At 53.1% G+C, this 57,671-nt stretch carries 51 protein-coding genes (1 of these 51 running past the window's edge); 6 read left to right on the top strand and 45 right to left on the bottom strand.

The annotated features are described in order from the left end of the window. The 6 genes from BCV73_RS31585 to uvrB all read right to left on the bottom strand — a co-directional run. Positions 1–1,810, bottom strand: partial view of a U32 family peptidase gene (locus BCV73_RS31585; RefSeq protein ID WP_089549774.1) — the 5' portion only. It extends 704 nt beyond the left edge of the window; only the first 1,810 of its 2,514 coding nucleotides appear in the window; the start codon lies at positions 1,808–1,810; its stop codon lies off the left edge, out of view. Positions 1,811–2,249: 439 nt separating this feature from the next. Continuing rightward, positions 2,250–4,208, bottom strand: coding sequence for a copper amine oxidase N-terminal domain-containing protein (locus BCV73_RS31580; RefSeq protein ID WP_244169406.1), 1,959 nt, complete (start codon positions 4,206–4,208; stop codon positions 2,250–2,252). Continuing rightward, positions 4,208–5,362, bottom strand: a complete 1,155-nt coding sequence (locus BCV73_RS31575) for a S1C family serine protease (RefSeq protein WP_076174514.1) — start codon at positions 5,360–5,362, stop codon at positions 4,208–4,210. The genes BCV73_RS31580 and BCV73_RS31575 overlap by 1 nt, the downstream gene beginning before the upstream one ends. A gap of 237 nt (positions 5,363–5,599) precedes the next feature. Beyond that, on the bottom strand, positions 5,600–5,809 hold the full coding sequence (locus tag BCV73_RS31570) for a hypothetical protein (RefSeq protein WP_076174517.1): 210 nt from the start codon (positions 5,807–5,809) through the stop codon (positions 5,600–5,602). 732 nt (positions 5,810–6,541) lie between these two features. After that, positions 6,542–9,403: an excinuclease ABC subunit UvrA gene (uvrA, locus tag BCV73_RS31565; RefSeq protein WP_076174519.1), complete on the bottom strand. Its 2,862-nt coding sequence runs from the start codon at positions 9,401–9,403 to the stop codon at positions 6,542–6,544. Positions 9,404–9,503: 100 nt separating this feature from the next. Continuing rightward, a complete protein-coding gene (gene uvrB / locus BCV73_RS31560) occupies positions 9,504–11,495 on the bottom strand; it encodes an excinuclease ABC subunit UvrB (protein WP_089549773.1) in 1,992 nt (663 codons plus the stop codon). A gap of 173 nt (positions 11,496–11,668) precedes the next feature. On the opposite strand from uvrB, the gene BCV73_RS31555 reads away from it, so the two are divergent. Both BCV73_RS31555 and BCV73_RS31550 read left to right on the top strand, forming a co-directional pair. Further along, on the top strand, positions 11,669–12,466 hold the full coding sequence (locus BCV73_RS31555) for a flagellar motor protein (protein WP_076174523.1): 798 nt from the start codon (positions 11,669–11,671) through the stop codon (positions 12,464–12,466). Then, positions 12,450–13,247: a flagellar motor protein MotB gene (locus BCV73_RS31550; RefSeq protein WP_089549772.1), complete on the top strand. Its 798-nt coding sequence runs from the start codon at positions 12,450–12,452 to the stop codon at positions 13,245–13,247. The genes BCV73_RS31555 and BCV73_RS31550 overlap by 17 nt, the downstream gene beginning before the upstream one ends. Positions 13,248–13,349: 102 nt before the next feature. Here the strand turns inward: BCV73_RS31550 and BCV73_RS31545 are convergent, their stop codons facing one another. From BCV73_RS31545 to ftsE, 5 genes are all read right to left on the bottom strand, one after another. Continuing rightward, positions 13,350–14,648: a PDZ domain-containing protein gene (locus BCV73_RS31545; RefSeq protein WP_256993067.1), complete on the bottom strand. Its 1,299-nt coding sequence runs from the start codon at positions 14,646–14,648 to the stop codon at positions 13,350–13,352. Positions 14,649–14,738: 90 nt separating this feature from the next. Then, entirely contained in the window at positions 14,739–16,163 is a 1,425-nt protein-coding gene (locus tag BCV73_RS31540) for a S41 family peptidase (protein WP_089550487.1), read from the bottom strand. Positions 16,164–16,299: 136 nt separating this feature from the next. Then, complete coding sequence (locus tag BCV73_RS31535) at positions 16,300–17,595, bottom strand: murein hydrolase activator EnvC family protein (protein ID WP_089550486.1); 1,296 nt, start codon at positions 17,593–17,595, stop codon at positions 16,300–16,302. 77 nt (positions 17,596–17,672) lie between these two features. Beyond that, a complete protein-coding gene (gene ftsX, locus BCV73_RS31530) occupies positions 17,673–18,587 on the bottom strand; it encodes a permease-like cell division protein FtsX (RefSeq protein ID WP_089549770.1) in 915 nt (304 codons plus the stop codon). Next, positions 18,577–19,263, bottom strand: coding sequence for a cell division ATP-binding protein FtsE (ftsE, locus tag BCV73_RS31525; protein ID WP_089550485.1), 687 nt, complete (start codon positions 19,261–19,263; stop codon positions 18,577–18,579). The genes ftsX and ftsE overlap by 11 nt, the downstream gene beginning before the upstream one ends. A 213-nt stretch (positions 19,264–19,476) precedes the next feature. Between ftsE and BCV73_RS31520 the strand changes: the two genes are divergently transcribed. Beyond that, positions 19,477–20,916, top strand: coding sequence for a VanW family protein (locus BCV73_RS31520; protein WP_089549769.1), 1,440 nt, complete (start codon positions 19,477–19,479; stop codon positions 20,914–20,916). 116 nt (positions 20,917–21,032) lie between these two features. Here the strand turns inward: BCV73_RS31520 and BCV73_RS35265 are convergent, their stop codons facing one another. Beyond that, on the bottom strand, positions 21,033–21,188 hold the full coding sequence (locus BCV73_RS35265) for a hypothetical protein (RefSeq protein WP_163882621.1): 156 nt from the start codon (positions 21,186–21,188) through the stop codon (positions 21,033–21,035). A 167-nt stretch (positions 21,189–21,355) separates the two neighbouring features. Here BCV73_RS35265 and BCV73_RS31515 point away from each other — a divergent pair, with 167 nt between their 5' ends. Beyond that, entirely contained in the window at positions 21,356–21,601 is a 246-nt protein-coding gene (locus BCV73_RS31515) for a hypothetical protein (protein WP_256993066.1), read from the top strand. A gap of 9 nt (positions 21,602–21,610) precedes the next feature. Further along, on the top strand, positions 21,611–22,738 hold the full coding sequence (gene dnaN, locus BCV73_RS31510; RefSeq protein WP_089549767.1) for a DNA polymerase III subunit beta: 1,128 nt from the start codon (positions 21,611–21,613) through the stop codon (positions 22,736–22,738). Here dnaN and BCV73_RS35260 read toward each other — a convergent pair. The 32 genes from BCV73_RS35260 to BCV73_RS31355 all read right to left on the bottom strand — a co-directional run bounded on the left by BCV73_RS35260 (position 22,731) and on the right by BCV73_RS31355 (position 56,340). Beyond that, the gene (locus BCV73_RS35260) at positions 22,731–22,868 is read right to left on the bottom strand and encodes a hypothetical protein (RefSeq protein ID WP_179232105.1); all 138 of its coding nucleotides are present in this window, start codon (positions 22,866–22,868) and stop codon (positions 22,731–22,733) included. The two genes, dnaN and BCV73_RS35260, sit on opposite strands and share 8 nt — an antisense overlap. Next, positions 22,852–24,384 carry an MDR family MFS transporter gene (locus tag BCV73_RS31505; RefSeq protein WP_089549766.1) on the bottom strand — a complete coding sequence of 511 codons (1,533 nt, stop codon included), beginning with the start codon at positions 24,382–24,384 and terminating at the stop codon, positions 22,852–22,854. Before BCV73_RS31505 ends, BCV73_RS35260 begins: the two co-directional genes overlap by 17 nt. A gap of 37 nt (positions 24,385–24,421) precedes the next feature. After that, a complete protein-coding gene (locus BCV73_RS31500; RefSeq protein WP_089549765.1) occupies positions 24,422–25,159 on the bottom strand; it encodes a hypothetical protein in 738 nt (245 codons plus the stop codon). 134 nt (positions 25,160–25,293) lie between these two features. After that, a complete protein-coding gene (locus tag BCV73_RS31495) occupies positions 25,294–26,019 on the bottom strand; it encodes a hypothetical protein (protein WP_089549764.1) in 726 nt (241 codons plus the stop codon). A 4-nt stretch (positions 26,020–26,023) separates the two neighbouring features. Continuing rightward, a complete protein-coding gene (locus tag BCV73_RS31490) occupies positions 26,024–26,659 on the bottom strand; it encodes a YhbD family protein (protein ID WP_089549763.1) in 636 nt (211 codons plus the stop codon). A 149-nt stretch (positions 26,660–26,808) separates the two neighbouring features. After that, on the bottom strand, positions 26,809–28,212 hold the full coding sequence (argH, locus tag BCV73_RS31485; protein WP_089549762.1) for an argininosuccinate lyase: 1,404 nt from the start codon (positions 28,210–28,212) through the stop codon (positions 26,809–26,811). Between the two features lie 109 nt (positions 28,213–28,321). Continuing rightward, positions 28,322–29,554: an argininosuccinate synthase gene (locus BCV73_RS31480; protein ID WP_076174549.1), complete on the bottom strand. Its 1,233-nt coding sequence runs from the start codon at positions 29,552–29,554 to the stop codon at positions 28,322–28,324. A gap of 26 nt (positions 29,555–29,580) precedes the next feature. After that, complete coding sequence (gene argF / locus BCV73_RS31475; protein ID WP_089550484.1) at positions 29,581–30,537, bottom strand: ornithine carbamoyltransferase; 957 nt, start codon at positions 30,535–30,537, stop codon at positions 29,581–29,583. 47 nt (positions 30,538–30,584) lie between these two features. After that, positions 30,585–31,781: an acetylornithine transaminase gene (locus BCV73_RS31470; RefSeq protein ID WP_089549761.1), complete on the bottom strand. Its 1,197-nt coding sequence runs from the start codon at positions 31,779–31,781 to the stop codon at positions 30,585–30,587. A 90-nt stretch (positions 31,782–31,871) separates the two neighbouring features. Next, positions 31,872–32,705: an acetylglutamate kinase gene (argB, locus tag BCV73_RS31465; RefSeq protein ID WP_089549760.1), complete on the bottom strand. Its 834-nt coding sequence runs from the start codon at positions 32,703–32,705 to the stop codon at positions 31,872–31,874. A gap of 33 nt (positions 32,706–32,738) precedes the next feature. After that, a complete protein-coding gene (gene argJ, locus BCV73_RS31460) occupies positions 32,739–33,968 on the bottom strand; it encodes a bifunctional glutamate N-acetyltransferase/amino-acid acetyltransferase ArgJ (RefSeq protein ID WP_089549759.1) in 1,230 nt (409 codons plus the stop codon). 17 nt (positions 33,969–33,985) lie between these two features. Then, positions 33,986–35,050: an N-acetyl-gamma-glutamyl-phosphate reductase gene (argC, locus tag BCV73_RS31455; RefSeq protein ID WP_089549758.1), complete on the bottom strand. Its 1,065-nt coding sequence runs from the start codon at positions 35,048–35,050 to the stop codon at positions 33,986–33,988. A gap of 425 nt (positions 35,051–35,475) precedes the next feature. Then, on the bottom strand, positions 35,476–36,363 hold the full coding sequence (locus tag BCV73_RS31450) for a YitT family protein (RefSeq protein ID WP_089549757.1): 888 nt from the start codon (positions 36,361–36,363) through the stop codon (positions 35,476–35,478). Positions 36,364–36,491: 128 nt separating this feature from the next. Beyond that, a protein-coding gene (gene prfB / locus BCV73_RS31445; RefSeq protein WP_143811917.1) for a peptide chain release factor 2 occupies positions 36,492–37,605 on the bottom strand; the annotation gives its coding sequence in 2 pieces (ribosomal slippage) (positions 36,492–37,532 and positions 37,534–37,605; 1,113 coding nt in all). Positions 37,606–37,790: 185 nt separating this feature from the next. Then, entirely contained in the window at positions 37,791–40,298 is a 2,508-nt protein-coding gene (secA, locus tag BCV73_RS31440; RefSeq protein WP_089549755.1) for a preprotein translocase subunit SecA, read from the bottom strand. A 447-nt stretch (positions 40,299–40,745) separates the two neighbouring features. After that, positions 40,746–41,324, bottom strand: coding sequence for a ribosome hibernation-promoting factor, HPF/YfiA family (hpf, locus tag BCV73_RS31435; RefSeq protein WP_089549754.1), 579 nt, complete (start codon positions 41,322–41,324; stop codon positions 40,746–40,748). A 284-nt stretch (positions 41,325–41,608) separates the two neighbouring features. Then, positions 41,609–41,806, bottom strand: a complete 198-nt coding sequence (locus BCV73_RS31430; protein WP_018887618.1) for a cold shock domain-containing protein — start codon at positions 41,804–41,806, stop codon at positions 41,609–41,611. Between the two features lie 225 nt (positions 41,807–42,031). Beyond that, the gene (locus tag BCV73_RS31425; RefSeq protein ID WP_089549753.1) at positions 42,032–45,415 is read right to left on the bottom strand and encodes an S-layer homology domain-containing protein; all 3,384 of its coding nucleotides are present in this window, start codon (positions 45,413–45,415) and stop codon (positions 42,032–42,034) included. A 333-nt stretch (positions 45,416–45,748) separates the two neighbouring features. After that, a complete protein-coding gene (gene fliT / locus BCV73_RS31420; RefSeq protein WP_089549752.1) occupies positions 45,749–46,084 on the bottom strand; it encodes a flagellar protein FliT in 336 nt (111 codons plus the stop codon). Then, complete coding sequence (gene fliS / locus BCV73_RS31415; protein WP_089549751.1) at positions 46,077–46,475, bottom strand: flagellar export chaperone FliS; 399 nt, start codon at positions 46,473–46,475, stop codon at positions 46,077–46,079. Before fliS ends, fliT begins: the two co-directional genes overlap by 8 nt. 25 nt (positions 46,476–46,500) lie before the next feature. Beyond that, positions 46,501–48,018, bottom strand: coding sequence for a flagellar filament capping protein FliD (gene fliD, locus BCV73_RS31410; RefSeq protein WP_256993065.1), 1,518 nt, complete (start codon positions 48,016–48,018; stop codon positions 46,501–46,503). Between the two features lie 15 nt (positions 48,019–48,033). Then, the gene (locus BCV73_RS31405) at positions 48,034–48,402 is read right to left on the bottom strand and encodes a flagellar protein FlaG (RefSeq protein ID WP_089549750.1); all 369 of its coding nucleotides are present in this window, start codon (positions 48,400–48,402) and stop codon (positions 48,034–48,036) included. A 135-nt stretch (positions 48,403–48,537) separates the two neighbouring features. After that, complete coding sequence (locus BCV73_RS31400) at positions 48,538–49,800, bottom strand: flagellin N-terminal helical domain-containing protein (protein WP_089549749.1); 1,263 nt, start codon at positions 49,798–49,800, stop codon at positions 48,538–48,540. A 144-nt stretch (positions 49,801–49,944) separates the two neighbouring features. Further along, on the bottom strand, positions 49,945–50,184 hold the full coding sequence (gene csrA, locus BCV73_RS31395) for a carbon storage regulator CsrA (protein WP_076174582.1): 240 nt from the start codon (positions 50,182–50,184) through the stop codon (positions 49,945–49,947). 2 nt (positions 50,185–50,186) lie between these two features. Continuing rightward, positions 50,187–50,636 carry a flagellar assembly protein FliW gene (locus BCV73_RS31390; protein ID WP_089549748.1) on the bottom strand — a complete coding sequence of 150 codons (450 nt, stop codon included), beginning with the start codon at positions 50,634–50,636 and terminating at the stop codon, positions 50,187–50,189. 142 nt (positions 50,637–50,778) lie between these two features. Then, complete coding sequence (locus BCV73_RS31385) at positions 50,779–51,345, bottom strand: DUF6470 family protein (RefSeq protein WP_089549747.1); 567 nt, start codon at positions 51,343–51,345, stop codon at positions 50,779–50,781. A 21-nt stretch (positions 51,346–51,366) separates the two neighbouring features. After that, the gene (flgL, locus tag BCV73_RS31380; RefSeq protein WP_089549746.1) at positions 51,367–52,323 is read right to left on the bottom strand and encodes a flagellar hook-associated protein FlgL; all 957 of its coding nucleotides are present in this window, start codon (positions 52,321–52,323) and stop codon (positions 51,367–51,369) included. 20 nt (positions 52,324–52,343) lie between these two features. Next, entirely contained in the window at positions 52,344–53,903 is a 1,560-nt protein-coding gene (gene flgK / locus BCV73_RS31375; protein WP_089549745.1) for a flagellar hook-associated protein FlgK, read from the bottom strand. 158 nt (positions 53,904–54,061) lie between these two features. Further along, a complete protein-coding gene (locus tag BCV73_RS31370) occupies positions 54,062–54,562 on the bottom strand; it encodes a flagellar protein FlgN (protein ID WP_089549744.1) in 501 nt (166 codons plus the stop codon). 10 nt (positions 54,563–54,572) lie between these two features. Beyond that, positions 54,573–54,857 (bottom strand): flagellar biosynthesis anti-sigma factor FlgM, encoded by a 285-nt coding sequence (flgM, locus tag BCV73_RS31365; RefSeq protein ID WP_089549743.1) that lies wholly within the window; start codon positions 54,855–54,857, stop codon positions 54,573–54,575. Positions 54,858–55,035: 178 nt separating this feature from the next. Then, entirely contained in the window at positions 55,036–55,446 is a 411-nt protein-coding gene (locus tag BCV73_RS31360; protein ID WP_089549742.1) for a TIGR03826 family flagellar region protein, read from the bottom strand. Positions 55,447–55,575: 129 nt separating this feature from the next. Beyond that, complete coding sequence (locus BCV73_RS31355) at positions 55,576–56,340, bottom strand: ComF family protein (RefSeq protein WP_089549741.1); 765 nt, start codon at positions 56,338–56,340, stop codon at positions 55,576–55,578. Positions 56,341–56,454: 114 nt separating this feature from the next. On the opposite strand from BCV73_RS31355, the gene BCV73_RS36020 reads away from it, so the two are divergent. After that, a complete protein-coding gene (locus tag BCV73_RS36020) occupies positions 56,455–56,583 on the top strand; it encodes a hypothetical protein (protein WP_256993064.1) in 129 nt (42 codons plus the stop codon). Between the two features lie 42 nt (positions 56,584–56,625). Here BCV73_RS36020 and BCV73_RS31350 read toward each other — a convergent pair. After that, positions 56,626–57,671 (bottom strand): helicase-related protein (locus BCV73_RS31350; RefSeq protein WP_256993063.1); only part of this gene is annotated, 1,046 nt, incomplete at its 5' end.

Genomic DNA, 57,671 nt, shown 5'->3' with positions numbered 1-57,671 from the left:
TCGCCAGCGCGATCCGTTTGCCGGCGGCATGAACGGCTTCCACCGCTGCCGGGAACTGCTTGATGAACTCGAAGTCGGCGTATATCATCTCTACGCCGGCTTCGAGCGCAGCCTCCACCTGCGGGAGGCTGCGGCACAGCGCGGTGAGCTTTGCCTCACCGCGGGCCACCGGCGATGCGCTACGCGCGGCATCGCCATACACTGTTGCAGCCCGTTTCACGTACACGGGCGGCTTCGGGCGCTCGCCTGCGAGCAGCTCCACCGCACGGCGGCGGATATTGTTCAGCTCGCGCATCGGCACGATGACGTCGCCCTGCAGGTCGACGTCCAGCTTCTCGAGCTGGTAGACGGTGCCGCCCAGGCGGCCGAACTGCTCCTCGAGCAGAGCGTAATCCATCGGCCGCTTCTTGGCGATTTCCAGCTCCATCTCCGAGTCCACCTGCACCGTCGTGCCCTTCTGCACGTCGGTCCAGACGGTCGTCAGGAGGCCGCCGGCATGGCCCACGGCTTTGACGTGAACCGGGAACACCCGGTACGGCTTCTCCGTCTCGAACGTTTGACGCAGACGCTTGTCGAGCGCCGGATCGTTCGTTTTCCAGATGCGGTCACCGACATGCAGCTTCCGCAGGTCCACGTCACTCCGGCCCGGAACGATGTCCACGATCCAGCCTTCGCCGGCTTCCCCGTCAATCTTGACGCCTTTACGGCGCAGGTCGTAAATCCGTCCGCCCTCTTCCTGCTTCGTCGGGTCGCCGGCGTCGAACACGATGCCGTCCCCACGCTTCAGCGGAGCTTCGATCTTGCAGACGACGCCGTCGCGCAGGATCTTTTCGACCCGGCCGACGTACACGCCGCGGCTTTTCGGGAACGTGCCGTCGACCAGCTTTTTGTTGTTCGTGCCTTTGAGGAATCCATGCGTAAAACCACGCGAAAAGCTCTGCTGCAACTCGCGCATTTCCTCTTCGCTCGGCGGCGTATTGTCGCCGTCAAAGTAACGGTCGATCGCCTTGCGGTACTTGCTGACCACGTTGGCCACGTACTCGGGGCTCTTCAGCCGCCCTTCGATTTTAAAGGACGTGACGCCCGCCTCGATCAGCTCAGGCATCAAATCGATGGCCGCCAAATCTTTTGGCGACAGCAGGTAAGCCACATCGCCCATCGGCTTCTGCTCACCGTCCACGATCAGGTCGTACGGCAAGCGGCAGGCCTGTGCGCATTCGCCGCGGTTGGCCGAGCGGCCGCCCCACATTTCCGACGTCAGGCACTGACCGGAATAGGAGACGCACAGGGCGCCATGAACGAATACTTCCATCGGAAGCTTCGCCTGTTCCCCGATTTTTTGAATCTGCTTCAGGTTGTTTTCACGTCCCAGCACGACACGCTCCATGCCCCACGGCTTGGTGAATTCCACCGCTTCCGGTGAAGTGATCGTCATCTGGGTCGAGCCGTGAATCGGGAAGTCCGGGGAAATTTCCCGGATCAGCTTCACCAGCCCCAAATCCTGCACAATCACAGCATCCACGCCCGCATCGATACAGGCGTCGATCAGTTCCTTGGCATCCTCCAGCTCGTTTTCAAACACCAAAATGTTAAACGTCAAAAAGCCCTTCACACCATAGCTGTGAAGAAACGACATGATCTCCGGCAGCTCCGCCATCCGGAAGTTGTTCGCCCGGGCACGGGCGTTAAACTTTTCCACGCCGAAAAAGATCGCATCTGCTCCGTTGGCTACCGCCGCCCGCATGCAGTCCCAGTCGCCGGCCGGCGCCAGAAGCTCCACGTCTTCCCTTCTTAATGCCTGTTTGTTCATCTATATCCTCCCAAACCGGTCCTGCCGGTTCAAATTCTAGAATTCTCGTACTCATTGCAGACCTAACGAAAAGAATCACCAGCACAACTTCTGCTTTAACTTATCTAGTGTACCAGACATCTTCCGATCCTTCTACTATCCCCACGAATTATCTCGATTCCCATAGGAAGGCAGCAACTTTCACATTTGCATACTATCAGGTTATCCGCGATTGGTAGGGTGCAAACCAGGTGAATGGACCAGCGAGCATTATATAGTGTGCAAAACTCCATATGCAGCAAAACCAAAGCACCTCTAAGGCGTTACCGCAGACGCCAGGCACATCACAAGGCATTAGATCATCTACATCCTCATACGCATCCCTGATCAAGCCGGTACAACAAAAACCGGAACAGCCTTCGGCTATCCCGGTTCCTGGTCAAACTTATTTTTTGCTCCCTTATTCGGCAGCCGCAGTGGTCTTGACGTCATCTTTTTTCGTGAACGTAAAAGAATTCAGCGTCTCATCCAGTGTCTTCTTCTGAATATCGGTGGCGTTGGCGTCATTCAGGGACGCGGACAGCGTATACACTGTGCCGTTATGCTGCACAACGATTTGGCGCGCGCTGTACGGAATGCCGTCCTTCACCTGATGAATGGAAAAGACGACAGCCGGCTCGCCGGCAAAGGTCGTGTTCTCTACCTTTTCCAGCTTCAGATCTTTCTGATACTTCACGGCTTCATTGTAGAACGCCTTCAGTTGGCTTACAGCCTCTTCAAAGGAGCTATCCTTCTCGGCCGTGATCATCATGCGTCCGCCCACGAACTGATACTCCACCGGCGACAGCTCAAACTGGTCGCGATTTGCGCTCCAGTACTGCGGAATACGAATTTGGTACTGATAGGTTTTGGACGTCTTGGTCGTTCTCTTGGATTTATCGATCAGGAACGTATTCTCTTCCATACTCCCGAAGGATTCCGGCACGACGGTAAAATCAATGTTGATCCCGTTCATCAAATCCTTGAACTTGGCCACATCCGCCGGCTGGTCTTCCGGAGCTGCATATTCCACATAATAGCGGTAACCGTCCTTCAAAATCATCACTTCATATTCACGGATCCAGCCGTCACCGTAGTTATACCTGGCTTCGTTCACCAGCGCCTGTTCCCCGGATACCTCCAGCGGGTAAGTATTGACGACCTCATACGAAGTTTTGACGAAGGATTCCTCCAGCCATTTCTTCATCTGTCCGCCCCACTGTTCAAGCGAGTCGCCTTTGGGTCCAGTGGACACGTTCAACTTCAAGTAGCTGCCGTCCTTGCTTTCATAATACATGTCCGCATTGTCCATGCTCCAGGCAGCCGGGATGTCTAAAGCAATGCCGTAGTCCTCGTTATACACGCCGCGCATGCCATTTTTGACAGTCGACAGATCCTTCACGGTTTTGTCCGCCGGATTAAAGCTCGTATCAAAAGAGTTCAGCAGCCCGGCGTATTTATTCAGGTCCTTGTAGTTGGACGCCTGCAGATCAGCAAAATACAGCTCGTACAGACGATTATGGCTCGAATACATCCGGCATTCCCAGAAGGTTCCGTCCCCGTCCTTGGTCACAATACGGGCGTACGGCACCTTTGCTTTCGGGAAGGTCCCCCGGTCCACTACCATCTCGCCGCCTTTTTTGGCGTCCTCCACCAGCCGATCCAGCAAATCATCGGTGCTTAGATCCGCATCCTCATCGGAAGCGTGGACTTCAATGTAGTACTTCTCCTCTGCATCGTTAAAAGACGCGATACTCTCGGTCTCATCGCCGCTGCCGACGATCAGGCCGCTCGGATAATTCATCGTCCAGCCGTAGTAGCTGTTGCCGATCTTCGTCTTGCCTACGTCTGAATCGATCCCGGGATCCTGCGGACTGGCATCATCCTCCGAAGGTTTCAGGCTGATCACCCATTCCCCAGCCGACCCTGTATTCATTTGCGCTCCGATGCCTTGCGCCACCACACGAAGCGGAACCATCAGGGTGCCGTTCATCATGGACGGGGCAGCCTCCAGCTTCACTTTACGTCCGTCCACCCAGGCCAGATGGCTGTCGATCGTTAAGCTGATCTGATGAGGGCCGTATCCGATTTTGACCACATTGTTTTTTTCCAATTTCACTTCGCTGCCGAACGCTTTGCTGAACACGCCCAGCGGAACCATCACGGTTCCATTTTTCTTGAACGGCTTCAAAATTTGTACCGTCTGCCCGTTAATCACCGCCGCGGTGCTTCCCGTCTTGAGCTGCAATGTCAGCTTGTCCGAGCTGCTGTCCGCCCACGCGGGCAGTGCGGCTGCCAGCATGATGATGCCGGCCAGTGCCGCCGATCCGATGTTACGCAATGCGCTTCCCTTCATCCGTGACTGTCCCTTCTTCCCCATTAAAATTCCTCTCCCGGTCCGCTCTCGTCATTGTAGGCATCACCATCGGCGCCCGCCTGCGACAGAACCAGCTTCCGCTCCACGATATCCCCGCCGCTCTGCATAAGCAGCTTAACCGTTTGCCCCGGTAAAAACGACTTAAACATTTCGTTGATGTCCACGACCGAGGTCACCCGCTTACCGTTAATGCTGTAGAGTACGTCGTCCTCCTGAATGCCGGCTTTTTTGGCCTGATCCGAAAAGACCTTCGTTACGGTTAACGGATCGTCCGTTGGCAGTCCGACAATGGCAGACCAGCTCTCTTCCATGTTGAATCCGAGGCTCGGGCGCTTCACTTCCCCATACTTGAACAGTTGTCCCATCACGTACTGCACCGTATCCGAAGGGATGGAAAAGCCCATATTTTCCACGCCGACGGCTGCGAATTTCAGGCTGTTGATCCCGATCACCTCGCCCCGCATATTAACGAGCGGCCCCCCGCTGTTGCCCGGGTTAATTGCCGTATCGCTTTGGATCAGCCTGTAAAAAGCGTTCACGCCCCGGTTCAGACCGCTGACAACGCCCACCGTCGCTGAATTGCGAAGGGAAAAAGAGATCGGCGTACCGATCGCAATGACCTTCTCCCCTACCTGCGCAGTTTGTGCGGACTTGGCAAAGACCGCAGGCACTAAAGATTTGGCATTGATTTTGATTAAGGCAATATCACTTGTTTCGTCTATGTATGAATCCACAATGCTATACGATTTGCCGTCGGATGTGACGACCAGCGTACCTTCCAGTCCGTTCACCACATGCGCGTTGGTAACGATCCAACCGTTGGACTTCACGATGACTCCTGTACCGTGCGCCAAATTGTAGCGGTTGGTCGCGCCTCCCGTCAGCGTCGTATCCGTCGAGCGGCCGATAATCCCTACAACCGAAGGCGATATGTCTTTGACGATTTGCGGGACCGGATCCGCTGCCACCTGGACGTTGACCTTCTTTGCTGTAGATGCGCTTGATGCTGCTGTTTTTGCCTTCTGCGCAGCTTGTCCCGCCTTGGATGCCGCTGTGGCCGTTTTGCCTGTGCTCTGTGCCTCGGCCGCCGCGCTTCCGCTGACGAGCACGATCGTGCTGAGCAGCGTAATGACCCACTTTTTCCCCGTCGGTTTCATTCCCTCACCTGACCTTATCTTTATCTTGATCTGCAGATCTCCGGAGTCTATCCTTTCCCCTGAATCATAGCCTCAATGTATCACACAAACCGGGCGTGTACAATTGCTGGAAGCCCTATATTTAATAGGAAATTTCCACAGCCAAAATCCCAATGGCTTAAACAAAAAAAGACCCCTTGTCCGCCGGTTAGCGAAAGGTGTCTTCATTCGTCGCAATTTCGTTGGAGTTGAATCCGATTAGCTCATCCAGTTCTGGATCATCGCAAAGTCGGACGCTAAAAAGACCAGCAAGCAAATCACGCTGAATCCGATTGCAAATTTGTTCTTAACCGGTTGCTTCACCAGACGGATAATCCCGATCAGGATCAAAATCGTAAACAGGATCATGAATACGTCAAACGTATTGAATTTGGATGCAGCCGATGCAGCAGCTTCTGCAAGCAACATGGTTGGACCTCCTCTTGTGGCTTCGCTCAATTTACATATCTCTCTACATGTTATCGTTCTGGGCGATGAGATGCAAGACTTCGGATGTAAAAAATTGAAATTGTCATAAAATCGCCTTTTTCTGGTAATTGAGGCTCGTTGCCTCCGATCAATTACCATGTGCATGTGTAGAAACCTAATCCTTAATATTATTCCCCCGGTTGGCTTGAATTTATGAAAAATGGCGCTTATTTCCGGCACTGCCCTTCATCCAACTCTGTGACTTGGATATCGGGAAGGCGGAAATTTCTTACGGTATAAATTGAAATGGATAATGGGGCAAGTACGTAAAATGTCCCTACGATCCCTCTTGTTTTCGGATTTCTTGATTTTATGGAACCCACGTAAGGTAGAAATCCGAAAGCCAAATGTGACCGCTTCGCTTCTTCGAATCATTTTACTCCCTTGCTTACATCCTTTTCCTTACACAATAATCTCCGAAGCTTATGTTTTTTTCATAAGAAAAACGCCTTTCGACGTACCTTCAAAGAAGACAGACCGCGTCTAGCGGAAGTTTTTATTGCGGGATCAGGAAGCTGAGGCTCCGAAACGTATACTTTCTGATCTCTTCAAAAAAAATCATGCCTCCCCCGCCTAACGGCGGAATGGAGACATGATCTGGTCTATATCCTTATTTCGCGTAATCGTTCCATACCAGGCTCTGATTACGGCATTGGTACAAGCTGGTCGCTATTAGCTCGTCACCTTCAAAGCTTCGCTGCGCGCCGTGTCGCGCTCCAGGACCGGCTTCAAGTACTTGCCTGTGTATGACTGCTCGACCTTCACGATTTGCTCCGGCGTACCGGAGGCAATAATCGTTCCGCCGCCGCTGCCGCCTTCAGGACCAAGGTCGATAATGTGGTCGGCCGTCTTGATGACGTCCAGGTTGTGCTCAATGACGAGCACGGATTCCCCGGAATCGACCAGACGGTGAAGCACAGTCAGCAGACGGTCGATATCGTCGACATGCAGGCCGGTTGTCGGCTCATCCAGAATGTAGAGCGTCTTGCCGGTGCTGCGCCGGTACAGCTCGGAGGCCAGCTTCACACGCTGCGCCTCGCCGCCTGACAGCGTCGTAGCCGGTTGTCCCAAGGTGACATAGCCGAGGCCAACGTCGAGCAGCGTCTGCAGCTTGCGGTGAATTTTCGGAATGTTTTTGAAAAACTCCGTCGCGTCCTCCACCGTCATTTCAAGCACGTCGGCGATACTCTTTTCCTTGTACTTAACCTCCAGTGTTTCCCGGTTATATCGTTTGCCTTTGCAGACTTCGCACGGCACGTAGACGTCCGGCAGGAAGTGCATCTCGATCTTGATGATGCCGTCACCGCGGCAGGCTTCGCATCGTCCGCCCTTCACGTTAAAGCTAAAGCGTCCCTTTTTATAACCACGGATTTTGGCCTCGTTCGTCTGTGCGTAAATGTCACGGATATCATCGAACACGCCGGTGTAGGTTGCCGGATTGGAACGCGGCGTGCGGCCGATCGGCGACTGGTCGATGTCGATGACCTTCTCCAGATGCTCGAGCCCGCGGATTTCCTTATGCTGTCCGGGTCTGACCTTGACCGCCTTGTTGAGCTCCCTAGCAAGCGTTTTGTACAGGATCTCATTCACGAGCGTCGATTTGCCTGAACCGGAAACCCCTGTTACTGCCGTGAAGACACCCACAGGAATTTTGGCATTGATGTTCTTCAGGTTGTTTTCTTTCGCTCCGCGGATCTCCAGCCAGCGGTTATCCGGCTTACGGCGTTCCGTATTGACCGGGATAAACTTACGTCCGCTCAGGTATTGGCCGGTCAAGGAGTTCGGATCCTTCATGATTTCCTCCGGCGTACCTTGCGCAATGACACGACCGCCGTGAATGCCGGCACCCGGACCGATATCGATGATATAGTCGGCGGCCATCATGGTGTCCTCGTCATGCTCAACGACGATGAGCGTATTGCCGATGTCCCGCATATGCTCCAGCGTGGAAATCAACCGATCGTTGTCCCGTTGGTGCAGACCGATGCTCGGCTCATCGAGAATGTAGAGCACGCCCATCAGGCTGGAGCCAATCTGCGTAGCCAGACGGATCCGCTGGGCCTCTCCCCCGGAGAGTGTGCCCGCAGCCCGGCTCAGCGTCAGGTAATCGAGCCCGACATTCACGAGGAATCCGAGGCGCGCGTTAATTTCCTTCAAGATCAAATTCGCAATCGAACGTTCTTTCTCGGACAGCTCGAGCTGATCAAACAGCTTCATCGCTTCGCCGATAGACAGGCTCGTCACATGCGCCATGTTGTAGTCATTGACGGTTACAGCAAGCACTTCTTTCTTCAAACGGTGACCCTTGCAGACTTCGCACGGCTTCGCGCTCATGAAGTTTTCGATAAATTCGCGGATGCCTTCGGAAGCCGTTTCACGGTAGCGGCGCTCCAGGTTGGGAATGACGCCCTCAAACACCACAAACGCTTCTTTCCGCTGCCCGAAGTCATTTTCGTAACGGAAGCGGACCTTCTGGTTACCCGTTCCGTACAGCAGCTTGTTCATATCTTCTTCCTTCAGCTGGCTGACCGGAACATTCTGAGGAATGTTGTAATGCTCACATACTGATTTCAAAAATTGCGGATAATAGTTGGACGTACTGCCTGTCCACGCCAGAAAAGCGCCGTCATCGATCGATTTCTCCCGGTCCGGAATCAGCAGCTCAGGGTCGACGATCATCTTCACGCCAAGTCCATCGCATTCCGGACAGGCCCCGAACGGACTGTTAAACGAGAACATCCGCGGGGACAGCTCCTCAATGCTGAATCCGCAGATCGGGCAGGCAAAATTGGAGCTGAAGCGCAGCTCTTCCTGGCCCATAATATCGACCAGCAGCTGGCCTCCGGACAGCTTCAGCGCCGTCTCGATAGAGTCCGCCAGACGCGCTTCCACGCCCTCCTTAACGACGATCCGGTCGACAACGACCTCGATCGAGTGCTTTTTGTTTTTCTCCAGTTCGATATTTTCGGAAAGATCGCGAAGCTCGCCGTCTACCCGTACGCGTACGAAGCCCTGCTTGGCCACGTCGGTAAACAAAGACTTGTGCTCACCCTTCCGGCCGGAAATCATCGGTGCCAGCAGCTGCAGACGCGTCTTCTCCGGATACTGCATAATCCGGTCGACCATCTGCTCCACGGTCTGGGACGTGATTTCAATGCCGTGCTCCGGACAGTGGGGATGGCCCACACGGGCAAACAGCAGCCGCAGGTAATCGTAAATCTCGGTTACCGTTCCGACGGTAGAGCGCGGGTTGCGGCTCGTCGTCTTCTGGTCAATCGATATGGCCGGAGACAGCCCGTCGATCGAGTCGACGTCCGGCTTCTCCATCTGTCCCAAAAACTGCCGCGCATACGCGGACAGTGACTCTACATAACGGCGCTGCCCTTCGGCATAAATCGTGTCAAACGCCAGGGAAGACTTGCCCGAACCGCTCAGTCCGGTTAAAACGACGAATTTATCACGGGGAATCGTGATATCTATATTCTTCAGATTGTGGGCCCTGGCACCCTTAATGACGATATTCTCGCTGGCCAATGGTCGCTCATCTCCTTTGAAAGGATCTATTTATGGGATTTATCCACAAAGAGAACGACCAGTACAAGCGGCCGTTCCCTTATCATATCCATGTTCTTGTTTATTCCGCCTTCAGTTCCAGCAGGGCGTCACGCAGCTCGGCGGCGCGCTCGAACTGCAGGTTCTTCGCGGCATCTTTCATTTCGGCCTCCAGACGCTGGATCACCGACTGGCGCTCCTTCTTCGACATCTTGCCGCCGGTTCCGGTCAGATACTCTGCCTTCGACTCGGCCACTTTTGTCGCCTCGATGACGTCGCGAACCTTCTTGCGAATCGTCTGCGGCGTGATTCCATGTTTCTCGTTATAGGCGATCTGCATCGTGCGGCGGCGCTGGGTTTCCTTAATCGCTTTGTCCATCGACTCCGTTATGTTGTCGCCATACATCAGAACAAAGCCCTCAGAGTTCCGGGCCGCGCGGCCGATCGTCTGAATGAGCGACCGTTCCGAACGGAGGAAGCCTTCCTTGTCGGCGTCCAGGATCGCAACAAGGGACACCTCCGGAAGGTCAAGGCCCTCCCTCAGCAGGTTGATACCAATCAGCACATGGAACGTGCCCAAACGCAAATCGCGCAGTATCGCCATCCGCTCCAATGTCTTGATATCGGAGTGCAGGTACCTGACCTTGATTCCGATCTCCTTCAGATAGTCGGTCAAATCCTCGGCCATCTTCTTGGTCAGCGTCGTCACGAGGACCCGCTCGTCGCGGTCGATCCGCTCCCGGATCTCCCCGATCAGATCGTCGATCTGCCCTTCGGTCGGCCGGACTTCGATCACCGGATCCAGCAGTCCCGTCGGCCGAATGATCTGCTCGACCATCGTATTGCAGTGTTCGATCTCATACGGCCCGGGCGTCGCCGATACGTAAATGATCTGGTTTACTTTATTCTCGAACTCTTCGAACGTCAGCGGCCGGTTGTCCAGCGCCGACGGCAAACGGAATCCGTGTTCCACCAGCACCGTCTTACGCGCCCGGTCCCCGTTGTACATTGCCCGAATCTGCGGCAGTGTCACGTGGGATTCGTCGACCACAATCAGCATATCGTCCGGAAAATAGTCCAGCAGCGTATACGGAGTAGCCCCACGCTCCCGGAACGTCAGCGGTCCGGAATAGTTCTCGATCCCCGAACAGAAACCGACTTCCTTCATCATTTCAATGTCATAGCGCGTGCGCTGTTCCAGGCGCTGCGCTTCAAGCAGCTTGCCTTGGGAACGCAGCTCCTCGAGCCGCTCCTCCAGCTCCCGCTCAATATTGACCAGAGCGACTCGCATCGTTTCTTCCTTCGTTACGAAGTGAGACGCCGGGAAAATCGCAATATGATCGCGTTCACCGATCAGCTCGCCGGTCAGGACGTCGATCTCCGTAATCCGTTCGATCTCGTCCCCGAACAGCTCCACGCGGACCGCCTGCTCCCCTTTGGAAGCCGGGAAGATCTCAATGACATCACCGCGCACGCGGAACGTCCCCCGCACGAAGTTAATATCGTTGCGCTGATATTGGATGTCCACCAGGCGCGACAAAATCTGATTGCGCGGCTTCTCCATGCCTACGCGCAGCGACAGCAGCATGCTGGAGTATTCCATCGGCGAACCCAAGCCGTAAATACACGAGACGCTCGCCACGATAATTACGTCCCGCCGCTCGAACAGCGAGCTGGTCGCGGAGTGGCGCAGCTTATCGATCTCCTCGTTGATGCTCGAATCTTTCTCAATATACGTATCCGAAGAAGGGATGTACGCTTCCGGTTGATAGTAATCATAGTAACTCACAAAATAATCGACGGAGTTGTTCGGAAAAAACTCCTTGAATTCGCTCGCCAGCTGGGCGGCAAGCGTCTTGTTATGCGCGATGACCAGCGTCGGCCGCTGCACCTTGGCGATCGTCTGCGCAATGGTAAAGGTCTTGCCGGTACCGGTCGCACCGAGCAGCGTCTGATGCTTCTTCCCCTGCTTCAGGCCTTCCACCAGCTCGGTAATGGCCTTCGGCTGGTCGCCCTGCGGTGTGTATTCCGACTCAAGCTCAAACGTCTTGGTACTGACGACAATATCGCTCATTGCCCAACATCACCCTTATCATCTAAAATAGATATTCTAAACTATATGTCGAGATTTCCCGATATAAGCTATAGGAAATCATTGTTGAAATAAGAATATTTGTTCCCGTCTATTATACTCTGATCAAGTGCCGTATGCAAACCCTAACTCATGAACAGGAGTGATAGCACAACATGGAAATCACAACAATACTGGGCATCCTGGCGGGACTTGCCGCGCTGGTAGGTGGCTTTTTATGGGAAGGAGGTCAGATTAATGGATTAATGCAGGCAGCGGCCGCCCTGATCGTATTCGGGGGTACCATTGCCGCTGTCGTTGTCAGTTACCCGCTTCACCGGCTCAAGACGATTCCCAAAGCGCTGCGCTTTGCCTTCAGCAAACCGGCCGAGGATACAAACCAGCTGATCGAAGACTTGGTTGGCATGGCCACGGCGGCCCGACGCAACGGAGTGCTCTCCCTTGAAAGAATGGCGATGGACCATCACAACTCGTTCCTTCGCGAAGGCATTCAGCTGGTCGTCGACGGAACGGAAGAATCCCAGATCAAACAAATCATGGAGCTCGAAATGGACGCCGTAGAGCAAAAGCACGAAAACTACGCCAAAATATTCGAGTCCGCGGGCGGCTACGCCCCGACCATGGGTATCATCGGCACCGTTATGGGGCTGATCCATGTCCTCGGCAGCTTGTCCGAGCCGACCGATCTGGGGCCGTCGATCGCGGTTGCTTTTACCGCTACGTTATACGGCGTGGCGAGCGCCAATATTATCTTTTTACCCATTGCTTCGAAAATTAAGTCCCGCAGCGCCGATGAAATTCAGCAATTGGAACTTTTGATGCAGGGCATTCTGGCGATTCAGAACGGCGAGCACCCCAACATGGTGCGTAAAAAGCTCGTTTCCTTCACACCGGTGGACAGCTATCATGCCCCTGCCGTGAAGGAGGAATTCATCGATGAGACAGCGGAATAGACGACAGGGCCGGAGAAAAAGTGAAGGAGACGGCGGCCGGGACCGGTGGCTGATCACCTATGCGGACCTGATCACGCTGCTCCTGATCTTTTTCGTCATGATGTTCGCGATGAGCCGGTTGGACGTTGAGAAGTACGAGGCGATTACCCAATCCCTGCAGCATACGTTCAAAAGCGGCGATTCGATCCTCGAGAAGGGATCCGGCATCACCGGCCAGGCGGACAAAAATGCGCATCGAAATCCCGACACGGCTAAAAAGCCGCAGAACAGCGGCTCTCAGGAACTGACCGAACGGGAACTTGCCTTCCGCAAGCAGGAGCAGGAGCTCCAGAACCTGATGCAGGTCATTTCACAGTATGTGAAGGATAACCGGCTGGAGGACCAGATATTTGTGGCGGACGAGCCTCAAGGCATCTCCATTACGCTGAGCGACCAATTTTTGTTCGATGTCGGCAAAGCGGACCTAAAGCCCGGCTCAGCACCGGTGCTGGACAAGCTAGCAAGCCTGTTTAAGAACCTGAGCACGGTGATCAGCATTGAGGGTCACACCGACAATCTGCCGATCGTGCATGCTTCGAATTACAAAGACAATTGGGAGCTTTCCGGAGCGCGGGCGCTGTCGGTCCTGCGGTTTTTCCTTGACCAGAAGCATCTGAACCCGGACGAGTTCCAGTACGCCGGATACGGCGATACGCGTCCTGTCGGGGATAACGGTACCGAAGCGGGAAGGCAGAAAAACCGCCGGGTGGAGATCATCGTCCTCCGCCAGCTTCAGGAATAGTCCGTAACCTCCTGCTTCGCCGGCAAACCACCCGATTAGCCCTTCCATATGACAAAAAAAGCGTGGAAGCTCTGAAGCTCCCACGCTTTTTGCGTTCTTGCCTTACATGTCGGCTTCCCGCGCATCATGCGATGCAGGGGGGGACGACTTGCTGCGGGCATGAATTTTCATGCCGATCAGCTGAAACAGATTGACTGGCTTCAGCACCAGCGCCACGCCGGCATCCGGGTCCGGAGCCAGAATAACGCCCAGCTGGTGATGATCCCCGTCGTAGATTGCCCGCTGGAGAAACTTGACTTCACCCTGCAGGTTTTGCACTTCCAGCTTGCAGAAGGCCGGGTTTTTGCGGATCGCCAGATGCAGCTGCTCTTTGGACCGGATCGCCATGCCGTTGACCTTCACAATCGATTCGCCAGCCGCAATGCCCAGCTCTTCGGCAGGGCTCCCGGGAATGACGGCCAGCACCTTCAGCCCCTGCACAGGATGGACAAACACCGGACTCCGGTGCTGCTCCTCATACCGGCTGTACCAGGCCAGCCCTTCATGAAGCACAAAGGCGATCAAGGCCGCCACAAGGGCGAGCGGGCTCCACCAAACCGACAGAATGCTGAAAGCCAGCAGTACGACGCCATAGATCAGGAGACGTTTGAATGTCCGATCGGCCTTCACCTGCGGAAGCAGGCTCTGCGTCATTTCGCTGAAGCCGATCACCACCGGCAGCGCCATCATGCTGAAGCCGCTGCTCCATCCGTCTCCGCCAAATAAAGGCGTCCAGGGCAGAGTCACATCCGAGGTCCCCGGAATCAGCAGAAACAGAGGAATCGGCCAGAATACCTGCATCTGATAGCCTCCAACGAGCTTACCTCGCTTCCCTTCAATAAAGAGCGGATTGGCGAAGGATGCTCCCTGCAGGCGAATGAGCAGCGCCTCGGCCAAGTGCAGCACCGCGACCAGGGCAAGCAGGGCAGGAATATCCAGGCCCGCTACCGTATCCTTCACCGTTTTCAGGAACCCGTCCGGACTCCAAGAAAACAGCCCCATCACAAACTGAATCACGCCCAAGATTCCGATGGCGTAGGCAAAACATAAATACCTTACCCGGAACAGCAGCAGCACGATGGCTACCACCCAAATGCAGATGACCGCTTCCGTGGTCAGCGAAATTCCCAAAAACGCCGCAGCCACCGAGACGCCAATCCCGGCCAGCAGTCCACCCCAAAAGGTTCGCCAAGTCTGCAGCCCCCAGCTGTGCAGCCGGACGGAGAACAGCTTTCTCTCCAGCAGCACCTGCCTGCGGTACACAAGTGCCATCAAAATGATCGAAATATAATAAAACGGCTGCGTCAGCAGCTGTAACAAAGCATCCCCCAACTTCCACAGCAGTTCCAATGCGACATCCAATCCGTCACCACGCTCCTTTACCATGACATTTACGCATATCCAGGACAGACATCAGACGCAAGAAAAAAAGAAGGCTAAAGATCAGCCTTCTTAACGATTCGACGCGGCAGCGGCAATTTCCTTCCGCACCTCGTCAATCCCGCGGTTCAATTGATTATCGTATTTCGGATTGCGGATATGCTCGATCAGCGCGTTCTCGAGTGCTTCCGCCGTCTTCGCGTCAATGACACCGTTCGCGCTCAGCTTCGCGCTGCTTTGGAACGACTTGACGGCCGCCACGGTTTTCTCATCGAAGAATCCGTCTTTGCGTCCAGGCTTGAAGCCAAGTCCGTCCAGCATGATCTGCGCACTCTTCACGTCAGTGTTATTCATGTTGTATTCCAGCGATTTGTCTTTGTTGATCGGAGCCACCGAGAAGTAATCCGGCTGATCCACCGCAATGTCAGGCTTGATGCCCTTCTTGTGGATCCAGCTGCCGTTTGGCGTCAGCCATTTCGCGATCGTAATCTTGAGCAGGCTGCCGTCGCCCATTTGCTTGTCGAAGCTCGTCTGTACGGTTCCTTTACCAAAGGAGTTTTCACCGATCAGCTTCGCTCCGGCCGATTGCTGCAAGGCACCTGCCAGAATTTCGGATGCGCTGGCGCTTCCCTTGTTCATCAGGAGGGCGACCGGATAGTCTTTGCCCGTTCCCTTGGACTCGCTCTTCTCGCGCTTCTTGTTCTTGTCTTCAACCTGAACGATCAGCTTGCCTTTCGGCACGAATTGCTCGGCGATATCGATCACGACGGACAGCACGCCGCCGGGATTGTTCCGGACATCGATGACGAGGCCCTTCATGCCTTCGCTCTCGAGCTTCGCCAGTTCTTCCTTGAAGCGATCGCCCGTGTTCAGGGAGAACTGGGTAATTTCAATCACGCCTACTTTACCCGGTTCCATGTGGGCATTAACGGTCTCCAAATCGACATCGTCGCGCACGATAGTGTACTGAAGCGGAGTCGATACGCCGCTGCGGCGGACCGTCAGCTTCGCCTCGCTGCCTTTCGGACCGCGGATTTTCGAAACCGCATCGTTCAGCTCAAGCCCGCTCAGTGATTCTCCGTTCACCGTCAGGATGATATCCTTGGCGCGGAGTCCTGCTTTTTCCGCAGGCGATCCCTTGATCGGAGACACGATGACGACATTGCCGTCTTCCGAGGACACTTCGGCACCGATGCCGCTGAACGAGCCCTCGATGCTCTCCTCAAATTCCTGTGCCGTTTGCTTACCCATATAAGTCGAGTACGGATCTTCCAGCGATTCCATCATGCCGTTGATGGCACCGTCCACCAGCTTGCTCCGGTCCACATCCTCATAATAGTTGCCTTGGATGAGATCCAGAGCCGTACCGATTTTCTTCGCTTCATCCTGCTTCAAGCCGCCGCTGACCACACTCGCTAACACGCCCTGGCCCGTCGAGGCCTGATTCGCAAAGCTTGCGCTTGTTAACACGAGGGTCAGTACGCTTCCCAACAGCATACCTACGACGACCAACAATGCGACCGTACGTTTCTTCAAAGTAAGTTTCACCGCCTTTTATTTTCCGGCCGAACCTCTTATGACCAGACTTAACCATCCTAGTATATGTTCGGCTTGTACGGAATATTTATACGGTCTACAGATACGGCATCGGGTCCACAGGCGTTCCATTCTGACGGACTTCAAAATGAAGGTGAGGCCCCGTGACTTGTCCCGTTGCGCCGGATTCTGCAATCACCTGACCGCGGCTGACATGCTCGCCTACCTTTACTTTAATACCGCCTTCACGTATATGTCCATAGACGGTCCACATTCCGTCCCCATGATCAATGATGACGCAGTACCCGTAACCGCTCCACCATTCGGCCAGCGTAACGGTTCCCGTTTCAGCGGCGTGAATCGGCGTTCCCTGCGGAACGGCAAGATCCACCCCTTTATGCATCTTGCCGACTTCCCCCGTAACCGGATGGACTCTTCGGCCGAAAGGCGAAGAAATGCGGGCTCCGCTAACCGGCATATACAGCGGTCCGCCGCTGCCCGAGAAGCCGCCCGAGCTTTCGACCGTCGTTGTCGCGCTCCTCTTCTTGGCCGCTGCCGCAGCTGCTGCAGCCGCTCTCTTCGCAGCAGCCGCTTTGGCTGCCGCCGCCCTTCTCGCCGCTTCTTCGGCCTTCAGCTTGTTCTTCTCCTGCTCCAGGGAAGCACGCTTGCTGACGAGCGTGACGAGCAGCTGATCCTGCTCTTCACTGGTGTCGTCGGATTCTTCAATTTTCTGGTCGTACTGTGCGATCAGAATCTGCTTCTGCCGCTCGTTTTCAGCCAGAATGGCCTTCTGGTCTTCCATCTGGGCATACAAATCCTTGGCTTTGGCGTAATCCGACTCCAGTTCCTTTTTCTTAGCCAGCACCAATGCCTTGTCCTTCTTGTGCTGTTCCAGCAAATCCTTATCTTGGTCTACGAATTCCTTCAGCGCATCGGCCCGTTCCAGGAAATCGGAGAAGCTGGTCGATGAGAGCAGCACTTCCAAGTAGGATACGTTGCCGTCGGTATACATAAGACGTACCCGGGACTCCAGCATTTTCTCCCGCGACTGGATCCGCTCTTCGGCGGCATCCAGCTCAGTCGCGGTCTGACGAAGCTTGTCCTGCGTGTCGTCAATTTGAACCGTCAATTTGGTCATCGTGTTGCTCACCGTACTAATCTGGTTCATGACGTACTGCAGGTTTTGGGTCGTTTTATTTTTGTAATGCTGCGCTTCCTGCTTCTGGGCTTCCGCCTTGCTCTTCTGCTGCTTGGCGGTCTTCGCCTGCTGCTGCAGCACTCTCAGTTCATGGTCGATCTCATCGACCGTCTTTTTCTTTGCCAAACTTTCCGAAGGCTGAAATACAGCCGCTGCGATCATAACTACGGCCAAACATGTGGCGATCTTTTTCAACTTGCGTTCCCCGTCCTTTTCCAAAAGTTTCTCCTGTATAACCAAGACTCTCCGTCAGCTGCTTATCGTTCTTGTTCTTATACCTTCAAAAATTTGCGAATAGATAGGGTCGTTCCCCACATGCCGATCAGCACGCCGAGGACAATCAGTAATCCTCCCCACTGCCACAGCTGGCTCAGCGGGAGAAGTGACATCTGGAGCGTAAAATCCGAGCCGATGGAGGCGGCCAGCCGGTCATAACCGACGAACAGCAGCGCCACCGTAATGACGGACCCGATCAGCCCGATCAGGGTGCCCTCCACGAAGAACGGCCAGCGGATAAAATAATTCGTCGCCCCGACCAGCTTCATGATGCTGATTTCCCGGCGGCGGGCGAGAATCGTGACGCGAATGGTGTTGGAGATCAGGAACATCGACATGACGGCGAGGCCGGCCACGAAAATAAACCCGATGTTGCGCACCAGGCGCGTCACTTTAAACAGCGTTTCGATTGTGCCTTTGCCGTACTTCACTTTCATGATCGGCTGCTGCTCCGTATGGCTCGTGTTCAGCGCCTCGATCTTCTGGGCGACGAACGGAACCGTCGTCGGCTCGATCACCTCGACCATAATCGTGTCCGGCAGCGGGTTGTTATCCTTGCTGAAGCCTTCCAGCAGCTCCTTCCCCTCGTCTCCCATACTGTTGCGGAAGTCGGTGAGGCCCTGCTCCTTGGAAATAAACTGCACCTTGCTGACCTCCGGCATCGCGGAGATTTCGTTCTGCACCTTCTCGCGCAGCTTCTGGTCGACGTTGAGGTTGAGATAAGCGCGGATCTGCACTTGTTTATCGGCCTTGTCGGCCAAAGCGTTGACATTGAGCACCAAGATGATAAATACCCCGAGCACGAATAGGGATACCACGATGGAGGTAACAGAGGCTACGGTCATCCACCCGTTGCGGAAGATGCTGTTAAACCCGACCCGCAAATGCCGCAGAAAGGTGTTAAAAGTCATACCCGTACTCCCCTCTCTGCTGGTCGCGTACAATGTTGCCGTGCTCGATCGCGATGACGCGCTTGCGCATCGTGTTCACGATCTCCTTGTTGTGGGTGGCCATGACGATGGTCGTTCCGCGGAAATTGATCTCATCAAGCAGCTGCATGATGCCCCATGAAGTTTCGGGGTCCAGGTTGCCGGTAGGCTCGTCCGCGATAATGACCGCCGGGTTGTTCACAATAGCTCTGGCGATCGCGATCCGCTGCTGCTCTCCCCCGGACAGCTGCGCCGGAAGGCGGGTGGCTTTGGACTTCAGTCCAACCAGATCCAGCACCTCCATCACGCGCTTTTTCATCTGCCGCTTCGGCGCTTCGATGACTTCCATGGCAAAAGCCACGTTTTCATATGCCGACAGCGTCGGAAGAAGGCGGAAATCCTGAAAAATGACGCCGATATTCCGGCGCACATACGGAATTTTCCGCTGCTTCAGCTTGCCGATATTAAAACCGTTCACAGAGATTTGTCCTTTGGTCGGCACTTCTTCTCTATAAATAAGCTTCATGAATGTCGATTTGCCTGCGCCGGACGGTCCGACGACGTATACGAATTCGTTGCGGTCGATCTTGACCGATACGCCTTGCAATGCATGGGTTCCATTCTGGTAGGTCTTCCATACGTCCTGCATTTCAATCACTTCGTTCATCACTTCCTAATTACATAATCAGCCATTATAAATTCGACACATTCCAGCTAATTCCTTTAAAAAAGCGTAGGAATCATCACGATGTGTTTCATTGTAACAAAATTGTTACCTTTTGAGTACCCGAAATTTTTCCACTTTGCCTACATATATATGGAAAGACAGCATCAATCACGACGAAGAGGAAGCGAAAGAGGTGGGAACCCAATGAAAAAAATTCATTTGAGCCTGATCATTATCGCAAGCATCCTGCTGATCGGTTCCGTCACCGCCGGGTGGGTACATCTTTATATCGGACAAAACACCCTTCCGGATAAGATCCAGGTTGCCGGCTACCCGCTCGGAGGAAAAGATTCAGATGAAGCGCTTAAGCTGCTGGACGCCCGTCTCAGACAGATGGAGAGCATTCCCTTGACGCTGTCCGTGGCCGCTAAAGGCATTCCCGATGCCCAGCTGACGCTGAAGGAAGCCGGCGTTTCGTTTGAAGCGGACGCCTTTAAAGAGGCGGTTGCGAAGCTGCATGAAGGAAGCTGGCTGGACCAGCTGAAATACCGCTGGCATTTTCAGACGGACTGGAACATCGTGCCCCACTGGGACATTTCCGCGCTGAAGGAGAAATTCACGCCGGAGTGGGAGCAGGAGCATTTCGGGCTTCCGGTGGAAGCCACGCGGCGGATCTCAGGGAAAGACGAGGTCGTGTACACGCCTGAGGTTTCGGTCTCGCGGATTGACTGGAACACGCTCAAAGAGCAGATGACGGCGCTGATTCCGAAGGACTTCGCCCTGATTGCCGGCGGTGAAAAGCCCAAGCTCAGCCTGGACCTTCCCCTGTACCGGATGGTGCCGAACGTCACGATCGGCAGCCTCAAGGAAGAGGGAATCGAGCGAAAAATCATCGAGTTCTCCACCGGGCTTGGTTCGAGCGGGCCGGGAAGGGTATACAATGTCGATTCCGCCGCCAAAGCGGTGAACGGCATGGTGCTGAAGCCGGGTGACTTGTTTGACTACAGCAAAGTCATTGCCAAGGCGGAGGAAAAATACGGGTTCCAGGAGGCGCCGGTCATCCTGAACGGGAAGCTGGTTCCCGGAGTAGGCGGAGGCATCTGCCAGGTGTCCAGCACCGTGTACAATGCGGCGGTCCGGACCGGGCTTGAAATCGTCGAGCGGCGCAACCATTCCCTGCCGGTAAGCTACTTGCCGAAAGGGCAGGACGCCACGTTTGCCGAAGGCTCGATCAACTTCCGCTTCCGGAACAATACCGGGAAGTCGCTGCTGATTCAGGCCGATGTCATGGATCGGAATCTGATCGTCAAATTTTTTGGCACCTTCCCGAAAAATGTCACCTATGACCTCATGTCCCGCACGGTCGAAACTCTCCCGGTCACCGAGAAGTTCGTGCAGAATCCGACCCTTCCGGTCGGCGGCCAGGAGATCCTGCAGAACGGCAAACCCGGCTACGTCGTCGAGACTTATCAAATCAAGAAGGTGGACGGCAAGGAGGTATCGCGCAAACGTATTTCCCGTGATACGTACCGCCCTCAAAACCGGCTGATCGCGGTCCATACAGAAGATTCGGGAGAGGGCAGCCCTGCTCCGGGGTCCGAAGAGCAAATCGTGGAGGACGGCGTAAGCGGGCCGAACTTCTGAGGACAAACGAAGGGCAGCAATGGATTGTCAGCTATAATTCCAAACGAAGCAAAAGGGTGCCTCCGCCGGTTTAATGAAACCGCTGGAGACACCCTTTTTATAATCCTATGTGAGCTCTACTGAATAATCCCGATCCGGCGCGCCTGCTCCTCCGTCAAAATGTACTCCTCGCTCGGCCACACTTCCTCCTCGGCCTCGACGCCGAACATCTTCATGACTTCGCCCCAGATGCCCTTCTCTACCGCTTCCGCCTGCGTAATAATGATTTTCATAACGCTCACTCCTTTTCGATTCTTTTACCCTTTTATACCCCGTTTTGGGTGGGTTGATTCGCTTGGCGCTAAAAGGAGTGCTTCTTGCCCAACACTCTCGAACTGTGATAGATTAGAATTAGAAAATATTTGAAAAAGGTTACCTTATTCAAACAGGAGGCATGATCATGGAGCGGCAAAACAAAGTGAAAATCGGCATCCCCGATAAGGAAGGGCAGTTGAGCTTCATGTTTACCCGTGGCGGAGCGCGCCGAGGAGCAGGCAGAAAAGGGATCGGGACGACCCGCAAAGTATCGTTAACTTTATCCGAGGCAACATGGAGCCGCCTTGATGCCTACTGCGACGACCATCAGTTTACTCGGTCTGAAGTTCTGCGTGGAATGATCGAACATTATTTTTCCGACCAAAATTAATAGAAAAAGGTGACGCCCGTGTTCGTCCGTATCCCAGGTGATCTTCTGGCTCAAACCGTTCAACAGGTTGCCGTCGCAGCGTCGGTATCCTCGGCACAACCGCAGAACTCTATGATTCATTTACATACGAGTCTGAATGGACTGACTCTTGCATCAGGAACAAGCTCGGGAATGGTCATTCAAGCCAAGCTTCCACTCGATGAGGGACACTGTCAAACGGAGTCCATTGCCGTGCCTTCGCGTTTATTTGCGGACATGCTTCGCAAGCTGCCTGCCGGAGTGGTGACCCTGGAAACACAGCCGCCTTTCCTATTAAAGATTAGCTCGGGCAGTACTTTATTCCGACTCTACGGAATGGATCCAGATGATAGCTGTTCCGTTCCAGACCTCGGAAACCACCTGTTGGATGTGGAGCTATCGAGCTCTCAATTTAAAAAAATGGTTCAGCAGGTCGTTTTTGCATCCGCCAGATCCAATGAAGCCAGGCCAGTATTAACCGGCACCCTGTTTCACATTGCAAATGGTTCAATGAAGCTGATGGCTACAGACGGTGTGCGCCTGGCTTCATGCACAATCCTTCTTAACCGCAATCTGAGCAATGAAGTTGAGGCCATCATACCTTCCTCATATTTAAAGCATGTCTCCAAGCTGCTGTCCGGAGAGAAGCTGCGGATCTCCTTCAGCAATCACCGGATGGTTATACAGAATCAAGATCTCGCGGCTTACATTCCTCTAATAACCGGATCCTTCCCGCCAATGGATACGATGATCAACGCCACATATGTAACAGAAGTTCGGGTTTCCTCAGCAGCCTTTCTCAGCGCGATCGAGCGGGTTAATTTGGTTGCAGGCGGACAAACGGTTCTGCTGAATGGAACACCCCACTCCTTGGAATTAAGCTCCAATACGCCAGAAGTTGGCGATGTTCATGAGACTACTCCTGTGCAGGATTTTAAAGGGGAGCCATTTCGTATTGCTTTCAACGGGAAGTATATGCAGGACATCATACGTGTAATTGACAGCGAATGGATCAGCATTCAATATGCAAGTCCTTTAAAACCCCTCATTGTTACTGCTGCTTCTAAAAATGAGTCCCTGGTTTATCTGATCACTCCGCTAAGGACTAGAGCTACATAGATACATAGATACAAGCACCATAAATTGCAAGCACCTGCCAAAATAAAGAAGAAGCCAGGGCACGCCCCAGCTTCTTTACTTCCAAGAAAGAAATTTTCCAAATCACGCTTCTATTAATGATGCGCCCCATCCTTACGCGCTCCCGGTCCCATCTGGGACATTTGCAGCCGTGATCCGCCCATCAGGGAGACCGAAACGAGCGCCAGCGCCGCCGGTATTACGGCCCACAGGAACGCATGGTCCACGGAGACGGACAGCGCGCTGCTGATCTTCTCCATGATCGGTGCCGGGATGAGCGCTCTGCGCTCCGGTGAAAGCATTTGCTGCGGATCCATCGTGGCCGGCATATTCTGGCCGGAAGCTCCGCCCAGGGTACTGCTCAGCCGGTCATGAAAGTCGTTTCGCTGGATGATGCCGAAGATCGTAATCCCCACGGTCATTCCGAGCGAGCGCAGGAAGGAGATCGTCGAGTTGGCCGAGCCCCGCTGTCTGGCATCCACGCCCTGAATGGCCGACATCCCGAGCACGGAGAATGAAAATCCCATCCCGAAGCCGGCGACCAGCATATAGATGGACAGCATCGTCCGCGTTGTCTCCGGCGTAATCGTGCCGAGCAGCAGCATGCCGCCGCCGAAAATGATTGCCGACAGGATCATGACGCTGCGGAATGACATTTTGGTGGACAGCATGCCCCCTACTTGCGAGGCAACTACGGAACTCAGCGTCATCGGAAGTAGTATCAATCCGGAGTTAGTTGCATTCCCACCCATGACCCCTTGCACGAAAATTGGAATGTACACGGCTGCGGTAATGAAAGCCGCCCCATAGAACAAGGCCGCTGCGCTGCTGAAGGCGAACAGTCTTTTGCGGAACATGTCGTAGGACACGATCGGTTCAGACACCTTGGCCTCCACGGCCAGGAAGACGATCATCAGCACGGCAAACGCGGCGAACAGTCCGATAATGACCGGTGAATCCCAGGCGTATTTGCTGCCGCCCAGCTCCAGCGCGAACATCAGGCTGACCACGGAGCCCACCAGCGTAGCGGCTCCCCAAATGTCGATCTTTTGCTTGGAATGCTCATGAGACTCATGATAGAACAGCACCACCAGCAGAAAGGCTGCAATGCCTAAAGGCAGGTTAATATAGAAAATCCAGCGCCACTCCAGATAATCGGTGATATACGCTCCGAGAAGCGGCCCGAACAAGCTCGACACCCCGAATACGGCGCCAAACATGCCCGCCATCTTGCCTCTGGACTCCACCGGGAAAATATCAAACACGATCGTAAATGCAATCGGTACCAGCGCCCCGCCGCCGATTCCCTGAATCGCGCGGTAAATGCTCAGCTCGGTAATGCTGTGCGCCGTCCCGCACAAGGCCGAACCCAGCAGGAACATGATGATCCCGAATACGAAAAATCTTTTCCTTCCATACATATCGGACAATTTGCCGAAGATCGGCATGCCGGCCATCTCTGCCACCATATACGCGGAGGTGACCCAGACGAATTGATCCAGACCGCCCAGCTCGCCGACGATCGTCCCCATTGCGGTCGAGACGATCGTGTTGTCCATCGCGGCGATCAGCACACCGAGCAGCAGACCGGCGACGATCAGACCCAGCCTGTTCTTTTTCTCTGCCATATCACGCACTACCCCTTTATATTGTTTGTAAAATATCCTATCCCAGCCGGACAAACCGGCCTACACTTGCCGCCGTGTCCTGCTTGAATTCGTCCGTATATTCCACCAGTCCGATCTCGCATCCGCTGCCGATGTTCACCCTTCTTCCCCGGACGACGGCAGCCTTGGTGTTCTCCAGATAAACGACGTCGCCTTCAATGCTCTCCGCGCTCAGATCCCCGCCGTCGTAATGGGAAGTCATCTTCCCGAACAGCGGAATCTCCAACCCTTTCTTGACGGTGATCTTGGCACCTACGAGCTCTCCAATCCGGCTCGGTCCATACATTTTGATCTCGACGAGCTCGCCGTTCAGCATACCCGGGACTTCCACTACGCCCCGCACGAGCAGCTCCTCCGTCTGGCCGGACGCCGCCCGAAGGCCGCCGTTGATCTTGACGAACTCCGAAGACACATTGCCGCCGACGGCCAGCTCGCCGTTAATGCTGATGCTTTTCAACTGCAGATCCCCGGACACGCTTACCTCGCCCTGAGACTTCAGCAGTCCGCCCTGAAGGTTCTCCCGGACGTTCAGCGTTCCGTTGACGGATGCGGTTTCCGCGATCAGGGAGCCGTTCACCTGAGCCGTGCCCAGGCATTTAAATAGCCCGCAATCCGCCGTACTGCTGATTTCCGCGTCACCCATAATTTTGACCTGGTTAAAGGTTCCGCCTCCCGAGCTCCCGCTGCCCGTTATTTTGATATCGCCAAGTCCTTGGCGGTTTCCATTTGCCGTCATGACCTTTTCCTCCCTTATATGAATACCCGGTCATCCGGGCATTCCCTGAATGTTGTCTCATGCCCCGTATTGGAACTTTGCTCGATTGCTGCCAGCCGATTTCAGTGCAGATTCAGATCTGCTTCAACGCTGATTCAGATCTGCTTCGCCGATCCGACCTGAGCGTCTCCGTCCCGCTTGAAGTCGACCTTGTATTCGACTCTGCCGATTTTGCAGCCGGGGCCGATCCGTACTTCGCTGCCGCGGACGACATCCGCTTCGGTATATTCCAGGTCCACGAAGTCCCCTTCAATGAGATCAGCCTTCAGACGGTTGTTGAAGACCGGGGCCAACTGCAGCAAAATAGGCGCTTTCTTCAACCGGCGCACGGTAATATGATCCCCGCCAATTTCCTTGGCTTTGCTGGCCAGGCTCATCTTCAAGTCGATCTCGCCGGCGTTCACCAGCCCATCCACGTTAAAGCCGCCGTGAACCGAAAGCACCTCGCACTGCACGTCCCCTCTCGACTTCAGACTGCCCGACACTTCCACTTTCTCACTGTTGAGTCCCTTTTCCAGGGTGACCTGGCCGTTGATCGCAGCCGATTCGCTGCAGCGGGTCATCTCTTTGACCGATCCCATGCCGTCCAGAATCAAACGTTCGGCCGATAAATGGCCGCCGATCGACATCGTCCCGTTGATCTTGACCGTTTCCCCAAGCACCGAACCCGAAATGTTCAGGGTGCCGTTGGAATCCAGCGTAATGCAGTCGATATCTCCCTTCACCTTGCTGATCCCGTCAATCCTAACCGTTTTATACACACCGGACGCCACCGTCCCGATGCCCGACATCGACATGTCATGTCTTTGTTCCCGCTCCATCGCCTCAAACCTCCGATTGGTTGATTTTTAATTTCAATTCCTCGATACAGCCCCTTAAAGGCAGGCGGAACACCCACTTGGCATCCCGGTCCACATATACATGCTCGGTAGTCTCGATGAGCAGCAGCAGCGGCACGCCCATTTTGCGGACGAGCGCCAGCTCGCACGGTCTGCTTGCCACTTTAGCGTAATGATCCCGCATGAGGGATAACAGCATCTTGCCTTCATCCCGGGTTATTTCTCCGCTCTTGAGCAGCTTCTCCAGTACATAGACCGAGAGAATGTCGGCGAACGTCAGCACGTCCTGCTTCCCCAGCTCCTGTTCAAACAGATCCAGCGTCATATTTGTAACAATGTTACGTTGTAAAAGCTCGCCTGGGGTGATCGATACTTCGCCAGAGCTCGGTGAAAACACATCGGCCAGCTCGTCGAGGGACAAACCGTCCTTCATATTGAGAATGCGGTCTATGCGCTGCAGTATTTTTTGCTTTGGAAAAAAGGTCTCCTGTCCCGTAAAGGAAGACTTGCGGATAAACCATTCCTCGGGAATGAGGTTTTTCCGCTTCCAGCGGTACAGCTGTCCATAGGAAATCCCGGTCAGTTCCAGCAGATCCTTTTTGGAAATCTCTTCTTCGTTCATTGCACATCCTCCTCGCAGAAATAATGTAACATAACATTGTTACGTTGTAAATACGGCAAATAAAAAATATGGGGGGACCCAACGAAAAAAGACGCCTCCACAAGGGAAGCGCCTTTTCTATCTGCTATTTCTGATCTGCAATTTATCGTTTATACATGCTCGGCAAGCCACTGCTCAGTCATGCTGAGCAGCACCTCACCGCGTTTAATCGCCTCAGCCACCTGATCCGTCGCCGTGCCCCCGTAAACATTGCGGGCGTTCACGACGGTTTCCGGCCGCAGCACCTCATAAATCGTGTCGTCGAACAGCGGCGAGAACTGCTGGAACTCCTCCATCGTCAGGTCAAGCAGGTACTTGCCCTGCTGGATGCAGTACAGCACCGTTTTGCCGATGACTTCATGCGCCTGGCGGAACGGCAGCCCTTTGCCCACGAGGAAGTCGGCGATGTCCGTCGCGTTCGAGAAGTCCTGGTTGACCGCTTCGCGCATGCGGCTCTTGTTCACCTTCATCGTCGCGATCATCGGCGCAAACAGCTGCAGGGCCCCCTCCAGCGTGGCCACCGTGTCGAACATGCCTTCCTTGTCTTCCTGCATATCCTTGTTGTACGCCAAAGGCAGCGACTTGAGCACCGTCAGAAGGCCCATCAGGTTGCCGTACACGCGGCCGGTTTTACCACGAACGAGCTCCGGCACGTCCGGGTTTTTCTTCTGCGGCATGATGCTGCTGCCAGTACAGAAGGCGTCGTCCAGCTCGATGAAGTTAAACTCCGTGCTGCTCCACAGCACCAGCTCTTCGGACAGGCGGGAGAGATGCATCATAATGATGGACGCGTGGGACAGGAACTCCACGATAAAATCGCGGTCGCTGACCGCATCCAGACTGTTCTCGTAGACCCGGTCAAACTGCAGCTGCTCCGCAACGAAATGGCGGTCGATCGGGAACGTCGTCCCGGCCAGGGCGCCGGCGCCGAGCGGCAGGACGTTAATGCGCTTGTAGCTGTCCATAAGGCGCTCAATATCGCGCTGGAACATGGACACGTACGCCATCAGATGATGGGCGAACAGAATCGGCTGTGCCCGCTGCAGATGCGTATACCCAGGAATGATCGTATCCAGGTTGTCCCTTGCTTGTCCGATCAGCGATTTTTGCAGCTCATGCAGCATGCCGGCCAGCTCGACGACTCGTTTGCGCAAATACAGGTGCATGTCGGTCGCCACCTGATCGTTCCGGCTGCGTCCCGTATGCAGCTTGCCGCCGACAGGGCCGATCTCGGCGATCAGATTTTTCTCCACGTTCATATGGATATCCTCGTCCGCCACCGAAAACTCGATTTCGCCGCGGCGAATTTTGTCCAGCACGGTTTGCAGCCCCGCCTTGATCGTCTCCACGTCTTCCTGCGGAACGATTCCGCATTTGCCCAGCATCGTCACATGAGCCAGGCTGCCTTGAATATCCTCCTCGGCGAGCGCCTGGTCAAAACCGATCGAAGCCGTATATTCGTCTACCAGATGGTTCGTCTGCTTCGTAAAGCGCCCTCCCCACAGTTTGCCCACTATCGTTCTCTCCCCTCTTGCTTGACAGCAGAGGGCCGCTCCTTCCCGTGACCGACAAGGAACGGCCTCCCTACGACATGCTTGTGCTGTTGATTATATCATGGAAAAATTATTTGTTCTGTGCCACGCCTGTGCCGACTTTAAGACGCAGGGCGTTCAAATGGATGAAGCCGGTAGCATCCCCTTGATCGTATGCTTGGGTCGGATCGGCTTCCATCGTGGCGATGTCCGGGTTGTACAGGCTGACCGGGCTCTTCACGCCGGCAGCGATGATGTTGCCCTTGTACAGCTTCACGCGCACTGTACCGGTCACGTTCTTCTGGCTTTCGGTTACGAGCGCCTGCAGTGCCAGACGTTCCGGTGCGAACCAGAAGCCGTTGTACACGAGCGTGCTGTAACGGGTGATCAGGCTGTCGCGCAGGTTCATCACTTCGCGGTCCATCGTGATCGATTCCATTTTGCGGTGCGCGGTGAACAGGATCGTGCCCCCTGGCGTTTCATACACGCCGCGGCTCTTCATGCCGACAAAGCGGTTCTCCACCATGTCCACGCGGCCGATGCCGTGCTTGCCGCCAAGCTCGTTGAGGCGCTCCATTACGGCCAGCGGGTTCAGCTTCTCACCGTTAATGGCGACGCAGTTGCCCTGCACAAAATCGAGCTCCACATATTCCGCCTCATCCGGCGCATCTTCAGGAGACACGCTGAGCAGGTACATGTCTTTATTTTCCGGAGCGCTGGCATCGAACCAAGGATCCTCAAGTACGCCGCTCTCATAGCTGATATGCAGCAGGTTGCGGTCCATCGAATAAGGCTTCGCCGCAGAGGCTGTTACCGGAATGCCGTGCTTCTCGGCAAAAGCGATCATTTCCGCGCGTCCCGGAAACTCGTTACGGAACTCTTCAAGACGCCATGGAGCGATAACTTTGATGTCTGGAGCCAGGGCCGCAGCCGCCAGCTCGAAACGCACCTGGTCATTCCCTTTGCCCGTTGCGCCGTGCGCGATTGCCGTTGCGCCTTCCGCGCGGGCGATGTCCACCATGCGCTTTGCGATCAGCGGGCGCGCAATACTCGTGCCGAGCAGGTACTGCCCTTCATACAGCGCTCCCGATTGGAACATCGGGAAGATGAAATCCTGTGCGAACTCGTCGCGCAGATCGTCAATGTATACTTTCGAGGCGCCGGTAGCCAGTGCCTTTTCTTCCAAACCGTCCAGTTCTTCCTTCTGTCCGATATCGGCCGTAAATGCGATGATTTCGGCATCATACGTTTCCTTGAGCCACTTTAGAATGACCGACGTATCCAGACCTCCGGAATACGCCAGTACGATCTTTTCTTTTGCCATGTCTTAACTCCCTCTCCTGACTAATCTTAACCCATCAATGCGGCCATCAGCGCTTTTTGCGCATGCAGACGGTTTTCGGCCTGGTCGAAAATAACCGAGTTTTTGCCGTCGATGACCCCTTCGCTCACTTCTTCCCCACGGTGTGCCGGCAGGCAGTGCATGAACAGGTAGTCTGCCTTCGCCAACTGCGCCAGCTTCTCGTCGACTTGATAGTTTTTGAACGCCGCCTCGCGGACCTTCTGCTCTTCCTCAAAGCCCATGCTGGCCCATACGTCGGTATAAATGACGTCCGCGTCCTTCACCGCTTCTTCCGGACTGTGCGTAACGACGATTTGCGCGCCGCTCTCCTTGGCGATCTCTTGGCTTGCCTTCACCACGGCCGGATCCGGGGTGTACCCTTCCGGACTTGCGATCGATACGTTCACGCCCAGCTTGGCGCCGCCGATCATCAAGGAATGGGCCATGTTGTTACCGTCGCCGATGTAGGCGAGCTTCAGGCCTTTCAGCTGGCCCTTGTGCTCATAAATCGTCTGGTAGTCCGCCAGCACCTGGCACGGATGCGCCAGATCGCTCAGGCCGTTGATCACCGGAACGGAGGCGTATTTCGCCAGATCCGTCACATTGTGATGCCCGAAGGTACGGATCATGATGCCGTCCAGGTAACGCGACAGCACCTGCGCCGTATCGCTGATAATTTCTCCGCGTCCGAGCTGGATGTCGTTTTTGCTTAAAAAGAGCGCGTGGGCTCCGAGCTGGAACGCCCCCACTTCGAACGATACCCGGGTACGGGTGGATGATTTTTCGAAAATAAGTCCGATCGTTTTGCCCTTCAGTGGCTGGTATTCCTCGCCGTTTTTCTGCTTGCGCTTGAGTTCGATCGCCAGATCGATCAAGTACTGAATTTCTTCCGGTGTATAATCGTCGAGCTCCAGCAGGTCTCTTCCCTTCAGGTCGATATCCTGCAGCAGCCCGGTTTGGCTCAACATCGTTTACGTCCTCCTTTATCAGTGCATGCTCTAATGCTGCCCGGCTACGCCTTGTTTACTGCGGTATGATCATGGATCAGCTCGGCAATCATGCAGACGGCCTGATCGATTTCTTCTTTGGAAATATACAGGTTTGGAAGCAGGCGGATCACGTTCGGACCGGCGGTCACGAACAGCAGCCCGCGTTTCTGCCCTTCCAGCACGATGTCGTTTACCGGCTCCTGGCACTCGATGCCGATGAGCAGCCCCAAGCCGCGCACATCATTGACAAAAGGATGCACAGCCACCTTTTCGTTCAGCTGCTGGATCAAATACTCGCCCATGTCCGCGGCGCGCTGCGGCAGCTGATCTTCGAGAATCGTCTCGATCGTGGCGATCATCGCTGCCGTCGCGATCGGCGTGCCGCCGAAGGTAGAACCGTGGCTGCCCGGCGTAAACGCGTCTTTCAGATAGCCTTTGCCGAGCATTGCTCCTGCCGGGAACCCGCTGGCAATGCCTTTGGCGAGTGTGAAAATATCCGGCTCAATGCCGTAATGCTCATACGCAAACAGCTTGCCTGTACGTCCCATGCCGGTCTGCACCTCGTCAAAGATGAGCAGAAGCCCATGCTGTTCGCACAGCGCCTTCACTGCCTTCAGGAAGTCCGGCTGCACGACAAGCACGCCGCCTTCTGCCAGCACCATCTCGATCATGATCGCGGCCGTATCCGGTCCAATAGCTGCTTTCAGCGCATCCAGATCATGCAGCGGTACGCTCTTGAAGCCGGCAGGCAGCGGCAGGAAGCCGTCTTTTACCTTGTCCTGGCCGGTCGCCGTCAGGGTAGCCAGCGTGCGTCCGTGGAAGGATTGATGGAAGGTGATGATTTCAAAGCGTCCCGAGCCTTTCACTTTCTGGTGGTAGCGGCGGGCCAGCTTGATGGCCGCTTCGTTCGCTTCGGCGCCGCTGTTGCAGAAGAACACCGCATCCGCGCAGCTGTTCGCCGTCAGCAGAGAAGCTGCTTTTTCCTGGTTCGGAATGTGAAACAGGTTCGATACATGCCACAGCTCATCCAGCTGAGCTTTCAGCTTCTCGGTCACTTTTTTCGGCGCATGGCCCAGATTGGTCACCGCTATACCGCACATAAAGTCGAGGTATTTGTTCCCTTTATCGTCCCACAGCCAGCTCCCTTGCCCTTTCACCAGGCTGACCGGATATCTGGCATAGTTCTGAAACAATGAGCTTGCCTGTTCGCTTGCGCTCATCCCTATTCACTCCTTCTCCCGGAGCCGCAGGTCCTCCCTGTGCCCCTGTAATAAAAACGTTTATCGATGTAAATTCAAAGTACCTTTATCTTAATCCCGCACGATGCGGGTACCCAACACTTCACCCTGCAGCACCCGGCTCAGTACCCGGGGCTCACTGCCGTCCACGATGACGACTTCCTGCACGTCTCCTTGAATGCAGCTCACCGCGGCCCGAACTTTCGGAATCATGCCGCCGTAAATGTCGCCGCTGGCGATCATGTCTTCGATTTGCTGCACCGTCACCGACGGCAGCACCTGCTTCTCGCCGTCCACGGCTTTCAGGATGCCGGGCACGTCCGTGACCACGATCATCCGGTCGACTCCCAGATGGGAAGCGACGGCGCCAGCCGCGGTATCGGCGTTAATGTTGTAACGCTGCCCGGCCGCGTCCACCCCGACCGGTGCGATAACCGGCATGTAGCCCATGGCCGTAATGCCTTTAACGATCGCCGATTCCACATAGGTCACGTCGCCGACATGGCCAACCTCGGCTGCGTTGGCAACCGGCTCGGCCTGGATCAGTCCCCCGTCGACGCCCGACAGGCCAAGAGCCCGGCCGCCCGTGCTCTGAATCCGCCGCACGATCTGCTTGTTGATCGTTCCGGCCAACACCATCTCCACGACATCGAGGACGTCCTCGGTCGTCTTTCGCAGGCCGTTCACGAATTCCGTTTCAATGCCCAGCTTGGCGAGATTGTCCGAAATGGCCGGACCGCCCCCATGGACGATGACCGGCTGCACGCCCTGCTGCTGCAGCTGCTTCAGATCCTCAAAGAAGGAATCCGGCAGTGCCGCCAGCGTGCTTCCCCCGCACTTCATGACAAACGTCTGCTGGCCATCCGCCCCAATATGGGAGCCCTGCTCATTCTCCAGCGTCTTCATATGCATTCACTCTCCCCTGCAGCTGCCTTCGCCTTATGTCCGGTAAGCCGCATTGATCCGTACGTAGTCATAAGTCAAATCGCAGCCCCAGGCGGTGGCTTGCCCGGCTCCGCCGTGCAGATCCACGACGATACGGACGGTGTCCCCTTTCAAGTAAGCCAACGCTTCATCTTCATCAAAAACGACCGGACGCGATTGTTCCAATACGCTGATATCGCCAAGCCGGATGTCGACCGTCTCCGGATTTACCGGCTCGCCCGCACGCCCGACGGCAGCGATGATCCGTCCCCAGTTGGCATCGGCACCAAACACAGCCGATTTGACCAGGCTCGAACCAATGACCGTCTTGGCAATCGCCCGCGCCGACAGGTCGCTGACTGCGCCGGTGACGCTGACTTCGACCAGCTTCGTCGCGCCTTCACCGTCCCGCGCAATCGCTTGGGCCAAGCTCCGGCACACATACGTAAACCCTTCGGCAAACGGCTCCCAGTCCGGATGCGCCGGCGTCAGTACTTCGTTCCCCGCCAGTCCGCTGGCCATGGCGATCAGCATGTCATTTGTGCTCGTGTCGCCGTCTACCGTAATCATGTTGAACGTCACGTCCGTCGCCTGCCGCATCAGCTGCTGCAGTGCTTCCTGGTCAATGGCCGCGTCCGTCGTCATAAAAGCGAGCATCGTCGCCATGTTCGGATGAATCATCCCCGAACCCTTCGCCGCGCCGCCAATCGTTACCTCTTTGCCGTTCACCAACACCGATACGCAGGCTTCTTTTTTCACCAGGTCTGTGGTGAGGATCGCCTGCGAGAAGTCCTCCGCGCCCGAATTGGCGCTGCTGAGCCGCGGCGGCAGCGATTCGATGCCCGCGTTCACGCGGTCCATCTTGAGCAGCTCGCCGATCACGCCCGTGGACGCGACAGCCACGTCCTGCTCCGCCACGCCGAGGTGGCGGGCTGCGGCCGCCCGCATGTCATAGGCATCGGCTTCGCCCTGCTGCCCGGTGCACGCGTTGGCGTTGCCGCTGTTCACGATCACAGCCTGCAGCGTACCGTTCTGCAAGCTCTCGCGCGTCACCTTCAGCGGTGCCGCTTGAAACACATTCGTGGTGTACACGGCCGCAGCCACGGCCGGCACCTCGCACAGGATCGCGCCAAGGTCATGGCGATCCGTCTTCTTGAGTCCGCAGTGCACGCCTCCCGCCGAAAAACCTTTCGGCGTGACGATCGATCCGTCCTTCACCTGCGTAAACGTCGTTAATTGTCCCATGTCTATGTTCATCCCGCTTACGGATACACCGGAGTATAGCCGAGTCCGAGATTCTCCTCCCATCCCATCATCAGATTCAGGTTCTGTATCGCCTGGCCTGCCGCACCTTTGACGATATTGTCAATGACCGAAATAATGGTGACCCGGCCCGTCCGCGGATCCGCCGCAAAACCGATATCGCAATAATTGGAGCCCAGCACTTCCTTCGTCGCCGGCCAAATGCCGGTGTCGCGCACGCGCACGAACGACCGTCCTTGGTAATACTGCCGGTACAGCTCCACAAAATCTTCGTCGTTATATACGCCGTTCAAGTTTGCATACATCGTGCTCATAATGCCCCGGGTCATCGGCACCAGTTGGGTCGTAAACGTCACGGTCACCTGCTCACCGGCCACTTGGCTAAGCACCTGCTCAATTTCCGGGATATGCTGATGCTTATTCACTTTGTAAGCTTTGAAATTTTCATTAATTTCCGCAAAATGGGTCGTCAAGCTCGTTCCGCGTCCCGAACCCGATACGCCGGACTTGGCATCGATGATAATGCTGTTCGGGTTAATCCAGCCGGCGCTGATGGCCGGAACCAGACCGAGCAAAGTAGCCGTCGGGTAACAGCCGGGATTGGAAATAAAGTCCTTGCCGGCGACTTCTTCTCCAAACAGCTCGCACAATCCGAAAACGGCTTGGTCCAAATAGGCCGCATCCGGCGCGGTGTGCTTATACCATTTTTCGTACGTGGCGCCGTCCTTGATCCGGAAATCCCCGGACAAATCAATGACCTTAAGCCCCTCTTCCAGCAAACCCGGCACCAGCTTGGAGCTCACGCCCGAAGGGGTAGCCGTAAAGACGACATCCGCCTTGGCGGCGATTTCCTTCGGATCGGTACCGTCCAAATTTTGCACGATAATATCCGTTAAATGCGGAAAACCTTCCGAAATCGGCGTTCCCGCGCTCGATGATGAAATCACTGACGTAATGACTGCTTTGGGATGCCCCTGCAGCAGCCGGATCAGCTCAACCCCGCCGTAGCCGGTTGAACCGACGATCGCAATCCTAACCTTCTCCCCAGTACCGTGTTCTCCCATTCCCCGCGTTCCCCTCTCTACTGCCGCTTCTGTATAAATCATGAATAATTATGTATTATTATACGACCGCTTTTATATAAATACAACACTTTGGAACGAATTTCCCTTATCCTGTAAGGGCTTATCCGCTCCTGCCTCCTATGTTCCCAGCATATATACCTTTCGATCTCCAAGAAAAAAAGACCCTGCTCAAGGTCCGACCAAATTCATTCCTATGGAGTGATACATGCGTTGATCCCGAACCGCCCTTGTGGCGTGTGATGGTCGTTTATTTTTTGATGCCGGTAAGATTCGGACGGGCGGGAACATCTGAACATCCCCCGACTTCTTCATAATGAAAAAGAGGCTGTCCAGCCACGCATGGATAACTGTTCGCCTCTTTTTGTTGTTCATTATTAAACGATGATGGATGGTGAAAAAAATGCTCAGCTGCCCTGCAGCTTAAAGCCCTCGCCCAGCACCTCATGCGCATTGCTGATGATAACAAAAGCCTCCGGGTCCACCGACTGCACCAGCGTCTTCAGCCGCGTCGTTTCGCTCTGGCCGATGACGACCATCAGCACAGTCCGGTCCGTCCCGGTATAGCCGCCGGTGGCGTTCAGCTTGGTACAGCCGCGGTCCAGGTCCTTCAGCACTGCCGCCGTTATCGGTTCGATATGGTCCGAGATGATATAGGCCACCTTCGAGTAATTGAAGCCCAGCTCAATGGCGTCGATCACCTTGCCGGTGACATACAGTCCCACCAGTGCATACAGCGCCTTCTCCAACGACAACGTACATGCGGCCAAAATAATAACTGACCCGTCCAGGATCACAACGCACAGGGAAAAGCTCAGTCCGCTGTACTTCTGGATAATTTGGGCCAGCGTCGTCAGTCCGCCGGTAGAGCCCCGTCCCCGGTACACGATCCCGATGCCAAGACCGACCGCAATCCCGCCGTAAATCGAAGCGAGCAGCGGGTTGCTCGTCGGCAGCGGCCAGTCCTTCGTCAAATAGACGAACAAAGGCAGCACCACGCTGCCCAGCAGCGAGCGAATGCCGTAATTTTTTCCGAGCAGCAGGATGCCTAGGATAAACAACGGAATGTTGAGCGCCCACTGGGCAAAGGCTGGCTCCATGCCAAACCAGGCTTCGGTCAGCACGGAAATCCCGGATACCCCACCGGAAGCAATGCCATTCGGCAGGAAAAACAAATTAAACCCTAAAGCGATAATAAAGGAACCGACAATGATGAGCAGTGTGTCCACCACGTGCCGCTGGGGTCCGCTCATAGGCAGCGATGCCTTTCTGCGGTTCGATGACTTCTGCGACATGAACAATTTTCTCTCCTTACCTAAAATATAAATCGGCCATCACGCAGCCAAAGACTTCTGGAATGCTAAAATCAGTCCTTTACACCAAAAAATTCCTACACGAATAGCGTGTAGGAATTCACTTGGTTTTATTCGGTTTCCACCTTAATTTGGCTGCGCAAATAACCGTCGATGAACAGATCCAGGTCCCCGTCCATGACAGCGCCGACATTGCCGGTCTCCACTGAAGTGCGGTGGTCCTTTACCATACTATAGGGATGAAACACGTAGGAGCGAATCTGGCTGCCCCAGGCAATATCCGACTGTTCTCCTCGGATTTCATCCAGCTGTTTTTGCTGCTCTTCGAGTTTGCGCTCGTACAGCTTCGAGCGAAGCATTGTCATTGCGCGCTCCCGGTTTTTGATCTGCGAGCGTTCGTTCTGACAGGTCACGACCACGCCCGTCGGGATGTGCGTAATCCGTACCGCGGAGTCCGTCGTGTTAATGTGCTGACCGCCGGCGCCGCTGGCCCGGTACGTATCGATCTTGAGATCCTCTGTCCGGATCTCCACGTCGACGTCCTCGGTAATCTCCGGCACGACATCGCAGGAGACGAACGACGTATGGCGTCGTCCCGATGAGTCGAACGGCGAGATCCGCACCAGACGGTGCACGCCCTTCTCGGCTTTCAGATAGCCGTATGCGTTAAAGCCTTTGATCAGCAGCGTAACGCTCTTGATCCCGGCCTCGTCACCCGGCAGATAGTCCAGGGTTTCTACTTTGAAGCCATGCTTCTCTGCCCAGCGGGTGTACATCCGCAGCAGCATCTGTCCCCAATCCTGGGACTCGGTGCCGCCGGCACCCGGGTGAAGCTCGAGAATAGCGTTCATTTTATCGTAAGGCTGGCTCAGCAGCAGCTTGAGTTCGAAATCATCCAGCTTCTTCATTAACGACTCAACCGCTTCGGCGATTTCGGCGGCCAGTGATTCGTCGCCTTCCTCGTCGGCCAGCTCCGCCATCATGGAGGCGTCGTCGTATTCCTGCTGCAGTTTCTCATACTCGTCAACCGATGACTTCACGGCGTTCATTTCCGCGATGACCGATTGAGCCTTTTCGTTGTCATCCCAAAAGTCGGGAGCCGACATTTTCTCTTCGAAGTTCGCGATCATTTCCTGCTTCAGATCTAAGTCAAAGAGACCCCCTAAGATTGGTGAGTTTCGTTGCAATTTCCCTCAGGTCGTGCTTAACGCTTGGATCTAACATGTTTTACTCTTCACCTCTTTATCGACATAAACTCCCTTAAGCGGAAAGACCCTGCAGCCGCCCTCCTCTTCAGAGCAACGCCTGCATTGGGTCTCCCGGTTTAAGGGAGTTTTGGCTCCGCTTCTTAGGGTTGCCTAAGAAACGGCTGTTGTATGAATGACTTTAACATTTGCTTCTATATTATCTTATGCTTCTTGACCGTGGCAGTGTTTGTACTTCTTGCCGCTGCCGCAAGGGCACAAATCGTTGCGTCCGATCTGTTCGCCGACTTGCACCGGCTTCTTCTCGGTCGGCTCGCCATTCGTGGAAACCTTGCTCTCTTCCACAACTGCCTGGCGCTCCTGGTTCGCTTCGATGTGGGCCTTCATCACGTACATGGCCACTTCCTCCTGGATGCTGGCCGTCATCGTGTTGAACATCTCGAAGCCCTCGAATTGGTATTCGCGGAGCGGATCCGTACCGCCGTATGCACGGAGGTGGATACCTTGACGGAGCTGATCCATCGCGTCGATGTGGTCCATCCACTTGCTGTCGACGGAGCGAAGCACGATAACTTTCTCGAACTCACGTACCAGCTCGGAACCGATCCGCTCTTCGCGCTCGTCGTACTTCTTCTTCACCTTATCGAAGATAAACTCTTCAATCTCCTCAACCTCTTTGCCCCACAGATCGTCGCGGGTAATCGAGCCTTCGTCGAGGAGCTTGCTGTTGACGTAATCAGCCACTTCCTGGAGCTCCCAGTTTTCCGGAATATCGTCGGAGCAGTGTACTTCGACCGCACGGTCAATGACCGGCTTGATCATCTCCATGACGATATCCTTGATGTTGTCGGATTCCAGAATTTCACGGCGTTGCTTGTAGATGATCTCACGCTGCTGGTTCATGACGTCGTCGTATTGGAGGACGACCTTCCGCAGGTCGAAGTTGTTGCCTTCGACGCGTTTTTGCGCGGATTCGACCGCACGGGTAATCATCTTGCTCTCAATCGGCTGATCTTCCTCGAAACCGAGGCGTTCCATCATGTTCAGCACGTTGTCGGCGCCGAACCGCTTCATGAGTTCATCGCCCAGCGACAGGTAGAACTGCGTCGAGCCCGGGTCGCCCTGGCGTCCGGCACGGCCGCGTAGCTGGTTATCGATCCGGCGAGATTCGTGGCGCTCCGTACCAATGATATGCAGACCGCCCACATCAGCCACACCTTCACCGAGCAAAATATCGGTACCCCGTCCAGCCATGTTGGTCGCGATCGTGACCGTACCCGGCTGACCGGCGCGGGAGATAATGTCCGCTTCTTCGGCATGATACTTGGCATTCAGCACCTGGTGCTTGATGCCCTTACGCTTCAGCATATCCGAAATGAGCTCGGAGTTCTCGATGGATACCGTACCAACCAGCACCGGCTGGTTCTTTTTGTGGCGTTCCACGATTTCGTCGACAACGGCCTTGAACTTGCCGTTCACACTCTTGTACACGATGTCCGGCATGTCGTTCCGCTGGTTTGGTTTGTTTGTCGGTACCTGGATAACTTCCAGGCCGTAAATTTTCTTGAATTCTTCTTCCTCTGTCTTCGCCGTACCGGTCATGCCGGCCAGCTTGCGGTACATCCGGAAGTAGTTCTGGAAGGTAATCGTCGCGAGCGTCATGCTCTCGTTCTGCACCTCGATGCCTTCCTTCGCTTCGATCGCCTGGTGCAGACCGTCGCTGTAACGGCGTCCCGCCATCAGGCGGCCCGTAAACTCGTCGACGATCACCACTTCGTCCTCTGTCACGACGTAGTCGACGTCGCGGCGCATGATGACGTTCGCCTTCAGAGCCTGCACGATGTGGTGGTTCAGCGTAATATGGCTGTGGTCATACAGGTTCTCGATGCCAAAAGCGCGTTCCGCTTTAGCAACACCCTTTTCCGTCAGAGCAACGGATTTGACCTTAATATCGACCGTATAGTCCTCTTCCTTCTGCAGCTGCTTCACAAAGCGGTCCGCTACGTAATACAGCTCCGTCGACTTTTGGGCTTGTCCTGAGATGATCAGCGGCGTACGCGCCTCATCGATCAGAATCGAGTCCACTTCGTCAATCGTACAGAAGTATAGCGGGCGCTGCACCATTTGTTCCTTATACAGCACCATGTTGTCACGCAGGTAGTCAAAACCAAACTCGTTGTTCGTACCGTACGTAATATCACAGGCATATGCCACTTGTTTATCCGCATGGTCCATGCCGCTCAGGTTCACCCCGACGGTCATGCCCAGGAATTCGTAAATTTGTCCCATTTCCGCGCTGTCCCGCTGAGCGAGATAGTCGTTGACGGTGACCACGTGCACACCTTTGCCGAGCAGGGCGTTCAGGTATACCGGCAGGGTGCCTACCAGCGTCTTCCCTTCACCGGTCTTCATTTCGGCGATCTTGCCTTCGTGCAGCGTCATGCCGCCAACCAGCTGAACGTCGTAATGACGCTTACCGAGCACGCGCTTGGATGCTTCGCGTACGGTGGCAAACGCTTCAGGCAGGAGATCATCGAGGGTTTCACCCTTCTCCAGACGCGCACGGAACTCCTCCGTCTTCCCTTTCAGCTGCTCATCGGAAAGGTTGACGAATTCCGGCTCTAATTTGTTGATCTGATCAACCGTCTTCATCAGACGCTTGACCTCACGATCGTTGACGTCACCGAAGATTTTTTTGACAATACCTAGCATGGTTAACCCCTTTCGCGCAAAACAATTGTTAGAATCAACTTCAGTTATTTCAGGGTTATGTTCAAATGAAATAGATTCTTCATGAACCAATTCACACAGACACCGGCTGAATGAGATGGATTCAGAAAGAATCGATTCATACAGGAGTATTGAAGATCTGCTGCTTGTTGAAATTGATCCGGACAGAATCGGCTTCATACAGACAAAATGCAACTGCTTGAAGTTCATTCCAATCGTGTTCAAACCGGTAATTAAAATAAAAACGGGTTTGCATAAATTGTAACAGTTTGTAAGAGATGCCGCAACAACTTACAGCCCTTACAAACGGCCTCTATTTATATACGCACGAAGAGCCCCATCCGTTGCAGGACAAGGGCTCTTTTTTTACTCGAAACTCAATAAATATTTACATAATCATGAAAATTGTTACAACGGACCGTCATTTTGTTAATACGCGCTGCCTTCATTTTGCTCGATCAAACCGTATTTTCCATCATTCCGTTTGTAAACGACATTCACTTCCTGAGTATCAATGTTCGAAAAAACAAAGAAATTATGTCCGACCATGTTCATCTGCAAAATGGCTTCTTCCACGTCCATTGGCTTCAGGGTGAAGCGCTTCGTGCGGACCACTTCCAGTTCGTCGTGCTCTTCCTCCGTCATCGTCGGCAGCAGGCCGGTACCGGTCGCGGCTTCTTCCGTGAACAGCATCTTCAGGCTTCCTTCCTGGCGGAACTTGCGGTTGAGCTTGGTCTTGTGTTTGCGGATTTGGCGTTCCAGCTTGTCCACGACGGCATCAATGGATGCATACATGTCATCGCTGCGGTCTTCGGCCCGGAGCATCACTCCAGGGAGCGGAATCGTTACCTCCACACTGTGCAAACCTCTAGTAACTCCAAGTGTCACATTTCCATCTGAGGCGGGGGGTGCATCGAAATACTTCTCAAGCCTGCTGAGCTTCTTGTCGACATAGTCCTTCAAAGCGTCAGTAACCTCGATTTGTTGACCTCGAATAGCTAAATTCATAGGGCACTCCTCCTTTGCAGTTCCATTATATCACAATTGTTAACGCTAAGTAAAAAGGCGTTTTCAGGCGGCTGTCCGCCAAATGAAAGCCCTTTACTCACCCCCGCTGTCCGCCTAAAGCAGGGTAAAATTCCTTAACCGCCCAGGAGGAAATGAAACAGGCTCGATCGTGGTAAAATCCGCCGGAACACAAAGAAAGACCCTGGAGATCCAGGGTCTTATCGCTACCGTTCTTCAATTACTTAACCATCGAACCGTATATGTAGGTCGGCCTTGCCGGATGATTATAATTTGATTACGTTAGCTGCTTGCGGTCCACGAGCGCCTTCGACGATGTCGAATTCAACGTCTTGACCTTCTTCCAAAGTCTTGAAGCCTTCAGATTGGATTGCGGAGAAGTGTACGAATACGTCGCCACCTTCAGCAGTCTCGATGAAGCCATAACCTTTTTCTGCGTTGAACCATTTAACTTTACCTTGCATGCACTAACATTCCCTTCGTCGTCAAATAAAGTGTGACTTACGCCCACATTCCTGAATATACCACCCAAACTTGTCCATTGTCAATTGGAATGGAAAGGGGTTTAATTGTATAAAATTCCAATCAACTGGCTATTCGGAATGTCGATACGTAATCATTTATATGCTGTATTAACCGGATTTAATACGAGTGAAACGGGAAAATCCACAAAAATATAAGGACCTGGACTACACTGTTGGTTCCCCATTGAATTCAGTTGGATCAAAATTCTTGTTAGGATCCTCTTCATTGGATGTGCCAATTGGAGAGGATGGATTATCTTCAAGAGAAGTAGCCGGAATTAGAACAGATGGGTCACCCGTTAAGCTTGTATTTTCCACAGTATACGTATTCCCCTGCCAGTCTGTAACGACAATCACTGCTTTGGTAGGTACATCGCCCGAAGTTCCGATCCATTCTCCGTACGTCCAGTTATCGTCCACTGCATTACCATTCACATCAAAAGGACTGGAAAGTTGCGTTGCCTCTGGATAATGAGTAAGCAAGGTGTTACTCTTATTGGATTGAAGAAGCTCCTCGCCTTTGTACAAGCTAACTTCTACCGACTGAATCTCCTTGGCAGTCCCTTTCTGCAACTCAAACCCGACGCTGTAGCCGTTAACACCAGAGAATTGCATTACCCCAAAGTCCTGGGGCTTCACGAATGCCAGCGCCTCATTTCCTGTGTACTTTTTAGGAATTAATGCAGCCGGGTCCCCAGTGGGATTCGAACTTTCTACCGTATACGTGTTCCCCTTCAAATCTGTAACGACAATGACTGCTCTAGTTGGTACATCCTCAGCTGTGCCGTTCCAGGCTTCGTTTTTCCAATTACCGCTCCATACTTTTCCGGTCACATCAAAAGGACTGGAAAGCTGGGTAGCGTTCGGATACTCCGTAAGCAAAGTGTTGCTCACATTTTTCTGAAGAAGAACATCATTTTTAAATAAACTGACTTCAACCGATCTTATATCCTTTGCAGTAACTTTCTGAAGCTCAAATCCGACATTATAACCGTTAACTCCGGAAAACTGCATTACCCCAAAGTCCTGAGGCTTAACAAATTCCAGTGCTTCTTTTCCTGTATATTGTTTTGGATCTAATAATTCCGGGTCTCCAGTCAGGTTGGTGTTTTCTACTGTATACGTATTCCCCATCCAGTCTGTAACGACGATTACGGCCTTGGTAGGAACATCACCCGGTTTTCCATTCCATGCTTCATTAGTCCAGTTACCATCCCATACCTTCCCGGTAACATCAAATGGGCTGGAAAGTTGCGTAGCATCCGGATAATCCTTGAGCAAGGTATTGCTCACATTTTTCTGCAGCAGTGTTTTGTCTCTATATAAGCTGACTTCCACTTTCTTCAGCTCTCCGGCTTTAACCTTTTGAAGTTCAAAACCTACGCTGTAGCCATTAACTCCAGAAAACTGCATCACGCCGAAGTCTTGTGGCTTTACGAATTCTAACGCATCTGCCCCTGTATAATCTTTAGGGATCAGTGAAGCTGGGTTGCCGGTCAAATTCTTATTTTCAACGGTATACGTGTTTCCCTCTAGATCCGTAACAACAATGACCGCTCGAGTTGGCACATCTGCAGCTGCCCCATTCCAAGCTTCATTCTCCCAGTTGCCGCTCCATACTTTCCCGGTGACATCAAACGGACTGGAGAGTTGGGTTGCATCCGGGTACTCTTCAAGTAATGTGTTGCTTACATTTTTTTGGAGGAGCGTATCTTCTTTATATAAGCTTACTTCAACTTTTTTAAGATTCTTCGCGGTAGTATTCACGAGTTCAAAACCTACATTGTACCCATTAACTCCGGAAAACTGCATGACGCCAAAGTCCTGTGGTTTTACAAAGGCCAAGGCCTCTTCTCCGGTATAGTGATTGCGGCCGATAACATCATCGGTTACTTGGAGCACCTGTGATTCGGATGGATTTTGAGTGGCTGTCCCGCTGTACCGAACTTTGATGATCGTTCCAGTAGATACTGGGATATTGTCAACTTCGGTCCCCAGTATATTAATAAAAGCCGTTCCATTAACGCTATATTGCATTGATGGATCTACACCAATTAGCTTAGTTGTTCCTGCTTTAGAACCTACTGCTAACAGAGCCGTCTTAGGAGCTGCCGGAGTCGTCGTTCCCCCACCATTATTCCCTCCGCCACTCGATCCGCCGGAAGAACCACCGCTGCTTCCCCCACTATTGGAGCCACCGGAACTTCCAGAAGAAGCAGGAGTGTTCACTTGAATGGAGTCCTTTTGAGAACCTTCCGTTTGGTTCGGCTTGGTTTGGAAAGTTGAGCCTTTGGCGCCATCGTTAATCGTTGCAGTTTGAATCTGGCCGGAACCGAGGAGTTTCGCAACCGCATCCAAAACAAGTTTCACGATCTTCGCTTCCCTGCTCAGTTCGATCGATGTATTTCCTGCAGAACCATCAACTTGAACATTTTCGATGGAACCCTTTACCAATTGAACGGAAATGGATGCAGCAAAAACATCAACATCATCGAATGTTCCGTTCAACGTGACTTTTGCATTAGCTGGGAGTTCCTTGGACAATTCAACATTTGTAAAGCCCTCACCGCTGGCATGGTCTTCTTCCAATTTGGCCGACGACTTTACAACGACGCTTTGGGTGACCGTGGAACCTTCAGCCACAATACGCACGGTTCCGTCCTTTTTGTTCACAACGATATTCACCAGCACGGAGTCAACGAAGTGGATCGAGTTTTCGCCGCCGCCCTCAACGTTGGTGGTTCCATGAACTTTGACGTTTTTCAGGGTAGCATCTCCGCTGCCGATTCCTTCGGCAAGGGTCAGGTTGCCTTGAATTTCTACATTTTGGAGTATCACTCCTGGAGCGCTGATGACAACGTTTCCATGAATAACCTGGATTTCTTGATCCGTACCGCCATAAGTGCCAGCATGATCAAAGGTCACGGTCTCAGACGCTTTCTTCGCAAAAGCTGCATCAATCAGCACAACCGCTTCGGCTCTCGTCAAACTTTTCTGCGGTTCAAAGGTTTGGTCCGGGTAGCCTTTCATGATTTTACTATCCAGGACTGCGGCGACACCTTGCTTGCTCCACGCAGAGATGCGGTCGGCATCCTTAAAGTTGGACAACAAATCCGTCTGTCCCGCTGTCAGTCCCACAACTTTGGCAATCATAGCTGCAGCTTCTTGACGGGTGATATCAGCAGAAGGGTGAATCGTCTGATCTTGGTACCCTTGGACGTATCCAGCTTTAACCGCTTTGGCCACATCTGTATAGGCCCAGTTGCTGCTGGACAGATCGAAAAATTGAACTTGGGCAGATTCGGTGTATCCAAAAATACGATTGACCAACGCGATAAATTCAGCCCGAGTAATCGATTGATTGGGTCTCACCGTACCATCCTCAAAACCTTTCAGAGTTCCTTGGTTTACCCACTCCTGCAGCTGTTTTTCAGCCCAGTGACCGTTGATATCCTTTGCGGGTTGTGCCGCAAATGCGGGACTAACAGCCCCCAAAGTCATCCCCAAACCTAGCAATCCGGTTAACGTACCATGCAAACCTTTTTTCACTAGAATATCCTCCTATAGACTTATGTAGTTATGCGTTAAAACGAAAAATATGAACTAAATCGACATTATTTTCATCTGATATTGCTTTATCTGACCTCCTTTTCCCAAAAAAACAGAAAACTTATAACAATAGAACCAGGACTTAAAGACTATCAATACTTCTTGTATCCTACCATATTTAGACAAAGGAAATCTATACTTTTGTTCCTTTTGCTTCCTATTAATTTATTCATTGCTAGGTTGAATTAAAAAATAAAAACAAAAAAGACTAGAATATGGATTCTAGTCTTTTCAGTGTCTTGCTATATGTGGCTTTTTTGTCAGGCTAACATATTACTTCCTTTGGTCCATCAAAAAGCTATCCGGTGTGTATGCTGCTTCATAAGCGCTCCGCTGCATCTTGGCTTGTCCTCTGTGCTGAAGCCAGTCGGAGGCTTCCATTTTAAGCTGGTTCATGCGGTTAAGGATGAGCGGATCCGCCTGTAAAATACTTTGTAACTGCTCAACCTGACTCGGCGAAAATGGGGTATGCTGCTTGAGCCGGTTCAGTTCATCAATCAACTGCTGGCGCTCCTGGACAAAGTCCTGAAGCTCCTCGTATGCCGTATATTGCAGACGCGCTACAACGGTTTCAGTCAACGCCTGGAGCGAAGAGATCAAGTTATCCATTCGCTGTCTCTTGGCTCAAGCTGCTGGCTGTCATTTTAGCGGCTTCGGCAAAGGTTTCCCGCAAATCCATCAAATACCCCAGGGCCTCTTCAGCAGGTGCAGTTGTTTTCTTCACATTGGATTCGATCAGCAGGTGATTAATATATTCATATAAAGAAGCGAGTCCTTCCGAAACGGCATAACTTCGGTCCAGCGTAGACAGCAGCTCGTTGACGATGCTTTGGCTTTTGCCTAAATTCAAATTGGCCTTCTGCAAGTCTTTCTTCTGCAAGCTGTCGATTCCAGCACGGACGAAGCGGATCGCTCCGTCGTACAGCATCAGCAGCAGCTGCCCTGGCGTAGAGGTTTGAACGGATGACTGACGGTATTTTTCATAAGGAGATGTAATCAAGTGTCTTCACCCTTTACTAAAAAAATTATTGGGTAGTTCCGAACAGACTGGACGACTGGGACTGCAGTTTGTTCATGGCCGTTTCCATCGCGCTAAATTGCTGGTAGTATCGTGTCTCCTGATCATCAAGCTGTTTCATTAAATTGCTGATTCTCGTTGTGTATTCCTTCATTTGTTTCCCCATGACGCTCTCGTCTTTGAAAGCAGAGCTAAGGTCCCCGCTGAAGCGGTTCGTACCGGCGCGATCGGAGAACTTTTGAAGCGTGTTTGTCATAGTCGTAGACAACTTGCTGACGATTCCGTTTGAACCTTGGAACACGCTGGACAGCTGTTGAGGATTGCTTTGCAAGGCTTGCTTCAGCTTCTCCTCATCGAGATACAGCTTGCCGCCCTCGAAGTATTGGCCGGTTGTGATGCCCATGGAACTAAGTTGCCCCAGACTATTATTAATAACTGAACGCATTGCCGATATTGTACTCTTAAGGATATCGTCGTTTTTCAGTAATCCGCTCTTCGCCTTTTCTTCCCAAGCTGTAATTTCGTTTTCTTTCATTGCTGATTTCTGCTCATCCGTAAGCGGCGGAAAATCACGGTACTTCGCTTCGTCAACTTTAGTATTTAAAGTATTGAGTAAGTCATTATACGTATCAACAAAAGATTTAATCGTCTCCACAGCTTTAGTGGAATCGTTTGTTGTAGTAATCGTAGATGGCTTGTCATTTTCTCCGGTTACTTTTATTGCTGTAATATTTATCCCATTCACCGTAAAATTGTTGCTGTTATCTGATGTAAATGTGTTTTCTCCGGTATCAGATGTTACTGTAATTTTTGCACCGTGACCAATCGACTTGTCAGTGGCATCATTACTACTAAGTCTCAGAAGACCCAGCAATGAAACATTATTACCGCTGTTGCTGTTCTCAGAAATAACAACATCCCCCTTAGAACCGAAATCTTTGGAGGCAATTGAGAATTTACCGCTAACTTCATCAAAAACAGCTGTTACATTGGCCGTTGAACCGTTAATTTTATTGACTACATCTGCTATTGTATCTGTGCTGCTGAGTTTAATTTCCTTCCCATTAATGGTAATGGAATAGTTTTCTGCTGCATCTTCTTTGGGTGATTTACCATCTTTGTCCTTTAAAGAGCTAAGTGTAGTTGAAAGTTTCACCTGATTGGCAGCATTTTTGGATGAAATTGCAGTTGAAGCAGAAATGGTCGTCTTCGTCGCAACATCGTTAACCACTACCTTCATGGAAGTGCTTACTGCATTCGTAGAAGCTTCAGCCTTTATTGCATCGGTATTATCGCTTACAACAGCTGTTTGGGCTACCATGCTAGCGGTCTTTCCAAATACATCCGTCAGTTTGGATTTAAATCCAAAAACCTTACTATTCATTTCTCTGTAACTATCTCGTTGCCAAGAAAGATATGTTTTCTGTTGATTTAACTTGTCAAGAGGGACACGCTTGGCAGTCATCAACTGCTTCACCATACTGTCAATGTCCATACCTGAGAAACCATTAATTCTAAGCGTCACTGATGCAACTCCTCCCTACACTTTAGCGTCAATCATAATTCCTGCCAGCTCCATCATCTTGGCAACCAGATCCAAGGTTTTCTCTGGCGGGACTTCTCGGATGACTTCTCCCGTCTCCTTATTGAGAACCTTGACCATGATTTCATGGGTTTTATCGTGAATACTGATATCTAGTGTTGTCTCCGGCCCTTGCAAGGACTTTACTGCCCGGTCTATATTCCGGATCAGCTGCTCCTCCCCAATAGACACCGAAACCCCCTGCTTTTCCTTCAAAGCCAAATCTTCGCTGTTCCGGATCATGGATGCTGCACCATTCATGGATGCCGCCGAATCTGTTTTGTTCTGAGATGACGTACTCGCGGTTAAGGAAAATTGTACATTCATCCTGGCTACCTCCGACAAAAGGATATATATACTATTATCGGTTTCCAGCGCCTGGAGATTTAGTCGATACTAATAATTGTAGAAAAGAAAAAGAGTTCTGGGAAAAACCCAGAACTCTTTGGTATATCTTTAGGATTAACGGAGCAATTGCAGAACGCCTTGCGGCTGTTGGTTCGCTTGAGCCAACATAGCTTGTGCTGCTTGAGCAAGGATGTTGTTCTTGGTTTGTTCCATCATTTCTTTAGCCATGTCTACGTCACGGATACGGGATTCAGCAGCTGTCAGGTTCTCGGAAGCTGTTCCCAAGTTGTTGATCGTGTGCTCCAGACGGTTTTGAACGGCACCCAGTTTGGAACGCTCACTGGAAACCTTTTGAGTTGCTTGGTCAATGACTTTAATAGCTACGTCAGCTTGTGCCTGTGTAGAAATTTTCAGGTCCTTAACTCCCAGTGCAGAAGTACCCATATCATTAATCGAAAGTGTCATCGTTTGGCCAGTATTCGCACCAATTTGGAAAGTCGCTGTTCCGTCCGTTCTTACATTAGCAGCCGCTGTAGTTTCAGTAAAGTTAGAAAGTGCATTGGTAGCAGCAGTACGAACGTTACCGTTGGCGTCTTTAACGGAGATCGTCAGACCATTAATAGCGCCTGTTGTACCTGCATTAGAAGCAGTCATTGTGATAGCTCCAGTTGCAGCGTCTACCGCCAGTGCAGTATTTGTATCGTCAGCTGTTCCATCAGTCGTACCTAATGCAGAAAGGTCAGTGGTAGCACCAACAGTAATTGTGTTAGTAATTGTAGTTCCGTCTTTTACATAGGAAACAGTAACTGTATCGCCTTGAGTGATACCCAGTTTGTTTCCGTTTTTATCCGTAAGATCGGTAAGGAGTGCTGAAGTGTCAGCAAGTGCTGTACCAGTAGCGCCCTTAACTGCTGCGTTGGTATTAACATTTGCTACTGCAGTGTTTACCGCACCACCCATAGATCCATCCAGGAGATTCTTGGTGTTGAATTGAGTAGTGGACTGAATACGGTCAATCTCTTTGTTCAATTGATCTACTTCATCTTGAAGGTTTTTACGGTCTTCTGCTGTGTTTGTATCGTTGCCGGACTGAACCGCAAGTTCACGCATACGTTGCAAAATGCTGTGTGTTTCGTTCAGAGCGCCCTCAGCCGTTTGAATCAAGGAGATACCATCCTGCGAGTTACGGGAAGCTTGGTCCAAACCGCGGATTTGGCCGCGCATTTTTTCGGAGATTGCCAGGCCGGCAGCGTCATCGCCCGCACGGTTGATGCGAAGACCGGAAGACAGTTTCTCGATATTTTTGTTTGTGTTTGCTGTGTTAATGGACAGCTGGCGGTGAGTGTTCAACGCCGCAATGTTGTGATTGATAATCATTGGGTATTTCCTCCCTGAAATATAGTTAGTACCACGTCCATGTGGTAACGCTGCCTCTTTAAGGTCGGCCGCCCCGCCAAAGCAGCGTCTAAACTATATATCGACACAGCGAACTTTTCTTTTTAGACTTTTCTCGTGATTTTTTTATTTTTTATTCGGATCACGCAATTTTCCCAGGAGAGCTTCCAGCATGGCCGGTGCGGGTGCCGCCGACTCCTGGTTGCTCTCTTTGATCGAGAGGTAGATCTCTTTGCGGAAAATATCAATATGCGGCGGAGCGGAAATGCCGACTCTCACCGTATCCCCCTCCACACTCAATATCGTGATCTCGATTTGATCCTGAATGACAATGGACTCATTTTTCTTACGCGATAATACCAGCACGATTATTCACCCGCCTTTGCTGAGGGTTGGGAGCCGTTTTCGCTCCAAAGTGGATGCCGCGTCTGATATGGAGAATGATGCAGCACTACCTGTTTGCCTAGGTTCTTCTCAGGGTTCAGCACGACAGGCGCGAGCAAATTCATCGTGGACTGATCTATCTGCTCTTTTAACGAGATAATGCAGCGAATCACGACCTGGGATTGAATATCAAGCTCCTCTGTATCCGCCTCCGGCAGGTCGAACTCGTACTGTGGAAAATATACAAACGGGTCTCCCAGCAGAAAAGCAAAGCCCGGCTCCTTCGTCGACTGCAAATAATCAAATGGGCCATCCTCCAGCGATATCAGCGCAAACTCCGTTTCCTCCTCGAATCCCGGCATGCCTTTCGGAAACCGGTAAATTTGCTCCTCGGGGATGTCGAGCTCTCCCCAGGATGCGGTCTGTATAATCATGGCGGTCACTCCTTGTTTATCGATTTATATTTCTTAGTCCAAAGACTCAATTATTTCTTATCTCAAAATAAAAAGAAAACTATAGAAGGCGATCAAGAATCCCCCTCTATAGTCTACTCTATCAACTCATACCTGCCCAACATCAGCGCTGGGTATCAATCTCCGGCGGGATATACTGCACGGACGCGTACTGCTTCATATAAATGTCCAGCTTGCCCCGGGTATATTCGATCTCCGGCCGGTTCACCTGCACCTGGATATCCGTATGCGCCTTCCGGAACTCGATATCCGGCGGACGTGTGTCGATCTGAATGTCGACGTTATCGATGGAAGCTGGCGTGCGCGTCTCCGGAAAAGGAACCGGCTGCCAGTCCTCACCATAAATATTCGCGATCGTGTTGCTGGCGATATGAATGGCCGCGGCACGGTTACCTTCCTCGACCCTCCGGGCAATCCCCTGTAGATACAGCTCCTGAAAGCCGGAATAGATCCGGCTATTCATATCAATAAAATTGCCGCCGGTGAAAGCCGAGAACGCTTTGGACTGATCCACATGAAGCTCCGGCTTGTACTGGTGAATTTCCAGCTCCGACGGCGTAGTGTTCATGGTGACGTCAGCCTTAGGCTGACGAATGGAATACTCGCCCAAGTCGGCATCGATCCCAATCTGGGCCCGGGTCTGGCGGATTTGCAGAATAGGCTGTACCATACCTTCCTCCTACAAACGATACTATCTCAGAAAATCAACCAGGGATGGTTGAATGATTTTGGAGCCGGCAGACAGCGAGGCGTTATAAATGTTCTCCTGGATTTTGGAGTTCATGATCAGCTCCGCATAGTCAGCATCTTCGGTTTTAGCCTGAAGGTCCGTCAGGTTCGTGTTCAGATCGGACAATCGGTCCTGCATCAGCTCGATCCGGTTCGTTTTGGCGCCAAGTTCCGCACGTGCGGTGAGCATTTTCTCGGTGCGGCTGTCGATTAGATCTAGCTGGGAAGACAGGCCGGCAAAGTTGCCGTCGTCAAGGCTCTTGCTGATATTTTCGATAATGGTGAAAATATTATCCGGTTCGCCCCCGTTCCCGAACACGTCCGTGCCGGTCATGTTGATCGGGAGCTTCACGCTTTCGCCAACGCTGAAATTAATGAGGCCCTTATCCGTCACGATATCGGCAATCCCCATGCCATTGGGGGTACCGTCGGCATTCAAGCCGGTCGTGTTGGAGGTGCCATCGCTGTTTTGTGGAAAGTCGTACGGCTTCTTGTCATACGCTTCCCCGTTAAAAACATACTTTCCGTTCAGCTTGCTGTTCGCAATATCGATCAGTTGTTCCTTCAGCTGGGAAACTTCCTTCTTGATGCTGTCCAAGGCTGACTGCGGATTCGTGCCGTTTGCCGCTTGGGTGGTCAGCTCGCGCAGACGCTGCACGACATCTCCAGCTTCGCTGAGCACTGTATCGTTAAAATCCAGCCAGGACAGCGCGCTGTCCACGTTGGATGTGTATTGGTCATTGGAAGCCAGCTCCGAACGGTAGCGCAGCGAGTAAGTAATGCCCACAGGATCGTCCGAAGGACGATTCAGCTTGCGGCCGGTGGCCAGCTGGTTCTGCGTGTTGTTCATTTCCCGCGCGTTGCGGTTCAAGTTCAGGAGCAGCTGGGAGTTCATCATATTGGAAGTCACTCTAAGCATTGGTTAACCCACCTTTACCGTTATCTTCCTACAGTTCCTGTAGAGTTGATCAGTTTGTCCAGCAGCTGGTCGAACGTGGTCATAAAACGCGCGGACGCGCCATACGCATGCTGGAACTTGATCAGGTTCGCCATCTCCTCGTCCAGAGAAACGCCGCTGACTGACTGGCGCTGGCTCTCGACCTGCTGTACCAGAATGTCCGAGTTTTGCGTCTGCCGGCTCGCTTCCTGGGCTTGTACCCCCAGCTGTCCCACCATCGAGCTGTAATAGCCGTCGATCGTCGTGGAGCGGGTGCCGTCCGGCGAAGTAAAGTTGGTCTGCTTCATATTAGCCATGAGGAGGGCCAGCGTATTGCTTCCTTTGACAACCTTCTCGTCCGTTCCCGAACCTTCGGTTCGCATTGAGGTAGCAATCAGGGTGGGATCTTCCGCAATCTTCGAGTTCAGGCGAATATTTCCCGCCGTAATCGGACTACCATCGCTAGACTCAAAGAAAGGCAGACCGCCTGTGGTGGTCCCATCCATTGTATATCCCAGCTGATGCAGGCCGTTCAGACCTTTGACGGTTACGACCGTATCCTGATCAACAACGCGCCCGGTAATGCCCGGGAGGGTGACGCCGGCCGGCAGTACGCTGCCTTTAGGAATCGTGATCTGGATATCGCCGTTCGCCAAGGTGTTGGCCAAGTCATTGAGCTGTTTCTGGTAATCCTTCACGTAGCCTTCGCGGGACGCAATGATGCCGTAAACCTCTCCGCCCTGCAAATTTCCTGACGCGTAGGCTGCTTCAAGAAAAGCACCCCGGTCATCCGGACCCGTACCATCCACATCCGCACTCACGGCAAACCCTTCGACGAGGGCTTGTCCGCCCATCGAAATATTATAACCCTGGTCGGTGTCCTGGACCGTGATGTTAATGATTTTGGACAGCTTGTCCGTCAGCAGGTCGCGTTGGTCTCTAAGGTCATTGGCGTTATCCCCAAGTCCCTCAATCCGCGTGATCGACTGATTCAGGTCTGCGATGGAGTTCAGGTAGTTTTGAACCTCGCTGGCTTTGACGCCGACGTTGGCGGTCAAATCCTGGCTCATTTTATCCAATTGGCCGCTCATGTAGTTCATTGCATCCGTCAGGGCCGTTGCATTTTCCTTGACGACTTTGCGCGCCGCGGCGCTTTCCGGATCTTTGCTCAAGTTGGACCAGGAATTCCAGAAGTTACCGAGTACCTTGCTGATGCCCGTGTCCGACGGCTCGTTAAAAATACCCTGCAGCTTGTCCAATGTGTCCGATTTGATCGTCCAACTGCCGTTGGCGTTGCTTTCGCTGCGGAACTGCGTATCGAGAAAGCTCTCGCGGATCCGTTCAACCGACTGGTATTCAACCCCCGTGCCCAGCTGTCCAGGCGCAGTGGAGCGGTTCATGCCGTAAGCCTCGATCGGACGGGATGCCTGCATTTTTACGGTTTGCCGGCTGAAGCCTTCCGTATTGGCGTTAGCGATGTTATGGCCGGTCGTACCCAGTGCAGCGGTCTGCGTAAACAGACTTCGCTTCGCCGTCTCGATGGAATGGAATGTGGATGTCATGCAACAAAATCCTCCTTCACGTTCGGGGGAGAGCCGGGCTCACCCATGTCTCAATTGCCCCACGTTGTGGGTCTCTGCTTCATCGTTGGTTCATGTAAAAATCTGCGGGGAGCCCCGACACTCGTAATGCTCATTAGAAAAAAAAGACTTCTAAGGACCTAAGCCCTTGAATCGAAAAGGCCGCTCCGGGCCATGTTCCCGCTCCGATCCGCCGGATGGTGGTAGGTGACATCCTGATTCGGTCGGCCAACCAAAATATCCAGGGACAAATCTATAAACGAAAGCGACTGCTCGATCAGCTTCTGGTTCAGCTCGTTCGCCCTTTTCAGCTTCTGCAGGGTCTCCGACAGCTTCTCCTGAATGGCAAGCAGCCGCTTCTTCTCTTCCACGTCAAAAACAAGCCGCGACAGTTCCGTCAGATTCAGGTTCAATTCCGACTTGATGCCGCGTTCGCGTAAATACTGCTGGGCGGAGACCGCGCGCTTCTGTTCGAGGATTTCGATCTGCTTCACCAGCTTGGCTTCCTGGTTCATGATCTTGATGAGAGACTCTACTTCGTTGGCAATGATGGCTTTCTTCTTCTCCGCGGTCAAGTCCAGCATATGGAGATGAACCGTATCCAGCTGCTCCAGCAGGTCGATTAAAGTATGAACAGACATATGGGGTCACCTAATTCCTTGGGAAATCTTTAAAATAAGGCATCAGCTTATCGGCCAGTTTACCTGCATCCACTTGATAGGTGCCGGATGCGATTCTCTGCTTCAGATCCTCGAGCTTCTTCGCTCTCTCCGGGTCATTGGCACGGCTCTGGGCCTCAAGCATTTCAATCGCCTCCGAGGAAATGGAAACCTGGTCCTTCTTGCGTGCAGGCTTTTGCGCTTCCTGCCGCTGCGTCTCCATATTCCGTTGATAAGGGTTAACTCCACCAATTCTGCCGGTATCATTAATTTTCATATCTTCCACCTTCTTTCACAATATGCGGGCTGCTCCGCCGGGTACTAACCCGGCCTCCCAAGCCGACACGTCAGCCCGTTCGCATGCAAAATGCAAACAACCGATAATCTTTACTAAGTTTATCGGTCGTCACTGAAGCATTATTTATAGCTGCTGCCGTTTTTAGTGCGGCAGTCGGTTATTTGTGGAATTTATCCACGACGCGGTAGGCACCTTCACCCGGTTTTCTAGGACCGGAATCCTGATCTTGGCCTGCTTGTGCAGCCTGACTGAGCTCCCGGGTCAGACGGTTGCGGCAAGAGTCGCACATATGCCCCTCACGAATCAGTGTACCGCAAACCTCGCACGGATACATCAAGTTCGGTGCATTCACGACCGAGATCCGGCCCTCACGGACAAAACTCGTAATCTGCTTGACGGAAACACCCGTGGCTTCCGATAGCTCCTGTATATTGGCACCCTTCTGCTCTCGCAGATAATCCACGCAAATCTCGTATTCGCGTTCGATCTCCTTGATGCAGTTCGGGCAAATGTCTCTGAAATTGGCAGCAAACAATCTGCCGCAGCGAGGGCAATTCGCAAGTTCCACAATAATTCTCCCCTTATCGAATACCAAATCAAGCCATGATGATATGGTTCTAGATTACCTTATTCCGGCTCCCCTCGTCCATCTTAATTTACGAATTCCGGTAAATCTTGACATGATTTTTTGTCGTTATTACGACCTGGCCCATGTCAGGCTATACACTTCAGAGGCAAGCCCCAATCCTTGGTGCAAAGTATCCCGTAGCACTTCTGCACACGCATTAATCGTGCTCCCTGTCGTATAAATGTCGTCTATTAAAAGAATTTGCATGGGCTGAAGCTCATCTTGGGCCGTTACAGCATGTCCATAAATTTCTTGAAGAGTCATCTCGCTATTACTATGACTTATATTAGTTGGCCTCCCATATGTACGTATATACAACGATAAGGCAGCTTCTAACCCCTCCTCGTGCACAGCAAACACATTCTTCATCGAATGGATCCGCTCCTGACGGGATTTATAGCTCTGCTTGGCGGTGTGCTCCCTGCGGACCAAAAGCGGCATGACGGGAATTCGATGCTTGATTCCAAGCCCTCTCGCTAACACCTCCGCCTGATTAAATCCCCGCTCCTTCAACCGGACGTCGCTTACGGGGACATAAGTTATCACGTCCGGCTTCCATAAAGCCTGCCCCGATGATTCTCTTAATCTATGGAAAAATGGAAGCTCTGGCAAAACGGAGCCGACCCTTGAAATTAACTTGGAGCTAAGCGTTGAAAATAACCCAATAGAGGCATCCGATTGAATACGCTGATTTGGGATATCCGAGTTAAGGCCAAGCATAAGCATGCCGAGCTCCTCCTGCATCTGCACAAAAGCTTGATTCAGCATGTGGACCATCAGATCCGCGTATTTCTCATGACCGCGATACTTATATTGGGCCAGCCACTCCCTCATTACCTCGTTATACTGGACGGCACTCCTGTTGCAGACAAAAGACCGCCGCCTCGTCTCTTCCCGCAGACAGTCCGGGCAGCCGATGGCGCGGCCGCAGCAAAGACAGCGAGGCATATGAATCCAGGGGATCGCCTCCGCACAAGATCGGCAGATGCCCGGCCATTCCCGGACAAGACGGCTAACGTTGCCGCAGGTCAGGCACGTTTCGCCGGGTGGAGACAGCAAATACTGCATCATCTGTAACAATGAACTACTGGACTTCAACTTATCATCCCTCCTATCGGCTTATGACTTAGAAGGCTGCTCCTTTAAATATCCGTGCTTGCCGGCAATCCGGTTCATCGCCTTGATCTGGTTTACGGCCAGCTTTTGGGACAACGTCCACTGGGATGAAGCAAAAATGACCCTTCCTGCCGGATCCTCAGAAGACCGTCCGGCCCGGCCAGCCATTTGGACGAGCGATGCCTCGTCGAACAGGCTGCTGTCTGCGTCCAGGATATATACGTCGCTGCGGGGAACGGTGACACCCCGCTCCAGTATGGTCGTCGTTACGAGCAGGCGGATGTCCTTCTTCCGAAAAGCCATGACTTTCTCACCCCGCCCAGAATCCTCTGAGGATGTCCCTTCCACAGAAATATCCTTGAACCGGCGGCGTAAAATCTCGACGAGCGGTCCGATATGGCGTATCCGGGAGACAAATAAAAAGATCTGCGCTCCCCGGTCAATCGACCGGCGGAGCTCCCCAACCAGCGGTCCCAGCAGCTTCGGCTGCCGCAGGCAGGTTTCCACGCTGCGCATCGCGATCCGCTTCGGCACGGGCAGCGGGTGGCCGTGGTATCGGACGGGTACCTTGGCATGCGGCAGCGTGCCCCGGGACACCTCCCGCTGCAGCGGACGCGGCGGCGTCGCCGACAGGTACACAAATTTCCCGTCCGGCTTACAGGCATGCTGCGCCGCATAGGCCAGCATAGGGTCGTTGTGATAGGGAAATGCGTCGAGCTCATCGATCACTACCAGGTCGAATGCGTGATAGAAACGCATCAGCTGGTGGGTGGTCGCGAGCGTCAAGGCCCCGCTTTCCCAGCGCTCGGCGCTGCCGCCGTACAGGGTAACGATCCGGACACCGCTGAACGCTTTGGCCAAGCGTGGGGCGAGCTCGAGCACCACGTCCCGGCGCGGCGTGGCCACAAGCACGCGTCCGCCCACCGCCAGCACGGAGTCCAGCAGCGGGAAGATCATTTCGGTTTTGCCCGCGCCCGTCACGGCCCACAGGAGGAAGCGGGAGGGCGCGATGCTGGTGCCGCTTCTCTGCGCGGCACCCCATCTCGGCC

The sequence above is a fragment of the Paenibacillus sp. SSG-1 genome, from assembly GCF_002224835.1.
Taxonomy (GTDB): domain Bacteria; phylum Bacillota; class Bacilli; order Paenibacillales; family Paenibacillaceae; genus Paenibacillus_AQ; species Paenibacillus_AQ favisporus.
This window is presented reverse-complemented; position numbering and strand designations above follow the sequence as displayed.

What these genes read in the sequence shown, in the direction of transcription:
- BCV73_RS31580 (WP_244169406.1), bottom strand. Translation starts at nt 4,208, where the DNA reads ATGGGGAAGAAGGGACAGTCACGGATGAAGGGAAGCGCATTGCGTAAC.
- BCV73_RS31575 (WP_076174514.1), bottom strand. Translation starts at nt 5,362, where the DNA reads ATGAAACCGACGGGGAAAAAGTGGGTCATTACGCTGCTCAGCACGATC.
- BCV73_RS31570 (WP_076174517.1), bottom strand. Translation starts at nt 5,809, where the DNA reads ATGTTGCTTGCAGAAGCTGCTGCATCGGCTGCATCCAAATTCAATACG.
- uvrB (WP_089549773.1), bottom strand. Translation starts at nt 11,495, where the DNA reads ATGAGCGATATTGTCGTCAGTACCAAGACGTTTGAGCTTGAGTCGGAA.
- BCV73_RS31555 (WP_076174523.1), top strand. Translation starts at nt 11,669, where the DNA reads ATGGAAATCACAACAATACTGGGCATCCTGGCGGGACTTGCCGCGCTG.
- BCV73_RS31550 (WP_089549772.1), top strand. Translation starts at nt 12,450, where the DNA reads ATGAGACAGCGGAATAGACGACAGGGCCGGAGAAAAAGTGAAGGAGAC.
- BCV73_RS31540 (WP_089550487.1), bottom strand. Translation starts at nt 16,163, where the DNA reads ATGCTGTTGGGAAGCGTACTGACCCTCGTGTTAACAAGCGCAAGCTTT.
- ftsX (WP_089549770.1), bottom strand. Translation starts at nt 18,587, where the DNA reads ATGACTTTTAACACCTTTCTGCGGCATTTGCGGGTCGGGTTTAACAGC.
- BCV73_RS31520 (WP_089549769.1), top strand. Translation starts at nt 19,477, where the DNA reads ATGAAAAAAATTCATTTGAGCCTGATCATTATCGCAAGCATCCTGCTG.
- BCV73_RS35265 (WP_163882621.1), bottom strand. Translation starts at nt 21,188, where the DNA reads ATGAAAATCATTATTACGCAGGCGGAAGCGGTAGAGAAGGGCATCTGG.
- BCV73_RS31515 (WP_256993066.1), top strand. Translation starts at nt 21,356, where the DNA reads ATGGAGCGGCAAAACAAAGTGAAAATCGGCATCCCCGATAAGGAAGGG.
- BCV73_RS35260 (WP_179232105.1), bottom strand. Translation starts at nt 22,868, where the DNA reads ATGGGGCGCATCATTAATAGAAGCGTGATTTGGAAAATTTCTTTCTTG.
- BCV73_RS31505 (WP_089549766.1), bottom strand. Translation starts at nt 24,384, where the DNA reads ATGGCAGAGAAAAAGAACAGGCTGGGTCTGATCGTCGCCGGTCTGCTG.
- BCV73_RS31500 (WP_089549765.1), bottom strand. Translation starts at nt 25,159, where the DNA reads ATGACGGCAAATGGAAACCGCCAAGGACTTGGCGATATCAAAATAACG.
- BCV73_RS31495 (WP_089549764.1), bottom strand. Translation starts at nt 26,019, where the DNA reads ATGGAGCGGGAACAAAGACATGACATGTCGATGTCGGGCATCGGGACG.
- BCV73_RS31490 (WP_089549763.1), bottom strand. Translation starts at nt 26,659, where the DNA reads ATGAACGAAGAAGAGATTTCCAAAAAGGATCTGCTGGAACTGACCGGG.
- BCV73_RS31480 (WP_076174549.1), bottom strand. Translation starts at nt 29,554, where the DNA reads ATGGCAAAAGAAAAGATCGTACTGGCGTATTCCGGAGGTCTGGATACG.
- BCV73_RS31470 (WP_089549761.1), bottom strand. Translation starts at nt 31,781, where the DNA reads ATGAGCGCAAGCGAACAGGCAAGCTCATTGTTTCAGAACTATGCCAGA.
- argB (WP_089549760.1), bottom strand. Translation starts at nt 32,705, where the DNA reads ATGAAGACGCTGGAGAATGAGCAGGGCTCCCATATTGGGGCGGATGGC.
- argJ (WP_089549759.1), bottom strand. Translation starts at nt 33,968, where the DNA reads ATGGGACAATTAACGACGTTTACGCAGGTGAAGGACGGATCGATCGTC.
- argC (WP_089549758.1), bottom strand. Translation starts at nt 35,050, where the DNA reads ATGGGAGAACACGGTACTGGGGAGAAGGTTAGGATTGCGATCGTCGGT.
- BCV73_RS31450 (WP_089549757.1), bottom strand. Translation starts at nt 36,363, where the DNA reads ATGTCGCAGAAGTCATCGAACCGCAGAAAGGCATCGCTGCCTATGAGC.
- secA (WP_089549755.1), bottom strand. Translation starts at nt 40,298, where the DNA reads ATGCTAGGTATTGTCAAAAAAATCTTCGGTGACGTCAACGATCGTGAG.
- hpf (WP_089549754.1), bottom strand. Translation starts at nt 41,324, where the DNA reads ATGAATTTAGCTATTCGAGGTCAACAAATCGAGGTTACTGACGCTTTG.
- BCV73_RS31430 (WP_018887618.1), bottom strand. Translation starts at nt 41,806, where the DNA reads ATGCAAGGTAAAGTTAAATGGTTCAACGCAGAAAAAGGTTATGGCTTC.
- fliT (WP_089549752.1), bottom strand. Translation starts at nt 46,084, where the DNA reads ATGGATAACTTGATCTCTTCGCTCCAGGCGTTGACTGAAACCGTTGTA.
- BCV73_RS31405 (WP_089549750.1), bottom strand. Translation starts at nt 48,402, where the DNA reads ATGAATGTACAATTTTCCTTAACCGCGAGTACGTCATCTCAGAACAAA.
- BCV73_RS31400 (WP_089549749.1), bottom strand. Translation starts at nt 49,800, where the DNA reads ATGATTATCAATCACAACATTGCGGCGTTGAACACTCACCGCCAGCTG.
- BCV73_RS31390 (WP_089549748.1), bottom strand. Translation starts at nt 50,636, where the DNA reads ATGATTATACAGACCGCATCCTGGGGAGAGCTCGACATCCCCGAGGAG.
- BCV73_RS31385 (WP_089549747.1), bottom strand. Translation starts at nt 51,345, where the DNA reads ATGGTACAGCCTATTCTGCAAATCCGCCAGACCCGGGCCCAGATTGGG.
- flgL (WP_089549746.1), bottom strand. Translation starts at nt 52,323, where the DNA reads ATGCTTAGAGTGACTTCCAATATGATGAACTCCCAGCTGCTCCTGAAC.
- flgK (WP_089549745.1), bottom strand. Translation starts at nt 53,903, where the DNA reads ATGACATCCACATTCCATTCCATCGAGACGGCGAAGCGAAGTCTGTTT.
- BCV73_RS31370 (WP_089549744.1), bottom strand. Translation starts at nt 54,562, where the DNA reads ATGTCTGTTCATACTTTAATCGACCTGCTGGAGCAGCTGGATACGGTT.
- flgM (WP_089549743.1), bottom strand. Translation starts at nt 54,857, where the DNA reads ATGAAAATTAATGATACCGGCAGAATTGGTGGAGTTAACCCTTATCAA.
- BCV73_RS31355 (WP_089549741.1), bottom strand. Translation starts at nt 56,340, where the DNA reads ATGAGGGAGTGGCTGGCCCAATATAAGTATCGCGGTCATGAGAAATAC.
- BCV73_RS36020 (WP_256993064.1), top strand. Translation starts at nt 56,455, where the DNA reads ATGAATCCAGGGGATCGCCTCCGCACAAGATCGGCAGATGCCCGGCCA.